Here is a 54722-nt window from a genome sequence, read left to right as displayed (position 1 = left end):
CGGGTACACCACAGCCGGGTACTCCGGCGCCGCCCGCCCCGACACCGACTACGCCACCGCCACCCACGCGGCCTACGGCACCGCCGGTGACAACGGCACCGCCGCCTGCCACGACGGCGCCACCGCCGCCGACGGTGCGGCCGCCTATCGTGTTCATCCCGGTCCTGCCGATCATCCTGCGCCCGCCACCTCCGCCGCCACCGCCTGTCATCAGGTAGCAGAAAGAGGCCTCAACACTCCACCGACACGTCCGTGCGTCGGTGGGGGGGTTAACTTTCAGAGCTTGTAAAACGCCCGGATCAGGTCCCAGGCCTCCTGAGGGTCATCGGTGTAGTGAAACAGGTTGAGGTCCTGCGCAGAGATGGTGCCTTCTTCCACCAGCACGTCGAAGTTGATGAGGCGCTTCCAGTAGTCGGTGCCGAACAACACGATGGGTACAGGCTTGGCCTTTTTGGTCTGAACCAGGGTCAGCACTTCAAACAGCTCGTCCAGCGTGCCAAAGCCGCCAGGAAAGGCCACCAGCGCCTTGGCACGCATCATGAAATGCATCTTGCGCAGCGCGAAGTAGTGGAACTTGAAGGACAGCGAGGGCGAGATAAAGCGGTTGCCGCTTTGCTCGTGGGGCAGGGCGATGTTCAGGCCCACGTTCAGTGCACCCGCATCATGGGCGCCCCGGTTGGCGGCCTCCATGATGCCCGGGCCGCCGCCGGTGCAGATGTAGATGCGGTCGGCAGGGCGCTGGCGTTCGCTGTAGTCGGCCACCAGCTTGGCGAACTGGCGGGCCAGGTCGTAATAGCCTGCGTTGCGCACGGCCAGGCGTGCGCGGCGCACGCGTTCGGCGTCGCCACTGGCTTCGGCCTCGCCTAGCTGTGCTGCGGCTTCGTAGGGTGCGACGAAGCGCGCGCTGCCATACACCACCACGGTGCTTTCAATGCCTTGTTCGGCCTGGCCCAGGTCGGGCTTGAGCATTTCGAGCTGAAAGCGGATGCCCCGGGTTTCGCGGCGAAACATGAATTCGGGGTCCGCAAAGGCCATGCGGTTGGCATCGGCCTGCAGGGGGTTGCCGTTGTGGGCGTGGTTGTGCAGCTCGGCCCAGGCATCGGCCAGGCGGCGTTCGTTGAGTTGGGTGTTGGATTCCATGGCGGAAGGGCAGGGCATGATGCCCTCTGTTGCAGTGACAAGGTGGGGTTGGCGACGCGGCTGAGAGCGCCTTTTGCCAGATTATCAGCTACGGCCTGCCAGTAAAAAGGCAGCGGTCTGAATGCCGCACACCGTCAGCGCAAGTGAGCCGAACAGATGGATGCCCGTGGTACCCGCCGCCAGCAGATAGCGCTGCTGCAGGAGCATGCCCACGACTTCTGCAGAGAAGCTGGAGAAGGTGGTGAGCCCTCCTAGAAACCCGGTCACCAGCGCCAGACGCCACGCCGGGTCCAGGTCGGGAAGTGCCTGGAAAATGGCAACACAGATACCCACCAGGTATCCACCGATCAGATTGGCAGCCAGTGTGCCCCAGGGCAGCACAGCCCCTTCGGTGTTCAGCCAGATGCCCAGGCGCCATCGCGCCAGCGCACCAATGCTGGCTCCGATGGCGATGGCGATGGCGGCAAACATGATGGACCGATCGTACCTCGGGCTGTGGGGCTACTTCTCCGCGCCCATGACCAGATCCGGCAGGATGGTCACGATCTGCGGGAACAGCGTGATCAGCGCGATGCAGACCACCAGGCACAAAAAGAACGGGATGGCTGCGCGCGCAATGGTGTTGCTGTCCTTGCCCGTCATGTTCTGCAGCACGAAGAGGTTGAAGCCCACGGGCGGCGTGACTTCGGCAATCTCCACCAGCAGCACGATGAATATGCCAAACCAGATCAGATCGAACCCGGCCTGCTGGATCATGGGCAGCACCACAGCGCTGGTCAGCACGATCATGCTGATGCCGTCCAGGGCCGTGCCCAGCACCAGGTAGACCACCACCAGCACGCTGATGAGTGCGAACGGTGACAGGTGCATGGAGTTCACCCACTCGGCCAGCTCGCGCGGGATGCCGGTGAACGCCATGGTCTTGGTGAGGAACGCAGCGCCGGCCAGGATGAACATGATCATGCAGCTGGTGCGGGTGGTGCCCATCAGCCCTTCCTTGAAGTTCTGCCAGGTGAGCGAGCGGCTCCACAGCGCCAGACCCAGCGAGCCCACCACACCATAGGCCGCGCATTCGGTGGCTGTGGCGTAGCCCGTGACGAGCACTGCCACGATGAAGACGATGAGCACCCCCACGGGAATCAGGTTGCCGGACTTGCGGATCTTCTCGCGCAGCGTGCTGGGCGGGTCGGCCGCAGGCACCTTGTCGGGGTTGCGCAGGCTCCACCAGCCGATGTAGCCCGAGAACAGCAGCATCAACAGGATGCCCGGCAGGAAGCCCGCGAGGAAGATGCGGATGATGGACGCATCGGCGGCCACGGCGTACACCACCATGGTGATGGACGGAGGGATCAGGATGCCCAGCGTGCCGGCCGTGGCCAGCGAGCCGAGCGCCAGCTTCTCGTCGTAGCCGCGCTTCATCAACTCGGGCAGGGCCACCTTGCTGATGGTGGCGCACGTTGCCGCTGACGAGCCCGACACCGATCCGAAGATGCCGCAGCCCAGGATGGTGGTGTGCATCAGCCTCCCCGGCACCCGGTTGAGCCAGGGGCGCAGCCCCTCGAACATCTCCTCGCTGAGCTTGGTGCGAAACAGGATCTCGCCCATCCAGATGAACAGCGGCAGCGCCGCCAGCTCCCAGCTGGCATTGCTCTCCCAGAAGGCCGAAAAGAGGTTCTTGGCGGGCTGCGTGGAGGTGAAGAAGGCCTGCCCCACCCACCCGCAGATGGCCAGGGTCATGGCGATCCACACACCGCCGGACAGCAGTACCAGCATCAGCAGCAGCAGGACGCCGCCAACCATCAAAATGTCCATGTCATGCTTTCTTGTGGCTGCGGGCGCTCACGTGCGACAGGCAGCCTGTTGTTATGGGTGTGACGGATCGTTTAGATGTCAGAGGAGAAGTCGCCCTTCGCGTGGCGCTCCTCCACAGCGCGCACGAAGGTGGGTACGCCGCCGCGCAGCACGATGATGAATTCATCGACCACGGCGACCCAGAGCAGCACAGAGCCCAGCGCAAAGCTCAGTTGCGGAATCCACAAGGGCATGGGCAGCAGCCCCTGCGAGATATCGTTGAACTCCCAGCTTTCGTAGGTGTAGCTGCAGGCCGCCCACATGAGGTATCCCACCGCGACAGACCCTATCGCCAGCGATGCGACTTCCAGCTGACGGCAGCGGCGCGGCGACAGCTTTTCCAGCAACAGCGTGACACGCACGAAATCGCCGTGCTTGAAGGCGTGCGCCATGGCGAGGAAGGCAGCCGCAGCGCAGAACCAGGCCACGATGTCGTTGATGGCGCCTGTGCGCAGGCCTATCTCGCGCATGATGCTTTGCGCGATCATGAGCACGCAGATCAACGCAATGAACGCGGCGCCAATGGCGCCAGCGGCCAGGTAGATCCAGTCGAGACAGCGGCGCAGCATCACTTCTTGGCCGGTGCGGCGGCCGGTGCGCTCTTGCGGTAGGCCGCGATGATGGCTTCGCCATCGGGGCCGGCCTTCTTGATCCAGTCATTGAGCATGATTTCACCCACCTGGCGCATGTCGGCCATGAGCTTGGGGGCAGGGGTAACGATCTTCATGCCCTTTTCCACCAGCGCCTTCTTGTACCACTCGGTCTTCTCTTCACTGAGCTTCCAGCCGCGCGATTCAGCGTCGGCCGAGACCTTGAGCAGTGCGTCCTGGCTGGGCTTGTCCAGCGCGTCGAAGGCTTTCTTGTTCACGATGACGGCGTTCTTGGGCAGCCAGGCCTGGGTGTCGTGAAAGAGCTTGATGCTTTCGTAGATCTTGCTGTCATAGCCGGTGGAGCCCGAGGTCATGGTGGCCTCAACCACGCCGGTGGCCAGCGCTTGTGACAGCTCGGCCGCCTGGATCGTCACCGGCTGCGCACCGATCAGCTCCGCGATCTTGGCGGTGGCGGGGCTGTAGGCGCGCCACTTGATGCCGCGAAGGTCGGCGACTGAGCCCAGCTCTTTCTTGGAATAGATGCCCTGCGGGGGCCAAGCCACGGCGTACAGCAGCTTCATGCCCTGGCTGCCCAGCAGCTTGTCGAGGTAGGGCTTTTGGGCCTCGTACAGGCGCTTGGAGTCGGCATACGAGGTGGCGACGAAGGGGATGCCGTCCACACCGTAGAGCGGGTTTTCGTTTTCAAAATTGCCCAGCAGAACTTCGCCGGCGGGAGCTTGACCGCCTTGCACAGCGCGCTTGATTTCGTTGGCCTTGAACAGCGATGCGTTGGCATGGACCGTGATCTTGAGCTTGCCCGCAGTGGCCGCATCCACATCCTTGGCGAACTGCATCAGGTTTTCCGTGTGGAAGTTGGTGGCCGGGTAGGCAGCGGCCAGGTCCCACTTGGTCTGTGCAAAAGCCGAGGCGGCAGTCAGGCCTGCAGCCAGCGCCAGACTGAGTGCGGTCACGGGAAAGATTCGACGCTTCATGAAGTTGCTCCGCAGGGTTGTATGTAACAAATCACTGTATCGGAAGCCGATCCGATTGCGATAGGTGTTTTGCCTAAACGCTGACAAATTGCCAACAAATTACCATCGACTTGCCTACAATGCCCCATGCATATCCCGTGCCAATGACAGAACCCGCAGGCCTGAACCCGCCATGAAATCTGACGCCAAGCCCAAGGCCAAAGCCGACTCCGGTCCCATCGTGTCTTCGGCGCATCTGGTGTCGGCGCAGAGTGCAGAGATGAGCGAGTTCGAGTTCGGCCTCATCGTGGCGGGCAACGCATTCCATCGCTGGGTGGTGCACTGCATGGCGGCGGCCGGTCTCAAAGACCTGACGCCGCTCGACGTGGTGGTGCTGCACCACGTCACGCACCGTGCGCGCGACAAGCGACTGGCCGACATCTGCTTCATCATGAACGTGGAAGACACGCACCTGGTGAATTACTCGCTCAAAAAGCTGCAGACCCTGGGCGTAGTCGCCTCGCAAAAGAACGGCAAGGAAGTCACCTACGCCGCCACCGACACCGGCCGCGCCTATGTGCAGCGCTACCGCGAGATCCGCGAGAGCTGCCTCATCGATGCCTTGAATGCCGATGACGCGCTCAACCGCGACATCGGCGAATTGGCCCGTTTGCTGCGTGTGCTCTCGGGCATGTATGACCAGGCAGCGCGCTCCGCAGCGTCGCTGTGACAACCTGCCCCTGGTTTCTGGTTTTTTTGAATGAAATGCAGCTGTAGCGCAGGTATTCAATGCGCTGGCAGCTATTGATTAGATAGCATCATCATGTCCCAACAAGTTTCTCCTTTGTCCCGCTGGCAGTTCTGGATCGACCGGGGCGGCACCTTCACCGACGTGGTGGGAAAGCGCCCGGACGGCACCTTGGTCACGCACAAGCTGCTGTCCGAGAACCCCGAGCAGTACAAGGACGCGGCGGTGGCCGGCATTCGCCACCTGCTGGGCTTGCAGCCGGGCGAGCCGGTGACGCCCGCGCTGGTGGAGTGCGTGAAGATGGGCACTACCGTGGCCACCAACGCGCTCCTGGAGCGCAAGGGCGAGCCCACGCTGCTCATCACCACCAAGGGCTTCAAGGACGCGCTGCGCATTGCGTACCAGAACCGCCCCCGTTTGTTTGACCGCCACATCGTGCTGCCCGAGCTGCTGTACGAGCGCGTGATCGAGGCGCAGGAGCGCATGGGGGCACAGGGCGAAGTGATCGAGCCGCTGGACGAAACCCACCTGAAGGAACGCCTGTGGGCGGCCTACGACGCGGGCCTGCGCAGCGCGGCCATCGTGTTCATGCACGGCTACCGCTACACCACGCACGAAGAAGCCGCCGCCCGCATCGCGCGCGAAATCGGCTTTACGCAGGTGAGCGCATCGCATGCCACCAGCCCCATGATGAAGCTGGTGAGCCGGGGCGACACCACGGTGGTGGATGCGTACCTGTCGCCCATCCTGCGCCGCTATGTGGACCAGGTGGCGAGCGAAATGCCAGGCGTGAAGCTGTTCTTCATGCAGTCGTCGGGCGGCCTCACGGACGCGCAGGTATTCCAGGGCAAGGATGCGATCCTCTCTGGCCCCGCCGGTGGCATCGTCGGCATGGCGCGCACCGCGGGCCTTGCGGGCCACGACAAGGTCATCGGTTTTGACATGGGTGGTACCAGCACCGACGTGAGCCACTACGCAGGCGAGTTCGAGCGCGAGTTCGAAACCCAGGTGGCCGGTGTGCGCATGCGCGCGCCCATGATGAGCATCCACACCGTGGCGGCCGGTGGTGGCTCCATCCTGGGTTTTGACGGCGCCCGTTTCCGCGTGGGCCCCGAAAGCGCGGGCGCCAACCCTGGCCCCGCCAGCTACCGCCGGGGCGGCCCGCTGGCCGTGACTGATGCGAACGTGATGGTGGGCAAGATCCAGCCAGCGCACTTCCCCAAGGTGTTTGGCCACGCAGCCAACGAGGCACTGGATGGCGATGCGGTGGCACAGAAGTTTGGTGATCTCGCCGCCCAAACCGGTCGCAAGGCCGAAGACGTAGCCCATGGCTTCATTCAGATCGCTGTGCAGCAGATGGCCAATGCGATCAAGAAGATCAGCGTGGCGCGCGGCTACGACGTGACGCGTTACACGCTGCAGTGTTTTGGCGGCGCGGGCGGCCAGCATGCGTGTTTGGTGGCCGACGCTTTAGGCATGACGCGCGTGTTTGTGCATCCGCTGGCGGGCGTGCTCAGTGCTTACGGCATGGGCCTGGCGGACCAGAACGTGATCCGTGAACAGGCGGTGGAAACCAAGCTCGTGCCGGACGCGTTGCCCGGCATCGAGGCCACGCTGGAGCAACTGGCCACCACCGCGCGCACCGAGCTGGAGCGCCAGCAGGTGGGCGCGGGCACTGCCGTGGTGCACCGCCGCGTGCATGTGCGCTATGAGGGCAGCGACTCGGCACTCATCGTGCCGTTTGGCTCGCTAGCCGAAATAACCGCCGCGTTCGATAACGCTTACCGCCAGCGTTTTGCGTTCCTCATGCAGGGCAAGGGCCTGGTGGTGGAGGCCGTGTCCGTCGAGGCCGTGGTGCCCGGCGACGCGCCCGTGGAGCCACGCCACACGCTACAGCCCGCGCGCGAGGTGCCGCGCCGCAGCACCGTGCGCATGTACACCGGGGGGGTGGATGGGGTTCCTGCCTGGCACGACGCGGCATTGGTGGTGCGCGAGGATCTGCGTCCCGGCGACGTGATTCCCGGCCCGGCCATCATTGCCGAGAAGAACGCCACCACCATCGTGGAGCCCGGGTGGGAAGCCGCGCTGACGGACCTGGACCACCTGCTACTCAACCGCCGCGTGGCCCGCGCCGTGCAACATGCCGTGGGCACCACGGTGGACCCGGTGCTGCTGGAGGTGTTCAACAACCTGTTCATGAACATTGCCGAGCAGATGGGGCTGCAGCTGCAGAATACGGCGTACTCGGTGAACATCAAGGAGCGCCTGGACTTCAGCTGCGCGCTATTTGACACCGCAGGCAACCTGATTGCCAATGCGCCCCACATGCCCGTTCACCTGGGCAGCATGGGCGAGAGCATCAAGACCGTGATCCGCGAGAACGCGGGCCGCATGCAGCCCGGCGATGTGTTCGTGCTCAACGACCCGTACCACGGTGGCACGCACCTGCCGGACATCACGGTCATCACGCCGGTCTACATCGCCAACGAGGCCGAGCCCACGTTCTATGTGGGCAGCCGGGGCCACCATGCCGATGTGGGCGGCACCACGCCCGGCTCCATGCCGCCGTTCTCCACACGCATCGAGGAAGAGGGCGTGCAGATCAACAACGTGAAGCTGGTCGAGCGCGGCGTGCTGCGTGAGGCGGAGATGATCGCGCTGCTGGAAAGCGGCGAGTACCCTTCGCGCAACCCGCAACAGAACATGGCCGACCTGCGCGCGCAGATCGCCGCCAACGAGAAAGGCCAGCAGGAGCTGCGCCGCATGGTGGCCGAGTTTGGCCTGGACGTGGTGCAGGCCTATATGCGCCATGTGCAGGACAACGCCGAAGAGTCCGTGCGCCGTGTCATCACACGGCTCAAGGATGGTGCGTTCACGCTGCCTCTGGACAACGGCGCGCAGATTAGCGTGGCCGTGAAGGTGGATGCAGCGAGCCGCAGCGCCACCATCGACTTCACCGGCACAAGCCCGCAGCAGACGAACAACTTCAACGCGCCTACGGCGGTGTGCATGGCGGCGGTGCTGTATGTGTTCCGCACGCTGGTGGATGACGACATTCCGCTGAACGCGGGGTGCCTCAAGCCGCTCAACGTCATCATCCCGCCGGGCAGCATGCTCAACCCCAACCCCCCAGCCTCGGTGGTGGCGGGCAATGTGGAAACGTCCACCTGCATCACCAATGCGCTGTACGGCGCACTGGGCCTGATGGCGGCGGGGCAGTGCACCATGAACAACTTTACCTTTGGCAGCACGCGCTACCAGTACTACGAGACCATCTCGGGTGGAAGCGGCGCGGGCGGTGTGTGGGATGCCAACGGGCAGCTCACCGGCGGCTTTGCCGGCACCAGCGTCGTGCAGTGCCACATGACCAACTCGCGCCTGACGGACCCCGAGGTGCTGGAGTTCCGCTTTCCGGTGCGGCTGGAGGGTTACGAGATTCGCAAGGGCTCGGGCGGCGCCGGGCGGTGGAAAGGCGGCGACGGCGGCGTGCGCCGTGTGCGCTTCCTGGAGCCGATGACGGCCAGCATCCTGTCGAACGGCCGCCACCATGGCGCGTTTGGCATGGCGGGCGGCCAGCCGGGGGCCGTGGGTATCAACAAGGTGGTGCGCAGCGATGGCCGGGTGGAGCTGCTGGACCACATCGGCCAGGCAGAGATGCTGCCGGGCGATGTGTTCGAGATTCACACCCCCGGCGGCGGCGGGTTTGGTGTGTCGGGGGCGAAGTAAGAGCCAGAAATGCCACAAGCGCATGTTTTATATGCGCCTACAGCTATCAAATCAGGAGTGGTTGATCAGGCGTCTTTGACTTCCGTGTTCACACCCACCTTGGGCTGGCTCAGGCTGGGTGGCACATCACGCCCGGCCTGCCGGGCGCGGAACAGCGCCGCGCGCATGAGAAAGATCGACATCACCGGCACCGTGATCGCCACGAACACGGCGATCAGCAGCGCATGCAGCGCCAGGCTGCGGTCGGCCACCGAGAAGTACAGCACGGTGCCGTGCATGATCAGCCAACAGCCCAGCGTGGCAATGATGGAGGGCGCGTGCACCCGTTCAAAAAAAGTGGGCAGCCGCAGCAGCCCGATGGAGCCCAGCAGGGCCAGCGCGGCACCGGCCAGCACCAGCACGGCAACGATGATTTCCAGCCACAGCGGAAGAACAGCGGTGGCGGTGGTGGCGGCTTCGGTCATTCGATCACCTCGCCGCGCAGCAAAAACTTGGCCATGGCCATGGAGCCGACAAAGCTGAACAGCGCCAGCAGCAGTGCGGCCTCAAAGTAGTTCTTGCTGCCGTAGAGCAGGCCCAGCACCAGCATCACCAGCATGCCGCTCAAGTACATGCAGTCCAGCGCCAACACGCGGTCTTGCGCGGAAGGGCCCTTGAGCAGTCGGATCAACGCGCAGCCCATGGCGAGCGCAAGCATGAGCAGGGCGGCCGGCAGGGCCCAGTCCAGCACGGGGGTCATTCAAAAATCTCCATCAGGGGCGTCTCGTAGCGCTGCTTCACGTCCGCGATCACCGTGGCGGGGTCGTCCAACTCCAGCACGTGCAGCAGCAGCATGCTGCGGTCCAGAGAAATCTCGGCCCACGCGGTACCGGGTGTGATGCATACGATCATCGCCAGCACGGCCAATGCGTTGGGGTCCCGCATGTCCAGCGGGATGTGCACAAAGCCCGCAGGGTGGCGCCTGCGGCCGGGCGCCAGCAGCAGGCGGGCCACGGCCAGGTTGGACCGGGTGGTGTCTGCCACCACCGCGAGTGCCAGGCGCAGGACGGTGCCCGGCTTGCGGATGCGCACCGGCAGCGGGCGCAGCCCGGCGGTGAGCAGCGGGATGGCCAGTGCCAGCACCGTGCCCAGCACGAAGTGGCCCGCGCTCAGGCTGCGGTTGAGCAGCAGCCACAGGCCCAGGAGCGCCAGCGAGAGCAGCGGGGCTGGCACCAGGCGCCGCAATGGACCGGGGCGTGGCGGCATGGCGGGGGCGTTGGACGCCGCAGGTTGAGCAGGTTGGGTCATGGCTTGTCCCCCGGTGGCGTGGTTTCAGGCATCGCCGCAGGCGAAGCCGCGACGGGCGCAGCGGTCATCACCGCACGCACGTAAGTACCGGGCGCATGCAGGGCATCGGCCGTGGCCTGGGTGTAGCGCATCACCGCCCCAGCCTGCCACACCAACGCCACACAGGCCAGCAGCAGCAGCGCAATGGGCAGCCCCTCCAGCACCAAAAGCTGCGGTGACGCGCGGCCCTGGGCCGACCAGAAATGGCGAATGCCCGCGCGTGTGAGTGCCAGCAGCGCCAGCAGCCCCGAGCCCACCAGCAACGCCACCAGCATCCAGCCCGCAGCGCCCAGGCGGATGCCCTGGGCCGCGCCCAGCCCCAGAGGGTTGAGCAGTGCGTGGATCATGGCGAACTTGCCCACAAAACCGGGCAAGGGCGGCAGGCCCGCAATGACCAGCGTGCAGGCCATGAACGCCAGGCCCAGAAAGGCCGCTGCGGCGGGGATGACCTGGCCGATCAGCGCCTGTTCCTTGTCGTCCAGGTTCATGCCCTCGGTGGGCACCAGGTCGGCCGACAGAAAGGGTGCGTCGTCGGTCTGCTCATACGGAGCCAGGTTGGCACCGTTGTTGCGCCAGCGGTCGATCAGGTCGGTGAGCAGGAACAGCGCACTCACGGCCAGGGTAGAGCTGAGCAGGTAGTACAGCAGCCCGCCCGTGAGCAGGTTTTGCCCGAAGCCCACGGCGGCCAGCAGCGTGCCCGACGACAGCACGGCGCTGAACCCGGCCAGGTGCCCCAGCCGCTGCGAGCCCAGCATGCCAATGGCACCAAAGGCCATGGTCAGCATGCCACCGCCAATGAGCCATTGGCTGCCAAACAGCGCGGATTCACCGGCCTCGGCGCCAAACATCAGCGTCCATAGCCGCAGCACGCTGTACACGCCCACCTTGGTCATGAGCGCGAAAAGCGCACCCACGGGCGCCGTGGCCGCACTGTAGGCAGGCACCAGCCAGAAGTTGAGCGGCCACACGGCGGCCTTGATGAGGAACGCGACCGCCAGAATCGCAGCGGCCGCATGCAGCAGCCCCCGGTCTGCCACGGCCACACCCGCAATGCTCTGGGCCAGGTCGGCCATGTTGAGCGTGCCGGTGATGCCGTACAGCATCGACACCCCGATGAGGAACAGCGAAGAGGCGGCGAGGTTGATGGCGATGTAGTGCAGCCCCGCCGACACGCGCGGGCGGCCCGAGCCGTGCAGCAGCAGCCCGTAGGACGCCGCCAGCATGATCTCGAAGAACACAAACAGGTTGAACAGGTCGGCCGTGAGGAACGCGCCTGCCAGCCCCATGAGCTGGAACTGGAACAGCGGGTGAAAGTGCACACCCGCTCGGTGCCAGCGCGCGGCCGAGAACAGCACCGTGGCGAGAGCCACTGTGCTGGTCAGCACCAGCATCATGGCCGAGAGGCGGTCGATGACCAGCACGATGCCGAACGGCGCCGGCCAGTTGCCCGGCAGGTACACGCCCAGGCTGGTCTGCACGCTGGGCTCCTTGGCCTGCACCAGCAGCAACACAGCCACCAACAGGCCGACCAGGGTCGATGTGATGTTGAGCGTGACCTTGGTGCGCTGGCGTTCCTCGCGCAGCAGCAGCATGAGCCCGGCCGTGAGCAGGGGCAGCGCAATGGGCGCGAGGATCAGGTGTGGCATCAGCCGCTCAAGCAGCATGTGCATGAGTGTCATGTGATTGGTCCAAGACGCTGCGCATGAAACTGGCACGCCCCAGGCCAGGGCAGCCGAGAAAGGGCCGTCCCGCATCGAGGGCTGCGTCCCCCTGCCCGCAGTGCGCAGCGCTGCGAGAGCGGGGGGAAGCGGCGAAGCCGCTCAGGGGGGTGTTCTCTAGTCATGGCATTTCCTGCACGTCTTTACCCTTGGTGCCGTCCACATGGTCGGTGCCTGCCATGCCGCGCGATGCCAGCAACACCACGAGGAAGAGGGCGGTCATGGCAAAGCCGATCACGATGGCCGTGAGCGTGAGTGCCTGAGGCATGGGGTCGGCATAGTGGGCCAGGTCTTGCGGCACCCCGGGCTGCAGCACGGGCTCCTTGTCAATCGCGAGGCCCAGGCGGCCCATGCTGAAAATGAAGAGGTTGACCGCGTACGACAGCAGCGACAGTCCCATGATGACCTGGAAGGTACGGGGCCGCAGAAGCAGCCACACGCCGGAGCCGGTGAGCACGCCGATGGCCAGGGCCAGTATCAGTTCCATGGACCTTCTCCCGGTGTGGCGGCGGCCTGGGCTTCTTCGGCCGCGCGTGCGTTGTTGTAGCGGTGGCTGCGCACCGACTGGTGCGCAATGCCGGTGAGGATGAGCATGGTGGAGCCCACCACCAGGGTGAACACGCCGATGTCGAAGAACAGCGCGCTGGCCACGTGGATCTCACCCACCACGGGCAGCGAAAAATGCGCCGTGTGGCTGGTCAAAAACGGATAGCCCCAGGCCAGTGCGCCCAGGCCCGTGGCCAGCGCGGCGAGCAGGCCCACGCCGATCCAGCGGCGCGGGTACAGCGGCAGATGCGCCTCGACCCACGAGGTGCCCGAGACGATGTACTGCAGCAGCAGCGCCACCGAGAACACCAGCCCCGCCACAAAGCCGCCGCCGGGCTCGTTGTGGCCGCGCATGAACAGGTAGACCGCGACCAGCGTGGCAAACGGCAGCATCAGCCGCACCAGCACGGCGGGCACCATCAGGTAGCCCACGGCGGTGTCGGCAGTCTGGCGTGGGTTGGCGAGGTCGGTGTCCACATCGGCGGGCAGTGCGCGCTGCTGGGGCGGCAGGTCCATCACCTCGCGCGCAGGGCGGAAGCGCCGCAGCAGCGCATACACCGTGAGCGCCACAATGCCGAGCACCACGATCTCGCCAAAGGTGTCAAAGCCCCGGAAGTCCACCAGCATGACGTTGACCACGTTGGTGCCGCCCCCTTCGGTAAGCGCACGCTCCAGGAAGAAGGTGGAGGTGCTGTCGGGGAAGGGGCGGCTCATCATCGCGAACGACAGCAGCGCCATGCCACCCCCTGCGGCCAACGTCAGCGCCATGTCGCGGTAGCGGCGCAGCTGGGTGCGGCGCTCTTCGGCCAGCGTGGGCACGCGCAGGCTCTCGTCGCGCCGCGGCAGCCAGCGCAGGCCCAGCAGGATGAGGATGGTGGTGACCACCTCCACCACGATCTGCGTGAGCGCCAGGTCGGGCGCCGAGAACCACAGGAAGGTCAGGCACACGCACAGCCCGGAGCCACCCAGCAGCGTCAGTGCCGCCAGGCGGTGGTACTTGGCCTGCCAGGCTGCCGCCACGGCGCACACGGCACCCAGCAACCACAGCAGCGCAAAGGCGGGGGACAGCGGCAGCTGCATCCGGTCGCCAATGGGCAGGCCCCGCGCCCACAGGGGCAGGGTACCCGCCACCAGCGCAGCGCACACCAGCCACAGCATTTGCCACTGCAGGCGACCGGTGCCCAGCAGGCGGCGGCCATTGCGGCCCATCAGGCTGAGCAAGGCCAGCGTGGCCTCAAAGGCCCGCTGGCCGCTGATGCGGCGCATGACGGGGGGCGCATCGATGGCACCCTTTTCGCGCTGCCAGCGCAGCAGTGCGTAGAGCGCGATGCCCCCGCCCAAAGCCACCAGGCTCATCACAAAGGGGGTGTTGAACCCATGCCAGACCGCCAGGCTGTAGGTGGGCAGCTCGCCTCCCACCACGGGCCGTGCGGCAGCGGCCAGGTAGGCCCCCACCGACCATGCGGGCAACGTGCCCACCACGAGGCAGGCCAGCACCAGCAGTTCGACCGGAACGCGCATCCAGTGCGGCGGCTCATGGGGCGGGCGCGGCAGGTCGGTGGCGGGCGGGCCAAAGAACACATCCACCGTGAAGCGCAGCGAGTACGCCACGCTGAACATGCCGGCCACCGTGGCGGCCACCGGCAGCAGCCATTCGAGCAATGGCGTGGTGTTCACGTACACCGTCTCGGCAAAGAACATTTCCTTGGACAGGAAGCCATTGAGCAGCGGCACGCCCGCCATGGCTGCACTGGCCACCATGGCCAGGGTGGCGGTGATCGGCATCATGGTGCGCAGGCCCGACAGGCGCCGGATGTCCCGCGTGCCGCTTTCATGGTCCACGATGCCCACGGCCATGAACAGCGAGGCCTTGAAGGTGGCGTGGTTCATGATGTGGAACACGGCTGCCACGGCGGCCAGCGGGCTGTTCAGGCCCAGCAGCAGGGTGATGAGGCCCAGGTGCGAGATGGTCGAGTACGCCAGCAGCCCCTTGAGGTCGTTCTGGAACATGGCCGCGTAGCCGCCCACCAGCAGGGTGGCCAGGCCCGCGCCGCCCACCAGCCAGAACCACTGCTCGGTGCCCGCCAGCGCGGGCCACAGGCGCGCCAGCAGAAACACGCCCGCCTTGACCATGGTGGCCGAGTGCAGGTACGCCGACACAGGCGTGGGCGCGGCCATGGCGTGGGGCAGCCAGAAGTGGAACGGGAACTGCGCGCTTTTGGTGAGCGCGCCCAGCAGAATCAAGACGAGCGCGGTGGTGTACAGCGCGTGGTTCTGGATGAGCTGGCCGGCGGCGAGCACATGATCGAGGTCGTAGCTGCCAACGATGTGCCCCAGCACCAGCATGCCCGCCAGCATGGCCAGGCCGCCCGTGCCGGTGACGGTGAGCGCCATGCGCGCGCCGCGCCGCGCATCCTTGCGGTGGTGCCAGTAGCCGATCAGCAGGAAGGAAAACAGGCTGGTCAGCTCCCAGAAGAACGCGATCTGGATGATGTTGCCCGACAGAACCACGCCTGCCATCGCACCCATGAAGGCCAGAAAAAACGAGAAGAAGCGCGGCACCGGGTCCGCCGCAGACATGTAGTAGCGCGCATACAGCACCACCAGGCTGCCCACGCCCAGCACAAGCATGCAGAACATCCAGGCAAAGCCGTCCATGCGGATGACGAGGTTCAGGCCCAGCGCGGGCAGCCAGGCCAGCTCTTGCCGGATCACGCCGCCGTCTGCAATCTGCGGGAAGTAGAGCGCCGCCTGCACGGTGCAGAACAGTGCGATGAGTCCCGCCAGGGTGGACTCGGTATTGCGGGCGTTGGAGGGCAGAACCGCTGCCAGCAGGCTGCCGATGAAGGGGAGAAGGATGAGCGTGATCAGGGGCATGCGCGATTGATTCTAGGGCGTGTCCCCCTTCAATTCCCCCACGCGCTGGCGGTGCAATGCGGATGGATACGCGAAGGGGGGCGCAGCCAATTGCGTGGCTATTGGCAAGCCGCCCGACAAAGCAGACGCAGCATTGCGCAGCCAGCCCGAAGGAAAAGCCAGTCAAGCCACACATTGCGTCGTTGCCCTTCGCTTGTGTAGCCACGCTACACGGCGCTCAGGGCGCCTGGCACTGCACGGCCTGGAAGGCTTTCGCGTGGGGGAATTGAAGGGGAACACGCCCTGGGGGCAGCGCCTAAAAACCCTGCCCGCCCCTTGCTGTCGCGCATGCCCTGCCGCAAAAAAACTAGCCCGCTGGAGCGGGCTTGCTGCTTGTGAAGCGTGCTTAGTTTTTGCTAGCGCCGGTTGCCGGTGCTGGCGCGGCCGGTGCCGCAGTCGCCGTGGCGGGTGGCGCGGCGGGCGTGGTTGCCGTTGCGGCCTCCTTGTCAGCGCTGCCACGGGCCTTGCGGTCTGCAGCCTGGGAGCTGCTGTGCTTTTTGCTGGATTTGGCTTCTGCCTTGGCAGCGGCTGCTGCGCTGTACCTCTTGCCGTTGACGGTCAGGCCCTCTTTGGAGAAGTTGACGGCACTTTTGTTGCCCACGCCGCCCACACGGCCGATGAAGTCGGCCCAGTCCTTGAAGGGGGCACTCTGGCGCTCCTGGAGGATGCGACCCGACAGGCCGGGCCCTATGCCCTTGATGCCGTCCAGTTCGGCCTCGGTGGCGGTGTTCACGTCCACGGCGGCCCAGGTGGCGGTGGCGAGCAGCGTGGCAACCAGCAGGGTCAGCAATTTCTTCAGCATGGCAAGGGTCTTACAGCGTTGTGGATGAAGGCTTGGATCAGAGTTCTTCGACCCGGCGTGCGGGGTAGCTGTCCCAGGTCTGGCAGCCGGGGCATTGCCAGAAATGCTGGCGCGCCTCGAAGCCACAGGCCGCGCAGCGGTAGCGGGTCAGGGGCTTGACGGCATGGTCCAGGGCACGTTGAACCTGGGGGTGGAATTCTTCGTGTTCCAGCTTTTCGGTGGCCAGCCATTTGGCAGCAGCGACCAGGGAGCGCTCCTTGTCCAGATGCTCCACATAACGCTGGCGGGCGGATGGGCGGGTGGCCTCGTCGGCGGCTTCCATGGCCACGATGCTTTCCAGCACATCCAGCGAAGGCGCTTGCGCATAGTGCCCCTGCAAAAGGGCATGCACTTCCTGGGTGCGGCCGGTAGCGGTGGCAGCCTCGACCATCAGCGGGGCGGCCAGGGGCAGCGCTGCGGGGTTGCGATCGCCCAGCGCCTTGAGCGTGGACAGCACGGCAGCCGGCTGACCCATCAGGCGTTGCAGGCGCGCCAGTTCAATGCGTGCGCGCGCGGCCTCGGGAGCAGCGGCCACTGCCTGGTCCAGCAGGGCCTGAGCGCCCGGCAGGTCGCCTTGCGCGCTCAGCGCCAGCGCCTGCTCGCACAGGTAGTGGGCTTGCCGGGTGCTGAAGTCGCCCTGATCGGCATCGTGCATCTTGCGGGCAATGGTGGCGGCATGGGGCCAGTCGCGCGAACGTTCGTAGATGGCCAGCAGCGCCAGGCGGGCCTGGGCCTCGAACGGGGTGCCCTCCAGGCGCTGCAGCGCATCTTCGGCGCGGTCGAGCAGCCCGGCCTTGAGGAAGTCGAGCGCCAGCGCATGCTGGGCGCGTTCGCGGTCAGTACGGCTCAGATCGCCGCGCGAGAGCAGGTGCTCGTGCACACGCACGGCACGGTCGTATTCGCCCCGGCGGCGAAACAGGTTGCCCAGGGCGAAGTGCAGCTCGGAGGTGTCGGGGTCGTTCTGCACGGCCTCGATGAAGGCGTCGATGGCTTGGTCCTGCTGCTCGTTGAGCAGGAAGTTCAGGCCCTTGAAGTACGCCTTTGGGGCGCGGCGGTTTTCGGCGCGCAGCTGGCGCAGGTCAAAACGCGACGCCAGCCAGCCCAGCACAAACGCCAGGGGCAGGCCCAGCAGTATCCAGCTCAGGTCAAATTCCATGGATCGAAGGCAGGTCAGGAGGTGGTGGGGGCGCTGCCGGGGTGGCGCTGGCGGCGGGGGCCGTTACGGGCGTTGGTGCCACCACGACTGCTGCCTGGGCGCGGCGTGCAGCGTTGCGGTGGCGCCACCATCGCGGCACCATGCCCAAGGCCCCAACGACCAGACCTGCGGCAAATGCGGTCAGCACCACCAGCACCAGCGGCGCGCGCCATTGCGTGCCAAAGAAGAAATGCACGGTCGCATCCTGCTGGTTGTTCAGCGCGAAGGCGAAGAGCGTAAAAAAAATGGCTGCCTTGAGCAGCCACAGGAGGTATTTCATCGGTCTCCCCAGTGGTGGGGCGATTCTAAGAGCTTGGCGCAGGGGGGCTGTGGATGCCTTCTCTCAGGTCAATACAAGCCAAAACGGCAGCAGGCGCTAGTGAATCATGCGCTTGCTGCTATCAATTTGATATCAGTTGCCCAGGGTGCCCGTTGCGGGCGGTGCCTTTTCTTCCATTTCGGCCGTGCGTTTGTCGACGGCTTCGCGCAGGGCCTTGCCCGGCTTGAAATGGGGCACACGCTTTTCGGGAATGGCCACGGCCTCGCCGCTGCGTGGATTGCGGCCCATGCGGGGAGGGCGGTGGTTGACCGAGAAGCTGCCAAAGCCCCGGATCTCGATGCGGTGCCCGCGCACCAGGGCCTCGCCCACGGCGTCCAGAATGGTCTTGACGGCGTATTCGGCATCGCGGTGGGTGAGCTGGCCGAAACGGGCGGCCAGTTCTTCGACGAGGTCTGAGCGGGTCATGGAATCTTGGGACATAGGCAGTCTTGGCTGAAAAAAGAGCGGGCGCCGAGGCGCCCGCTGTCTGACCGTTTAACGGGTCAGCGCTTTACTTTTCCGAGTTGTCCAGCTTGGCGCGCAGCAGGGCGCCCAGGCTGGTCGTGCCGGCGCTTTCGCGGCTCGATTGCTGGCTCAGGTTGGCCATGGCGCCTTGTTCGTCAGCCATGTCCTTTTGCTTGATCGACAGCTGGATGTTGCGGGTCTTGCGATCCACGTTCACCACCACGGCCGTGACTTCGTCGCCTTCCTTGAGCACGTTGCGGGCATCTTCCACGCGGTCGCGGGAGATTTCCGAAGCGCGCAGGTAGCCCACGATGTCTTCGCCGAGGTCGATTTCAGCGCCACGGGCGTCCACGGTCTTGACCTTGCCGGTCACCGTCTGGCCCTTGTCGTTCACGGTCACGAAGGTCGTGAATGGGTCGCCGTCGAGCTGCTTGATACCCAGCGAGATGCGTTCGCGGTCCACGTCCACGGCCAGCACGATCGCTTCCACTTCCTGGCCCTTCTTGTAGTTGCGAACAGCGGCTTCGCCGGGTTCGTTCCACGACAGGTCAGACAGGTGCACCAGGCCGTCGATGCCGGCAGCCAGGCCCACGAACACGCCGAAGTCGGTGATCGACTTGATCGGACCCTTGACGCGGTCGCCGCGCTTCGTGTCCTGTGCGAATTCTTGCCATGGGTTGGCCTTGCACTGCTTCATGCCCAGGCTGATGCGGCGCTTGTCTTCGTCGATTTCCAGAACCATGACTTCGACTTCGTCGCCCAGCGAAACCAGCTTGGCGGGAGCGATGTTCTTGTTGGTCCAGTCCATTTCAGACACGTGCACCAGGCCTTCGATGCCGGGTTCGAGTTCCACGAATGCGCCGTAGTCGGCAATGTTCGTGATCTTGCCGAACAGGCGGGTGCCTTGGGGGTAGCGGCGGTTCACGCCCATCCATGGGTCGTCGCCCATTTGCTTCAGACCCAGCGAGACACGGTTCTTTTCGGTGTCGAACTTCAGGATCTTGGCAGTGATTTCCTGGCCAGCGGTCACCACTTCGGAGGGGTGACGCACGCGGCGCCATGCCATGTCGGTGATGTGCAGCAGGCCGTCGATGCCGCCCAGGTCCACGAACGCACCGTATTCGGTGATGTTCTTGACCACGCCTTGAACGATGGAACCTTCCTTCAGGGTTTCCATCAGCTTGGCGCGCTCTTCGCCCATGGAGGCTTCCACCACAGCGCGGCGGCTCAGCACCACGTTGTTGCGCTTGCGGTCCAGCTTGATGACCTTGAATTCCATGGTCTTGTTTTCGTACGGCGTCAGATCCTTGATCGGACGGGTATCGATCAGCGAACCGGGCAGGAATGCGCGGATGCCGTTGACCAGAACGGTCAGGCCGCCCTTGACCTTGCCGCTGGTCGTGCCAGTGACGAATTCGCCGGATTCCAGGGCCTTTTCCAGGCTCATCCAGGAAGCCAGACGCTTGGCGGTGTCGCGCGACAGGATGGTGTCGCCGTAGCCGTTTTCGATGGAGCCAATGGCCACCGACACGAAGTCACCCACTTGGACTTCGACTTCGCCCTTGTCGTTCTTGAACTCTTCCAGCGGCACGTAGGCTTCGGACTTGAGGCCAGCGTTCACGACCACGAAGTTGTGCTCGACGCGCACGACTTCAGCGGTGATGACTTCGCCTGGGCGCATTTCCGTGCGCTGCAAGGATTCTTCAAAAAGGGCGGCAAAAGATTCGGACATGTGTTTCCTTGCCACAAACAGGATTCCGGCAGCACCATTGCTACCGTTTTTATAGCTGCTTGCGGTGGTTTTTTGCGGCAGAGCCGCGGGTTAGGTTATCGATCCACACAACCTGTGCGCTGACGCGCGATGGGGGCTGCGTGGGCCTGTGGCAAGGCCTTTCGGCACTGCCTGGAGCCCGAAGGCTCCACGTTGTCAGCGCTGCGCAGAAGCTGCGAAGGGCTGGCGCTCCTGCCACCAAGCCAAGACCTTTTCGACGGCTTGTTCAATCGTCAAATCGGAGTTGTCCAGGACCAGAGCGTCTTGCGCGGGCTTCAAGGGAGCAACGCTGCGGGAACTGTCCCGGGCGTCGCGCGCCTCCAAATCTGCGCGAAGGTCTTCGATATTAGCCGAAAAACCCTTAGAAATCAACTGCTTATAACGGCGTTCTGCGCGGCAGGCGGCGCTGGCCGTGAGATACACCTTCAACGGGGCCTCGGGGAAGATCACGGTGCCCATGTCGCGGCCGTCGGCCACCAGCCCCGGCAGGCGCTGGAAGCTGTGTTGCAGGTCCACCAGCGCCGTGCGCACGGCAGGCAGGGCGGACACGCGGGACGCGTTCATACCGGCTTCTTCGGTGCGGATGGCCTCGGTCACGTCGTCGCTGCCCAGCCACACCTTGCCGCCCTCAAACCGCACAGGCAGCGTCTGGGCCAGGGTGGCGATACGGGCTTCGTGGTCCGCATCGATGGCGAACCCCGCCCGCAGCGCGGCGAGGGCGGTGATGCGGTACATCGCGCCGGAGTCGAGGAAGCGATAGCCCAGCCGCTGCGCCACCGCTGCCGCCACCGTGCCCTTGCCCGAGGCCGTGGGGCCGTCAATGCAGATGACCGGGACGTGGGTGGTGTCGACCTGGGCGACCGAGAACAGCGCCTCGAAGTAGTCCGGGAAGGTCTTGGCTACGCACTTGGGGTCTTCGATGCGCACCGGCAGACGCGCCGGGTTGAAGGCAGCCAGCGAGAAGCACATGGCCACGCGGTGGTCGTCGTAGGTGTGGATGCCGGCGGCTTTCCAGTCGGCGGACTGGGCGGGAGGCGTCACGCGGATGTAGTCCGCACCTTCCTCCACCGTGGCGCCGAGCTTGCGCAGCTCGGTGGCCATGGCGGCGATGCGGTCGGTTTCCTTCACGCGCCAGCTGGCGATGTTGGTCAGCGTGGTCGTGCCCTGGGCATACAGGGCCATCACGGCCAGCGTCATGGCCGCGTCGGGGATGTGGTTGCAGTCCAGCTCAATGGCCTTGAGTGGCCAAGCGCCGCGTTCGATCTGCAGCCAGTTGGGGCCGCCGGTGACCACGGCGCCCATGGCCCGGGCCGCTTCGACAAAGCGGATGTCGCCCTGGATTGAATCCAGGCCCACACCCTGAATCTTGATGCCTTTTTGGTCGCTAGCGCTAGATGTAATTGCGCCAAGCGCTATGAAATAACTAGCAGATGAGGCGTCGGCCTCCACATGGATGCTGCCAGGCGACTGATAGCGGCTACCTGCCGGGATGGTGAAGCGCTGCCAGTTCTGGTGCTCGACCACGATGCCAAACCGCGCCAGCAGCTGCAGCGTGATGGCGATGTAGGGCTTGGAGATCAGCTCGCCCACTACCTCGATCACGATGGCCTGTGCGCCAGCCGCCAGCGGCAGCGCCATGAGCAGGGCGGTGAGGAACTGGCTGGACACGTCGCCACGTACGCGGATGGGCTCTGCCAGCGCCAGCGCAGGCACACCCTGGCCGTGGGCGATCCTGAGTGGTGGGTAGCCGTCGTTGCCCAGGTAGTCGATCTGACAGCCCAGCTGGCGCAGGGCATCAATCAGGTCGCCAATCGGGCGCTCGTGCATGCGTGGCACGCCCGACAGTTCGAACTCGCCACCCAGCAGCGCCAGCGCCGCCGTGAGTGGGCGCATGGCGGTACCCGCATTGCCCAGAAACAGCTTGGCGGGAGACTGGGGCAGGCGGCCACCCAGGCCCGTGATGCGCACGGTGCTGCCCGCTTCATCCACTGTGCACCCGATCTGGCGCAGGGCGTCCAGCATCACACGCGTATCGTCGGACGCCAGCAGGTCGTGCACGGTGGTGGTGCCGTTGCTCAGCGCGGCCAGTAGCAGCACCCGGTTGGAGATGCTCTTGGAGCCCGGCAGGTGGACTTCGCCTGCAGCGGCTTGCAGGGGGGGGAGATCAAGGAATGCGGTGCTGTACATCGATCGATATCTTTCAGCCGGGGCCTCAAAAACTGGCGCGCCCCAGGCGAGTGCACCCGTGGAACTGGCTTGACCAGGCCACCGGGTGCGTCCCCCTTGGGGGAAGGCGCCATAGGCGACTCAGGGGGGATTACTTCCGGGGGTTACTTCCGCTTCGCGCCCATGCGCCAATGCGCACGGGTTTCGCTGGCCAGGGTCAGCATGTCTTCAAGCGCCTGGGCATTGCCTTTTTCCATGGCCTGCTCGATGTTGCGCAGGGCCTGCTGGAACAGCTTGGACTGGGCAATCAGCTCGTCCCGGTTGGACAGCAGGATGTCGCGCCACACCTTGGGGTCGCTGGCGGCAATGCGGGTGAAGTCGCGGAATCCGGGGCCTGCGAGGGACAGAAAGTCGTCACCGTGCGTCTGGCCCGTGATGCTGTTCATCATTGCAAACGCGAGCAAATGGGGCAGGTGGCTGACGGCGGCAAAGGCCGCGTCGTGCGACTCCGGCGACATGCTGGTCACGCGGCAGCCCAGCGCAGTCCAGATCTTTTCGGCGTCCTGCAGCTGGGCCGTCAGGGTGCGCTCGGTGGGAGTCAGGATCACCTGGCGCCCGCTGTACAGGTCGGCTTCGGCGTGTTCCACGCCCGACACTTCGCGCCCGGTGATGGGGTGTGCGGGCACAAAGGAGCCCACCTGGTCCCGCAGCGAACGCTGTGCGGCCTGCACTACATCGGACTTGGTCGACCCCACGTCCATGATGAGCATCTGGGGGGTGACAAGGTGCTTGATGGCCTTGAGGGTGGCCTCGGTGGCTGCCACGGGGACTGCCACCAGCACAATGTCTGCGCCCGCCACGGCCAGTAGCGCGGAAGGCGCCTCGACGTCGATCACGCCCAGCTGGCGGGCGCGGTCGGTGGTGGAGGGCGACTTGCTGTAGCCCACCACGCGTTTGACCAACCCGGCCTTCTTCATGGCCAGGGCGAATGAGCCTCCCATGAGCCCACAGCCGATCAGTCCCAATTGTTCAAACATGGCGGCTGCTCCTCAGGATGACACGGGGTAGGTGCCCAGGACCTTGTAGAACGCACACAGGCTGCGCAGTTCTTCCAGCGCCCGTGCCACATGGGGCTGGGCGGGGTGGCCGTCGAGATCGATGTAGAAGTAGTACTCCCACTGGCCCGTGCGGGCAGGGCGCGACTCAAAGCGCGTCATGGACACGCCGTGCGTCTTGAGCGGCACCAGCAGGTCGTGCACAGCGCCAGGCCGGTTGGGCACCGACACCACGAGGCTGGTGCAATCCTTGCCCGAAGGAGGCGGCGTCTGCAGCGTGTGTGGCAGGCAGATGATGGCGAAGCGGGTACGGTTGTAGGCGTCGTCCTGGATGGCATGGGAGACGATGTGCAAGCCGAACTGAGTGGCCGCACGCTCGCTGGAGAGGGCCGCCCAGGCGGGGTTGGTGGTGGCCAGTCGCGCGCCTTCGGCATTGCTGGACACCGGGCGGCGCTCGGCATGCGGCAGGTGCTTGGACAACCACGCCTGGCACTGCGCCAGTGCCTGCGGATGGGCCAGCACCACTTCGATGCCATCGAGCGAGTTGCTGGTGCGCAGCAGGTTGTGGCGCACCAGCAGGCTGACCTCGCCCACCACATGCGTAGGGGTGTGCAGGAACAGGTCCAGAGAGCGGGTGACCACGCCCTCGGTGGAGTTCTCTACGCCCACCACGCCATATTGGGCACTGCCCGCCGCCGTGGCGTGGAACACCTCGTCGAAGTTGGCGCAGTACATCAGGTCGGCGGCACCGCCGAAGAATTCAATCGCGGCCTGCTCGCAGAACGTGCCCTCGGGGCCCAGCACGGCCACACGCTGGGGTGATTCGAGGGCCAGGCAGGCAGACATGATCTCGCGCCAGATCGCCGCCACGTGCGCACCCTTGAGCGGGCCCGGGTTGGCGTTGGTGATTTTGTCGATGACCTGCGCCACACGGTCGGGGCGGAAGAAGGGCGTGCCCTCACGTTTCTTGACTTCACCCACCTGTTCGGCCACCAGCGCCCTCTGGTTCAGCAGCGTGAGCAGTTGCTGGTCGATGCTGTCGATCTGCACGCGCAGGCTGGCGAGGTCGGGTGAGGCTTGCGGATTGTTCATGGACGGTGGGGTAGCGGTGCGTGCTCTGGGAGCCGTTTTTGTTGCTGTCGTGTCGGGTGCGCGCTCAGGCGTGCTTTTGCTCAAATTCTCGCATGTAGTCCACCAGCGCCTGCACGCCCGCCAATGGCATGGCGTTGTAGATGCTGGCGCGCATGCCTCCCACGGACTTGTGGCCTTTGAGCTGCAGCAGCCCGCGCTCCTTGGCGCCGGCCAGGAAGGCGTCGTTACGGCTTTCGTCACGCAGGAAGAACGGGACGTTCATGCGGGAGCGGCAGTTGGCCGCCACCTTGTTGACGTACAGCTGCGATTGGTCGATGGCGTTGTACAGCAGCGTGGCCTTGGCAATGTTGCGCTGCTCCATGGCGGCCACGCCGGTCAGGCTGCCTTCGGTCTGGCGCTTGAGCCACTGGAAGGTCAGCCCGGCGACGTAGATGCCCCAGGTGGGCGGCGTGTTGTACATCGACTGGTTGTCGGCCACGATTTTGTAGTCGAAAGCGCTGGGGCAGGCGGGCAGGGCATGGCCCAGCAGGTCGTCGCGCACGATCACCAGCGTGAGGCCTGCGGGCCCCAGGTTCTTTTGCGCTCCGCCAAAAGCCAAGCCCACACGGCTCCAGTCCACGGGCCGCGAGGCCACGTGCGAGGAGAAATCGATCACCAGCGGCGCATCGCTGCCCAGCGCCTTGAGGTCGGGCAGCTGGTGGAACTCGGTACCGTGAATGGTTTCGTTGCTGCACAGGTGCAGGTAGCTCGCGCCCCGGCTCAACGTCCATGAAGCTGGGTCCGGCACGGTGGTATAGCCCGTCTCTTCACCCGTGGCAACGATGTTGACTTCGGACGCATATTTGCGTGCTTCCTTTTGCGACTTCTGGCTCCAGCTGCCGGTCACCACAAAATCGACCACGCCGGCACGCGACAGGTTGAGCGGAACGATGGCGTTTTCGGCCAAGCCACCACCTTGCATGAAGAGGATCTTGAAATGCGACGGCACGGCCAGCAGCTCGCGCAGGTCGGCTTCCGCCTTTTCGTAGATGGACAGAAACTCCTTGCCGCGGTGGCTCATTTCCATCACGCCCATGCCGCTGCCGTGCCAGTCCAGCATCTCGGCGGCGGCTTGTTCCAGGACTTCGGGAGGGATGGCGGCAGGGCCTGCGGAGAAGTTGTAAGGGCGTGTCATGTTAGGGGCTAAAAATGCATCAGGCGCTTATTCAATAAGCGCCTGATGCTTCGCTTTTGATAGCGTTGGCGGGGCGTCTTCACGCCCTGCGGTGGTCAGGCGTCGGGGGCTTCAGGTGCGGAGGAAGTGCCACCGTCCGGGCTTGCATCCCCATCAGCTTCTGCATCCGTCACATTGGCGTCGTTCTCAACAATGCGCTGCAAGCCACTGAGCTTGGAGCCTTCGTCCAGTGCGATCAACGTCACGCCCTGCGTGGCACGACCCAGTTCGCGGATCTCGCTCACGCGGGTGCGCACCAGCACGCCCTTGTCGGTGATCAGCATGATCTCGTCGTCCGCGTGCACCAGCGTGGCGGCAACGACCTTACCGTTGCGCTCGCTCTGCTGGATGGCGATCATGCCCTTGGTACCACGGCCATGGCGGGTGTATTCGGTGATGCTGGTGCGCTTGCCGTAGCCGTTTTCTGTAGCAGTCAACACACTCTGCGTTTCGTCTTCGGCGACCAGCATGGCGATCACGCTCTGACCGTCTTCCAGCATCATGCCGCGCACGCCACGTGCCGCACGGCCCAGGGGGCGCACATCGTTTTCGTCGAAGCGCACGGCCTTGCCACCGTCGCTGAACAACATCACGTCGTGCTTGCCATCGGTGAGGGCGGCACCGATCAGGTAGTCGCCGTCATCTAGGTTCACGGCAATGATGCCGCCCTTGCGCGGGTTGCTGAACTCGTCCAATGCCGTCTTCTTCACGGTGCCCATGCTGGTGGCCATGAACACGTAGCGGTCCGCAGGGAAGCTGCGCATGTCGCCGGTGAGCGGCAGTACCACGTTGATCTTTTCGCCGTCCTGCAGCGGGAACATGTTGACGATGGGGCGTCCACGCGAGCCGCGCGAGCCTGCCGGCACTTCCCACACCTTGAGCCAATACAGGCGGCCACGGTTGGAGAAGCACAGGATGTAGTCGTGCGTGTTGGCGATGAAGAGCTGGTCGATCCAGTCGTCTTCCTTTGTCGCGGTCGCCTGCTTGCCGCGTCCGCCGCGCTTTTGGGCACGGTATTCGGACAGGGGCTGGCTCTTGATGTAGCCGGTGTGGGACAGCGTCACCACCATGTCGGTGGGGGTGATCAGGTCCTCAGTGGAGAGATCCTGTGCGCTGTATTCAACGATGGAGCGACGTGCGCCCAGCTTGTGCTGGCCGAACTCCTGCTTGATGGAGGTGAGTTCGTCGCCGATGATGACCGACACGCGCTCGGGCTTTGCCAGGATGTCCAGCAGATCCTCGATGACCGCCATGACTTCCTTGTACTCGGCGACGATCTTGTCCTGCTCCAGGCCCGTGAGGCGTTGCAGTCGCATCTGCAGGATTTCCTGGGCCTGCGTTTCCGACAACCGGTACAGGCCGTCCTGGCCCATGCCGAATTCCTTTTCCAGGCCGTCGGGGCGATAGTCGTCGGCGTTGATCACACCGCCATCGGCACGCGTGCGCGTGAGCATCTCGCGCACCAGCTTGCTGTCCCAGGGGCGGGCCATCAGCTCAGCCTTGGCCACCGGCGGCGTGGGCGCGTTGCGAATGATGGCGATGAAGTCGTCGATGTTGGCCAAGGCCACGGCCAAACCTTCCAGCACATGGCCACGGTCGCGTGCCTTGCGCAGCTCGAACACCGTGCGGCGAGTCACCACTTCGCGGCGGTGCTGCAGGAAGACGCTGATCAGATCCTTCAGGTTGCACAGGCGGGGCTGGCCGTCAATCAGCGCCACCATGTTCATGCCGAACGTGTCCTGCAGCTGCGTCTGCTTGTACAGGTTGTTGAGCACCACCTCGGGCACTTCACCGCGCTTGAGTTCGATCACCAAGCGCATGCCGGATTTGTCCGACTCGTCCTGGATGTGGCTGATGCCTTCGATCTTCTTTTCGTGCACCAGCTCGGCCATACGCTCCTGCAGCGTCTTCTTGTTGACCTGGTAGGGCAGCTCGTCCACGATGATCGCCTGGCGCTGGCCGCGGTCGATGTCCTCAAAGTGGCACTTGGCACGCATCACCACCTTGCCGCGTCCGGTGCGGTAGCCATCCTTCACGCCGTTAATGCCGTAGATGATGCCGGCGGTGGGGAAGTCTGGGGCCGGGATGATTTCCATCAACTCATCGATGGTCGTCTCGGGATTGCGCAGCATGTGCAGGCACGCATCGACCACTTCGTTGAGGTTATGTGGCGGAATGTTGGTGGCCATACCCACCGCAATACCTGCCGATCCATTCACCAGCAAGTTGGGCAGCTTGCTGGGCAATACCAGCGGTTCTTTCTCGCTGCCGTCGTAGTTGGGGCCGAAATCGACAGTTTCCTTGTCAATATCTCCCAGCATTTCATGGGCGATTTTGGCCAGGCGGATTTCGGTGTATCGCATGGCCGCAGCGTTGTCGCCGTCCACGGATCCGAAATTACCTTGTCCATCCACCAGCATGTGGCGCAACGAGAAGTCCTGCGCCATCCGCACAATGGTGTCGTACACCGCAGAGTCCCCGTGCGGGTGGTATTTACCGATCACGTCGCCCACGATACGGGCCGACTTTTTATAAGGCCGGTTCCAGTCGTTATTGAGCTCATGCATGGCGAAAAGAACGCGGCGGTGCACAGGCTTCAAGCCGTCACGCGCGTCGGGCAGTGCACGACCCACAATCACGCTCATCGCGTAATCGAGGTAACTGCGCCGCATCTCTTCTTCGAGGCTGATCGGCAGGGTTTCTTTGGCAAACTGGGTCATTGGGACGGCGGGGGCGGCAAAGGAGAGCCATTTTAGGCGTAAGACCGTGTAGCGACGGCGCAACATATCGAAGCAATTCAGGTTTTGTCCTACGGGGCCCGACCAGCGCGCGCAGCTTTTGCCCTGTTACGTATGGCACAATCGTTTGAACGCTTAGGGTGGTGGTCACCCCAGGCGTCCTGATTCGCAGCGCGGCTGCGGCTTTTTCCCCAAGAGGAGAACCATGAAGAAACTGAACAAAGTGGCGATGTTGTTTGCCTCTGCAGCGCTCGCAACCGCCGCTGGCGCACAAACCGTTGACAACTGGCGCGATGCTTCTGGCCAACTGGTCTGGAAGAACGGTACCAACGAATACTGCTGGCGCGATGCCAACTGGACGCCTGCTACGGCAGCTCCTGGCTGCGACGGAGCAATCGCTGCTCCCGCTCCTGCCGCTGCACCAGCTCCTGCTGCTGCTCCAGCACCCGCTGCCGCCCCTGCACCCGCTCCCGCACCAGCTCCTGCAGTCGCCACCAAGGTGACCTACGCTGCTGACGCCTTCTTCGACTTCGACAAGTCGGTGCTCAAGCCAGAAGGCAAGGCCAAGCTGGACGACCTGGTTTCCAAGGTCAAGGGCATCAATCTGGAAGTGATCATTGCTGTGGGTCACACTGACTCCGTCGGCTCTGATGCTTACAACCAGAAGCTGTCGGTGCGTCGTTCTGAAGCCGTGAAGGCTTACTTGGTGTCCAAGGGCATTGAAAAGAACCGCGTGTACACCGAAGGCAAGGGCGAAAAGCAACCTGTGGCTGACAACAAGACCGCCGAAGGCCGTGCGAAGAACCGTCGCGTGGAAATCGAAGTGGTTGGCACCCGCGCCGCTCAGTAATCTTCGGATTGCTCCACAAAAAAGCCCCGCTCGCGGGGCTTTTTTGCGTCCAGGGCTTTTCGTGCTCTCCCTTCATGGACAATCAGCGACATGATCGAAACCGTCAATGCAGATCCGGCCGAATTGGCCAAGTTTTCCGAACTTGCCCACCGGTGGTGGGACCCTGACAGTGAATTTCGTCCCTTGCACCAGATCAACCCGCTGCGGCTTGACTGGATTCACGGCCTGAGCGCCTTGACCGGCAAACGCGTGCTGGATGTGGGTTGTGGCGGTGGCATTTTGGCCGACTCCATGGCGCGCAAGGGTGCAGATGTGCTGGGTATTGACCTGGCAACCAAGGCGTTGCGCGTGGCGCAGTTGCATGCTCTGGAGGCTGGAACCCAAAACGTGCAGTACCGTGAAATCAGCGCTGAAGCGATGGCCTTGGAGCAACCTGCTGGTTTTGATGTGGTGACCTGCATGGAAATGCTGGAGCATGTTCCGGATCCCGCCTCGGTGGTCCGCGCGTGCGCCACGTTGGTAAAACCCGGGGGCTGGGTCTTTTTCTCCACCATCAATCGCAACGCCAAGGCGTTTATGCTGGCCATTGTGGGCGCGGAATACGTGCTTAACATGCTGCCGCGCGGCACCCACGAATACGCCAAGATGATCCGCCCCAGCGAGCTTGCAGGGCATTGCCGCAGTGCGGGCTTGGATGTTCTGCACACCAAGGGCCTGGAATACAACCCCCTCACGCGTCGCTATTGGCTCAGCGCCAACACCAGCGTCAATTACCTGTTTGCCGCGCGTCGCCTCGGCTGATATGGCTACCGTTTTTCATGGCATTCGCGCAGTCCTTTTTGATTTGGATGGGACTCTGATCGACAGCGCACCAGACTTGGGGGCGGCCGCAGACAAAATGCGCACCGACCGAGGTCTGCCTTCGCTGCCCCCGGCCCGATACCGCCCGATGGCGGGAGCAGGCGCCCGCGGCATGCTGGCAGAAGCCTTTGGCATGGGGCCAGATCACCCAGACTTTGCCGTCATGCGCGAAGAGTTTTTCGTGAACTACGAAACTCGCATGACCGAGCAGACCACCATTTTTGAAGGTGTGCCTGAATTGGTTCGCCAGATTCTCGAACGTAACATGACGTGGGGTGTGGTCACCAACAAGGCTGCCCGCTTTACCGAACCCCTGACCCAGGCCATTCCGCTGTTTGCCACCGCTTCGGCAGTGGTCAGTGGCGACACCACGCCACACGCCAAGCCCCATCCTGCGCCCCTGCTGGAAGCGGCTGCGCGGTTGCGTGTGCCGCCGGAGCAGTGCATTTATGTGGGTGATGACGAGCGTGACATCGTGGCAGGTCTGGCGGCAGGCATGGGTACAGTGGCCGCCATCTACGGCTATTTGGGCGCCAAGACCGACCCTGCAGAGTGGGGCGCGCACGCTGCAATTAAATCTCCCAGCGAGCTCTTGCAATTGCTCGCGAACGCCTAAAATAAGAAGCCTAGGGGCTGTCCTGGTTTCGACGTGGGTTCGGGATCAGTGTGGTGCATGTCGAGCTTGAGTCACGCTCGTAAATCTCGATTTAACAAACTAACTGCAAACGACGAACGTTTCGCACTCGCTGCTTAATTGCCAGTGAGCCTTGTAACAGTTGGCCGATGGGCTGGGCAAGGGGGTTCTGAGCAATCAGTGCCTCCCGGCTGCAAGGATAATTACATGGGCTGGCTTCCATCCGGGTACCTTGGGTGGAGGCGAGAAAATAGGGTGCTGGCGGCCCATGTAGCGTGCGACTGCGCGACATGGGTAGCGAGATCCAAATCAGACCGCTAAACATGTAGATCTGCCTGACGAAGGCTTGCGGACGCGGGTTCAATTCCCGCCAGCTCCACCAAACATAAACCCCCAGCCGGTAACGGTTGGGGGTTTTTCTTTTCCCACTGATTTTGTACTGCTGCGCAAGGATAGTTGCTTCCGTTCGCCCTTACCGAACGATTCGATGCACCTCCTGGCTCTGAGGCGTGACGTCTTTGAACCATGTCCCTCAACGGCAATCCGCAGTGGCTGTATATCCCCGGCTTCGCGTTGTAAACCCCTGAAAAAATCGGCTAACACGCTGTCGCTCGCGCAGTCAAACACCTGTCAACGTGCTTCGCCAACACCGCCCAAGAAACAAAATGAAATAAACCGAAACTGGCTCGAGACCACGTTCCAAGCCGCTGCGCGCACCATCAGGGCCATGTTCCATACCGTCTTTGAAAGGACAGCATCATGAAACCCTGGATCAAGAAAACGCTGATGGGCATTTTTGGTGCGTCCATCGCGGTGGGTGGGCTGACGGCCTGCTCCAGCGGGCACCACCAGCGCGGCCCGATGACTGCGGAAAAGATGGCGGAAGTGCGCGGCAAGATGGTGGACCGGGTGAGCAGCAAGCTGGATCTGAACGAGGCACAAAAGACCAAGCTCAATGCCTTGGCCGATCAACTGGAAGCCCAGCGCGCAGCGTTCGTCGGCAAGACGGCAGACCCCCGAGCCGAGGTGCAGGCCATTGTGGCGGGCGACAAGTTTGATCGGGTGCGGGCGCAGTCCCTGCTCGAAGACAAGACGCGTGCGGTGCAGGCCCACAGTCCAGCGGTGGTCAATGCGATGGCCGACTTCTATGACAGCCTGAACCCTGACCAGCAGCAAAAAGTGCGCGAGCTGATGCAGCGTCGCAAGGGCTGGATGGCCCGCGGGTGATGGGCGGGGAGCATTGCATGTCACCCACGCTGGAACCTATCCACCGCCTCGCCCAGGGCGTTCGTGTGCACGGGCCCGCGCTGCTGTCGGGCATGCCAGAGCCTCACGATGAGCTGATGTCGCTGGTCTGGGGGCCGCGCTTTGACCGCGAGCATGCGATGGGCCTGGTCGCCCGCCAGCCCTCGGTGGCGGCCCACACGCTGCCTGCCCTGCTGGCGGCTGCCGACCATTTTGATGCGCTCCATGCCGGTGCGCAGGGCCGTTTGCGGCGACTCATCGTGCGACACCGCGCATTGTGTGCGGCTGGCGCTTCTGTCGATACCGCCCTTGGGGAGCGCGCCTGACGGTGTGAGAATTGCTCATGCACCGCATATTGTTGATTGACGACGACGCGCAATTAGGCGCTCCCCTGGCCACTTACTTCCAGCGTTTTGAACTGGAACTCGTTCATGCACTTCGGCCTAGCGATGGCTTGGCACAGCTGACGGTCGGCGGGTTTGACGCTGCCATCCTCGACGTGATGCTGCCCGAAATGGACGGGTTTGAGCTGTGCCGCACCATCCGCAAGCAGGGCGACCTGCCCATCGTGATGCTGACCGCGCGCGGCGAGGTGATGGACCGGGTGGTGGGGCTGGAGCTGGGGGCTGACGACTATCTGCCCAAGCCCTTTGAGCCACGTGAACTGGTGGCGCGCCTGCAGACGGTGTTGCGCCGGCGCAGGGCGCCGGGGCAGGGCGTTGCCGTGGGCGCGCTGGAGTTCGAGGGCCTGTCCATCGACGCAGCGCGCCGCAGTGTGCAGCGCCATGGTGTGGTGGTGGAGCTGACCGGCACGGAGTTCGACCTGTTGCACCTGCTGGCGCGCGAGCCCGGCAAGGTCTTCAGTCGCGACGACATCCTGAACCAGCTGCGTGGTCATGAGGCCGAGCTGTACACCCGCGCGGTGGACATCGTAGTGAGCCGGTTGCGCAAAAAGCTGGAGCCGCTGGACTGCATCAAGACATTGCGCAACGTGGGCTACTCCCTGGCTTTGCGCCGCGCTGCCCCATGAAGCAGATTTGTTCTCCCATTCACGACCCGAACTGCCCCTGGCACCGCCGGGCGCGCCACGCGGTAGGGCATTCGCTGCGCATTCGGCTGGTGCTGGTGTTCATGGCACTGGCCGTGACTGTGGCAGTCACGTTCATGGGCGGGGTGCAAAAGGCCGTGTCCGTAGGCTGGCGCGAGGCTGCGCGGCCGCTGCTGATGGACTATGTGGACCGCCTTGCCGCCGAGATTGGCAGCCCGCCGAGCATTGAGCGCGCGCAGGCGATTGCCAATCGCCTGCCACTGACCTTGCGCATCGACGGGCCGCAGATCCACTGGGCATCGCACCCCGACCAGCAGAACCCCGACTGGGTGAGCGACAAGGTCCGCCAGGAAGACCGCTGGACCGGGGACGAGAACGGGCACAGCCTGCTGCGCCGCACGACGGCAGATGGGCACCATATCGAGTTCGGCCTGAATGCGCTGTCCTGGGACAAGCGCCCGCGCATTGCGTGGGGCACGCTGACCGTGCTGCTGCTGCTCACGGCGCTGGCCTATGTATATGTGCGGCATCTGTTGCGTCCGCTGGACGACATCCGCCAGGGCGCGCAGCGCTTTGGCAACGGCAACTTTGCCCAGCCCATACCGGTGCGGCATGCCCACCGGCCGGACGAGCTGGGCCAGCTGGCCGAGACCATCAACACCATGGGGGATGACATCCACCAGATGCTGGAGGCCAAGCGTGCCCTGTTGTTGGCGATGAGCCATGAGCTGCGCAGCCCGCTCACGCGTGCCCGCCTGAACACGGAGCTGCTGCCCGAAACGACCGATGTGCAACCGCAGCGCCTGGCGCTCATGCGCGACCTGGGTGAAATGGCGGGCCTCATCACCGACCTGCTGGAAAGCGAGCGCCTGGCGGGCCGCCATGCGGCGCTGCATCGCGAGCCCACCGATGTCACCGAACTGGCGCGCGAAGTGGTGGCCGACCTGTGCTCCCGCCATGCCGGGGCCGCTGATATTGCCTTGCACGTGGCGCCGGACTTGCCCTCGGTGCGGCTGGACCGGTCCCGCCTGCGGCTTTTGCTGCGCAACCTGCTGGACAACAGCCTGCGGCACAGTGAGTCGGGTGCCTTTCCCCCTGAGTTGCATTTGCGGCTGGCGGATGAGGGCAGGGTGCTGGAACTGGAGGTGCGTGACCATGGGCGCGGTGTGCCCCCCGAGCACCTGCCACACCTGGCCCAGGCGTTCTACCGCCCGGACACCGCACGCCAGCGTGCCACCGGTGGCGTCGGACTGGGTTTGTACCTGTGCCGGCTGGTGGCGCAGGCGCACGACGGGCAATTGCACATGCGCAATGCAGAGCCCGGCCTGTCGGTCACCGTGCGTTTGCCGGTGGTGGAATAGGTCGCGAGCCGGCGGCATAGACAGGTTGGCCTTTGCGCTGGCAGGTGGCGTCGCACCGATGCGGCCAGGCCAGCGCACAGGCCTGGTGCAATGGGGAAGTGGACCTGCCAGCGGCCATGTCCGGCTTCTCAACGCAAATTGATGGCTTTTTTGTGCTGTGGCGCAGGTTTTTATTGCCCTGGTAGCTATCAAATCAGGAGTTGTTTCTGGTGCCCTGGACCACCAGAGAAGACGCCATCCTCCCTGGCCCCGTTCTTGCTAAAGATCGACACCCCCTCGCATGAATCGGATTTTTCGGTGTTTACCCTGTATATACAGGTATGCTGAAACTGTCATCATGGCTTCCGGTACGCAGGTGCGTTCCGGTGGGCAGGGCCAAGGTACTTTCTTCAAACAGGAGCAGATGATGACTCGATCGGTTGTGAAATGGACGTCGCTGGCAGCGGCAGCAGCATGCATGATGGCCCTGGCCGCACCGGCCCAGGCGCAGGACACCAAGATTGTGCTGGGCATGTCCGGCTGGACAGGTTTTGCACCGCTCACGCTGGCCGACAAGGCCGGCATCTTCAAGAAGAACGGCCTGGATGTGGAGATCAAGATGATTCCGCAGAAGGACCGCCACCTGGCCCTGGCCTCCAAGTCCATCCAGTGCGCCGCCACCACGGTCGAAACACATGTCGCCTGGAACGCCAACGGCGTGCCCATCGTGCAGATCTTCCAGATGGACAAGTCCTACGGCGCCGACGGCATTGCGGTGCGCGGCGACATCAAGGGCTTTGCCGACCTCAAGGGCAAGACCATCGGCGTGGATGCGCCCGGCACAGCCCCGTACTTCGGCCTGGCCTGGATGCTGAGCAAGAACGGCATGAGCCTCAAGGACGTGAAGACCACCACGCTGTCGCCCCAAGCGGCCGCGCAGGCCTTCGTGGCCGGGCAAAACGATGCCGCCATGACGTACGAGCCCTATCTGTCCACCGTGCGCGACAACCCTGCGGCCGGCAAGATTTTGGCCACCACGCTCGACTACCCGATGGTGATGGACACCGTGGGCTGCGACCCCACCTGGCTCAAGGCCAACGGCAAGGCCGCACAGGCACTGGCCAACTCGTACTTCCAGGCGCTGGACATGATCAAGGCCGACCCGACCAAGTCCAACGAGATCATGGGCGCTGCGGTCAAGCAGACGGGCGAGCAGTTCGCCAAGTCGTCGTCCTTCCTGCGCTGGCAGGACAAGGCCGCCAACCAGAAGTTCTTCGCGGGCGAGCTGACCACGTTCATGAAGGACGCCACGGCCATCCTGCTGGAGGCCGGCATCATCCGCAAGGCGCCTGAAGATCTGGCCGTCACCTTCGACGCGAGCTTCATCAAGTAAATAGACGGAAGAAGAGCGCTCCATGTCCGCCGTGCAACCCCTGTCCGTTACCGAGCCAAAGCCCGAGCAAAAAGCCGGACCACATGCCCCCGCGCGCCGGCGCTCGCTGGCCCCGCTGGAGCCTGTGAGCAGCCGATCCCGCTGGATGCTGGGGCTGGCTTTTTTCGCCCTGTTCGTGGCGGTGTGGGCGTTCTTCACGTTGGGCGGCTTCGTGTCGCCCACCTTCCTGGCCAGCCCCGTCACCATGGTGAAGGAAGGCTGGCTGCTATTCACCGAGTACGGCTTCATCAAAGACATCGGCATGACCATCTGGCGTGTGGTCGGTGGCTTCATCCTGGCCGCCATCATTGCCGTGCCGCTGGGCATTGTGATGGGCGCGTACAAGGGCATCGAGGCGTTCTTTGAGCCCTTCGTCTCGTTTTGCCGCTACCTGCCTGCGTCGGCCTTCATCCCGCTGTTGATCCTGTGGGCCGGTATCGGCGAGGCGCAGAAGATCCTGGTCATCTTCATCGGTTCGGTCTTCCAGATCACGCTGATGGTCGCCGTCACCGTGGGCGGCGCGCGGCGTGACCTGGTGGAAGCTGCCTACACCCTGGGCGCGGGCCACAAGGGCATCGTCACGCGCGTGCTCATCCCTGGCGCTGCGCCCGAGATCGCCGAGACCCTGCGCCTGGTGCTGGGCTGGGCCTGGACCTATGTGATCGTGGCCGAGCTGATCGGCTCGTCCAGCGGTATCGGCCACATGATTACCGACAGCCAGTCGCTGCTCAACACCGGGCAGATCATCTTCGGCATCATCATCATCGGCCTCATCGGGCTGGTGTCCGACTTCGCCTTCAAGGCGCTCAACCACCGTCTGTTTGCCTGGAGTTTTGTGCGATGAGCAGCGTATCCATCCAAGCCGTCTCGCGTGTCTTCGAGACTGCCAAAGGCCAGCGCACGCAGGCGCTGCAGCCGGTCGATTTCGAGGTGAAGGACAACGACTTCGTGACCATCCTGGGCCCCTCGGGCTGTGGCAAGTCCACGTTGCTGCGCATCGTGGCGGGGCTGGACCATGCCACCAGCGGCCGCGTGCTGCTGGATGGGGTGCCCGTCGAAGGCCCCGGCGCGGACCGCGGCATGGTATTCCAGAGCTACACGTTGTTCCCCTGGCTCACCATCGAGCAGAACATCCGCTTTGGCCTGCGCGAACGCGGTATGCCCGAGGCACAGCAAAAGGAACGCGCCGCGTACTTCATCGCCAAGGTCGGCCTGCGCGGCTTTGAGCAGCACTTTCCCAAGCAGCTGTCGGGCGGCATGCAGCAGCGCACCGCCATTGCGCGCGCGCTGGCCAACGACCCCAAGATTTTGCTGATGGACGAGCCCTTCGGCGCGCTCGACAACCAGACCCGCGTGCTCATGCAAGAGCTGCTGCTGGGCATCTGGGAGGCCGAGCGCAAGACCGTGCTCTTCGTCACCCACGACATCGACGAAGCCATCTTCATGGCCAACCGCGTCGCCGTGTTCAGCGCCCGGCCCGGCCGCATCAAGACCGAGCTGGCGGTGGACCTGCCGCACCCGCGCCACTACACGATCAAAACGAGCCCCGAGTTCATGGACCTCAAGGCGCGCCTCACCGAAGAGATCCGTGCTGAATCCATGGCGGCGGACCTGCACTGATCTGAACCTGCACCAGCCCCGCATCCACCCATGAGCGCCCGTCCTTCCCGCCGCACTGCAGCCAGTGCCCCGCGCAGCGCCACGCCCGCCAAGGCGGTGGTCGCCGTGGCTGCACCCGCGCAAGCCATGGCGCTGTACGAGCAGGTCAAGGACCACATCTCGCGCAAGATCCAGGAAGGCATCTGGCGTGCGGGCGACCGCCTGCCATCCGAGAACGAGCTGGTCACCCAGTTCGGCATCTCGCGCATGACGGTGAACCGCGCGCTGCGCGAACTGGTGGAGCAGGGCCGCATCGTGCGCGTGGCCGGTGTGGGCAGCTTCGTGGCCGAAGACAAGCCGCAGTCCACGCTGTTGCAGATTGCCAATTTGGCCAGCGAAATCCGCCAGCGCGGGCACGACTACCGCTGTGACGTGCTCACGGTGGAACGCACCTCCGCCACGCTGGAGGTGGCCGCCGCGCTGGACCTGCGCACGGGCGAGTCGGTGTTCCACTCGCTGTGCATCCACCGCGAGGACGGCCTGCCCGTACAACTGGAAGACCGCCACGTGAACCCGCGCCAGGTGCCCCAGTTCGTCGCGCAGGACTTCACACTGCTGCAACCCTCCGAATACCTGGTGCGCAACGTGCCCTTCGACCAGATCGAGCATGTGGTCGATGCCGTCATGCCCACCGCCGAGCAGGCCGCGCTGCTGGAGATGTCTCCGCAGGAGCCCTGCCTGCTGCTCACCCGCCGCACCTGGTCGCGCGGCGTGCCCATTACCGTGGTGCGCTGCCTGCACCCCGCCACCCGTTACCGCCTGGGCAGCCGCTTCCGCGCCGACGGCAATCCCGTCGCCGGTTGAATATGAAGCACCCCCTGAGTCGCTTCGCGCCTTCCCCCTCAAGGGGGACGACACCCTCGCTGCGGGGCGGCCCTTGCTCGGCGTCTCTCGCGGGTGCCCTGGCAGTTTCACCCGTAGCGGGATTGGCCAACAGGATTTGAAGAACGAATTAACGCTGTTATTTTTTGCTTGTACCTACTTGTATATACAGGATCAACGCCATGACACACAACGCTTCATCCCTCACCCTGCACCCCGGCCGCGTCACGCTGGCCGAGCTGCGCCGCATCCACGCGGGCCCTGTGCAACTGGTGCTCGATGCGTCGGCCCGCGCGGGTTTGCAGAAGTCCCTGGCCACGGTGCAGCGCATCGTCGATGAAGACCAGGTCGTCTATGGCATCAACACCGGCTTTGGCAAGCTCGCCAGCACCAAGATTGCGCACGAGCGCCTGGCCGAGCTGCAGCGCAATCTGGTGCTGTCGCACAGCGTGGGCACGGGCGATGCGCTGCCCGACGATGTGGTGCGCCTCATCCTGGCCACCAAGGCCGTGAGTCTGGCGCGTGGCCACTCGGGCGTGCGCCCCGAGCTGGTGGATGCGTTGCTGGCCATGGCCAACGCCAACGTGCTGCCGGTGATTCCGGCCAAGGGCTCGGTGGGCGCGTCGGGCGACCTGGCGCCGCTGGCGCACATGGCTTGTGTGCTGATTGGTGAAGGCCAGGCCAAGGTGGACGGCAAGGTGGTGCCGGGGGCAGAGGCCATGCGCTCCATCGGTTTGCAGCCGTTTGTGCTGGGCCCCAAGGAAGGGCTGGCGCTGCTCAACGGCACGCAGGTGTCAACCTCGCTCGCTCTGGCCGGGTTGTTCGGCGCCGAGAGCGTCTTTGCCGCCGCGCTGGTTGCTGGCTGCCTGTCGCTCGAAGCCATCAAGGGCTCTGTCAAACCCTTTGATGCACGCATTCACGAGGCACGTGGCCAGGCCGGGCAGATCGCCGTGGCCGCTGCCGTGCGTGCGCTGCTCGACGGCAGCGCCATCGACCCTTCGCACCCGAACTGCGGCCGCGTGCAAGACCCGTACTCCATCCGCTGCGTGCCGCAGGTGATGGGCGCGTGCCTGGACAACCTGCACCACGCCGCGCGCGTGCTGACCATTGAGGCCAATGCGGCTTCCGACAACCCCCTGGTGTTCGACAACGGGGACGTGATTTCCGGCGGCAACTTCCACGCCGAGCCCGTGGCTTTTGTGGCCGACATCATTGCGCTGGCCGTGGCCGAGATCGGTGCGATTTCTGAACGCCGCCTGTCTCTGTTGCTGGACCCAGGCCTGTCAGGCCTGCCCGCCTTCCTGATCCTCGACAGCGGCGTGAACTCGGGCTTCATGATCGCCCAGGTCACCGCCGCCGCATTGGCGGCCGAGAACCAGTGCCTGGCCAACCCCAGCAGCGTGACCAGCCTGCCCACATCGGCTAACCAGGAGGACCATGTCTCCATGGCCACCTACGGCGCGCGCCGCCTGGGCGACATGGTGCGCAATGCGGCGGTGATGGTCGGCATCGAGGCCATGGCCGCTGCGCAAGGCATGGAATTCGACCGCACCCTGAAATCCTCTCCGCTGATCGAAGCGCAATTCGCCGCCATCCGCGAGCGCGTGGCCTACCTGGAGCAGGACCGCTACCTCGCCCCCGACATCGAAGCCATGCGCGCATGGGCCCAGCAGTCCGCCTGGCCTGCAGCACTCACGCAATGCCTGCCCAGCTTCGCCTGATTTTCTCTACGCATACCCCATTGATTCACAGGAGCCCACCATGAACGCCAACGACGCCATCATCGCCGCCGCCTCCAACACCGACCCCCGCCACGACGCCAGCCGCGTGATCCGCGCGCCGCGCGGCAGCCAGCTTACTTGCAAGAGCTGGCTCACCGAAGCGGCCTATCGCATGATCCAAAACAACCTCGACCCCGAGGTGGCCGAGCGCCCCCAGGACCTAGTGGTGTACGGCGGCATTGGCCGTGCCGCGCGCAACTGGGAATGTTTTGACCAGATCCTCGCCTCGCTCAAGGACCTGAATGACGACGAGACCCTGCTCATTCAGTCAGGCAAGCCCGTGGGCGTGTTCAAGACCCATGCCAACGCACCCCGCGTGCTGCTGGCCAACTCCAACCTGGTGCCCAAGTGGGCCAACTGGGAACACTTCAGCGAGCTGGACCAGAAGGGCCTGTTCATGTACGGCCAGATGACCGCCGGCAGCTGGATCTACATCGGCACGCAAGGCATCGTGCAGGGCACGTACGAGACCTTTGCCGAGGCGGGTCGCAAGCACTTTGGCGGCTCGCTCGAAGGGCGCTGGATCTTGACTGCTGGCCTGGGCGGCATGGGCGGCGCGCAGCCGCTGGCCGCTACCTTTGCGGGCGCGGTGTCGCTCAACATCGAATGCCAGCAAAGCAGCATCGACTTCCGCCTGCGCACACGCTATGTGGACAAGCAGGCGCGTGACATCGACCATGCGTTCGAGCTGATCCAGCAGCACACGGCGGCCAAAGAGGCCGTGTCGATTGCCCTGCTGGGCAACGCCGCAGAGATCCTGCCCGAGCTGGTGCGCCGTGCCAAGGCCGGTGGCCTCAAGCCCGACCTGGTGACCGACCAAACCTCGGCCCACGACCTCGTCAACGGCTACTTGCCCGCAGGTTGGACGGTGGCCCAGTGGCGTGCTGCGCAGCAGGACGTGACACAGCACGAGGTGCTGAAGAAGGCCGCTGCCAAGTCCTGCGCCGTGCATGTGCAGGCCATGCTTGACTTCCAGCACATGGGCATCCCGGTGGTGGACTACGGCAACAACATTCGCCAGGTGGCGTTTGACGAAGGCGTGAAGGACGCCTTCGACTTCCCCGGCTTTGTGCCCGCCTATATCCGCCCGCTGTTCTGCGAAGGCAAGGGCCCGTTCCGTTGGGTGGCCCTGTCGGGTGACCCGGAAGACATCCGCAAGACCGACGCCAAGATCAAGGAACTGTTCCCCGAGAACAAACACGTGCACCGCTGGCTCGACATGGCGGGCGAGCGCATTGCCTTCCAGGGCCTGCCGGCGCGCATCTGCTGGCTGGGCCTGGGCGAGCGCCACATTGCGGGCCTGGCCTTCAATGAGATGGTGAAGAACGGTGAGCTCAAGGCCCCCATCGTCATCGGCCGCGACCACCTGGACACCGGCAGCGTGGCCAGCCCCAACCGCGAGACCGAAGGCATGAAGGACGGCACCGACGCCGTGAGCGACTGGCCGCTGCTCAACGCCTTGCTCAACACCTCGGGCGGCGCCACCTGGGTCAGCCTGCACCACGGCGGGGGCGTGGGCATGGGTTACTCGCAGCACTCGGGCATGGTCATCGTGGCCGACGGCACTGAAGCAGCGGCCCAGCGCCTTGCCAATGTGCTGGTCAACGACTGCGGCAGCGGCGTGATGCGCCATGCCGATGCTGGCTACGAACTGGCGGTGGAGACGGCCAAGAAGCAGGGCCTGAAGCTGCCCATGGTGAAGTGAAGGGGCGAGGGAGGGAATGACAGGAATGTGAAAAAAGGGAACTGCATTCCCATTCGTTGGGAATGTTGGGTTTGAATGCCGCTGCAATCCTTTGATACTGAGTCCATGCCCACCCGTGGACCCACCTCCGTTGCCGCCGCCGACCGTGTTCTGCACGTGCTGGCGGTGCTGGCACAGCACGGGCAGCCCATGTCGGCTGCCGAGCTGATGGAGGCCACGGGCCTGGCACGCAGCACGCTGTACCGGCAGCTCGCGCGGCTCAAGCTATGGGGCTTTGTGCTGGAGAGCAGCGGGCACTACGCGCCCGGGCCGCTCAGCCTGCAACTGGCGCTGGGCTTTGACATGGCGTCGCACCTGGTGCACCACGCGCGGCCGGACATGCAGGCCCTGGCCCGGCAGTCCCACGAGAGCGTGGGGCTGGTGGTGGCCGTGAATGACAGCGTGGTGTGCCTGGACATGGTGGACAGCACGCAGGCCCTGCGCTGCTCGTTTGAAAAAGGGCGCAGCGTGCCGCTTCGCGCGGGGGCCTCCGCCAAGTGCCTGCTTGCCCATGTGGCCCCGGCCACGCGCAATGCCATTCTGGACCTGCACTACGGCGCAGACACTGCTGAGCGCCAGGCGGCGCTGACCGAGCTGGAGGGCATTGCCAAGGCGGGTTACGCCGTCAGCTCCGGCGAAGTGGATGCCGGTGTCTGGGGCGTCAGCGTGCCCGTGTTCGGTTCTCCCCGGCAGGCCGCCGGAGCCATCACCCTGATGGCCCCGATCTTGCGGGCCCAGGGGCAGGAGACCGCACTCACCGGCATGGCCGTCGTCGCCGCAGCGCGCATTTCCCGCCAACTCACTTCTCCCTGATTTCCCTCACCCCTCCTCAGGAGCTTTCCCCATGAACCTTCGCCGCAACCTTCTTCTGGCCAGCCTGGCCGCCGCAGCCTTCTGCACCACGGGTGCACAGGCCCAGGACAACGTCCTGCGTGTGGGCACCGATGCCACGTTCCCGCCCATGGAGTTTGTCGAGAACGGCAAACGCACGGGCTTCGACATCGAGCTGGTGGAGGCCATTGCCAAGACCATGGGCAAGCAGGTCGAGTGGGTGGACATCGACTTCAAGGGCCTGATTCCCGGCCTGATTTCTAAGCGTTTTGACATGGCGGTCTCGGCCATCTACATCACCGACGAGCGCAAGAAGGTGGTGGACTTCACCGACTCCTACTATGCCGGTGGCCTGGTGGTGATGGTGAAGGCCGACAACAAGGCCATCAACAAGCTGGCCGACCTGGACGGCAAGAAGGTCAGCGTGCAGGTGGGCACCAAGTCGGTGGCGTACCTGACCGAGAAATTCCCCAAGGTGCAGCGTGTCGAGGTCGAAAAGAACCAGGAGATGTTCAACCTGGTGGATATCGGCCGCGCTGATGCTGCCGTGACCGGCAAGCCCGCCGCGTTCCAGTATGTGCGCACCCGTCCTGGCCTGCGCGTGCTCGACGAGCAGCTCACCACCGAAGAGTACGGCATGGCCCTGCGCAAGGACACGCCCGAGCTGACGAAGGCCGTCAACGGTGCCATCACCAAGCTCAAGGCGGACGGCTCCTATGCGGCCATCGTCAAGAAGTGGTTCAGCAACAGCGCTGCCAAGTAAGCCACACGTTGCCGAACTGAGCCATGGAACTCGATTTTTCTCCTGTCTGGGCCGGGTTGCCCCAGTTGCTGGCGGGTGCGCTGGTCACTGTGGAAATCACGGCTGCCTCGCTGCTGCTGGGCTGTGTCATGGGCCTGCTGGTGGGCATTGGCCGCCTGAACCCCAAGCGCCGCGTGGTCTACGCCCTGTGCACCGCCTACGTGGCCGCGATACGTGGCACGCCGCTGCTGGTGCAACTGTTCATCCTGTTCTTTGGCCTGCCGCAGTTCGGCATCCTGCTGCCCGCTTTTGTGTGCGGCGTGATCGGCCTGGGCATCTATTCGGGCGCCTATGTGTCCGAGGTGGTGCGCGGCGCCATCCAGTCCATTGACAAGGGACAGATGGAGGCGGCGCGTTCCATCGGCATGTCGTCGGGCCTGGCCATGCGCACCGTGGTGCTGCCACAGGCCGTGGTGCGCATGATTCCGCCACTGGGCAATGAGTTCATCGCGCTGATCAAGAACTCGGCGCTGGTGTCGCTGCTCACCATCCACGACCTGATGCACGAAGGGCAGAAGATCATCAGCGTGTCGTACCGCTCGCTGGAGGTGTACCTGGCGATTGCGGTGGTGTATTTCATCCTCACGGGTGTCACTTCGTTGGTGCTGCGCCGCATGGAGCTGCGCCTGCGTGCCGGGGGGATGGTGCAATGAAGAAAAATTCTGTGATGACCGGAGCAAGCCCATCCGCCGAGCCGATCGTGCGAATTCGCGGACTGCGCAAGTCGTTTGGCAACCATGTGGTGCTGAACGGCATCGACTTTGACGTGCTGCCGTCGCAGGTGGTGGTGGTCATCGGGCCCAGCGGCTCGGGCAAGAGCACCTTTTTGCGCTGCTGCAACGGGCTGGAGCAGCCCGAAGGCGGCACGGTCGAGATCTGTGGCCGCACACTGGTGCAGGACGGCCGCATGCTGCCCGACCATGACCTGAACGCCCTGCGCGAAGAGGTGGGCATGGTGTTCCAGTCGTTCAACCTGTTTCCGCACCTGTCGGTGCTCGACAACGTCACGCTGGGTCCGCGCAAGCTGCGCGGCCTCTCGCGCAAGGAGGCCGAGGAGCGCGCACAGGCCCTGCTGACCAAGGTGGGCCTGGCGCACAAGGCTTTGGCCATGCCTGCCAGCCTGTCGGGCGGGCAAAAGCAGCGTGTGGCCATTGCCCGCGCACTGGCCATGGAGCCGCGCGTGATGCTGTTCGACGAGCCCACGTCGGCGCTGGACCCGGAGCTGGTGGGCGAGGTGCTGCAAGTCATGAAGCTGCTGGCCAGCGAAGGCATGACCATGATGGTCGTGACGCACGAAATGGACTTTGCACGCGAGGTGGGCGACGTGGTGGTGGTGATGGACGGCGGCGGGATCATTGAGTCCGGCCAGCCTGCGACCATCTTCACCAACCCCACGCAGGAGCGCACGCGCTCCTTTCTGCAGGCGGTGCTCACGCGCGCCTGAGGCTGGGTGTGCGCGATGGACGACAACGGTCAATAGCCTACAAGGAGACAGCTCGTATGCACCCGGTTTCACCTGCCAGTGACCTGAGCCAACAACAGCACTTTCAACAGCGCTTGCAGGAGCGCCTGACCGCCGACGACATCGCGCGGTTTGACCGCGACGGCGCCATCTGCATCAAGCAGCTGCTCACGCCCGAAGAGGTAGCGCTGCTGCGCGACGGCATCGATGCCAACCTGGCCGCGCCCAGCCCGCGCGCCAAGGTGGCCAGCAGGCCGGATGACCCGGGCCGCTTCTTCGAGGACTTCTGCAACTGGCAGGACATCCCGCAGTTTGGCCGCTTTGTGCGCGACACGCCGCTGGCCCTGGCCGCGCAGCGCCTGATGCAGTCACGCACCGTGCGGCTGTACCACGACCATGTGCTGGTGAAGGAGCCTGGCACGCGCCAGAAGACGCCCTGGCACCAGGACCAGCCTTACTACAACATCGAAGGCAGGCAGAACGTGAGCATGTGGATACCAGTGGACCCGGTCTCGCGTGCGGCCACGCTGGAGTTTGTGGCGGGATCGCACAAGGGCCCCTGGCTCATGCCGCGCACCTTCATGGACAACCAGGCCAAGTGGTTCCCTGAAGGCAGCCTGCGGGACCTGCCCAACGTCGAGGCCAATCGCGATGCCTTTCCCATCGTGGGCTGGGAGATCGAGCCGGGCGACGTGGTGTGTTTTCACATGCTCACGCTGCATGCGTCCGGCGGGGTGGAGGGGCCCAATCGGCGCCGCGTGTTCTCGGTGCGCTTCTTGGGCGACGACACGCGCCACGCGCCCAGGCCGTGGAAGACCTCGCCCGAGTTCCCGGGGCTGGCGGACCAGCTGCCCGCTGGGGCAGCCATGGACCACCCGCTGTTCCCGCTGCTGGTGGACGGGAACGGTGTGCCGCAGGGTGAACGGGCGTGAAGCAGTTTCTGGACTTGGCCTCCACGCCCCCAGTGCCGTGGAAGAACGGCGGCGGCAGCACACGCGAGCTGGCGTGCTGGCCGCCCGGCGCGGGCATGGACAGCTTTGCATGGCGCGTGAGCGTTGCCACCATTGCACGCCCCGGGCCTTTCTCGGCCTTTGTGGGGGTGGATCGGCAAATCATGTTGCTGGATGGCGATGGCGTACATCTGCAAGGCACAGAAGGGCATTGGCAGCATGCGCTGACGAACCGCTGGGAGCCGTTTGCGTTCTCCGGCGAAGAGCCGGTGGACTGCCGCATGCTGGGCGGAGTTTCCACCGACTTCAACCTGATGCTGCGCCGGGGTGAGTGGACCGGGAACCTGAAGGTGCTGCGCGATGTGCAGCCGCCCGCTGAGGGGGCTGCAGCGGGTCTGTGCATGGTGCTGCAGGGCACCTGGCGATGCGAGGACTGCGATACCCACCAAGTGCGGATGCTGGCAGCGGGGCAGGGCCTGTGGTGGGTGAACGAAGGGGGCGAAGCAGCGCCGTCGATCACCCCTGTGTGCCGCGCCGAAAGCGGTGGGTCTGCCGACGATGCACCCGTGCTGGCCTGGGTGGCCTTGCGCAGGGGCCCTGCACCATAATTTGAATCAAATGGGCTGAAAGCGCTGGTGGAATATGCTCCATTAGCTATATAAACAATAGCAAATCAATCCATGAACACAGCAGCAGGTAGCAACAAGCAGGGCGTTGTCCCGCCAGCATCTTCCGCACCCAGTGCCGATGGCGTGTGGACCAACCTGCGGCCCGTGGCCGCGTTGTGGGCGACGGATGTGCCGGTGCCTGAGGGCGCGCTGGCGTGTGTGGTGGTGCAGGGCGGCACCGTGCAGTGGGTGGGCCCGCAGGCCCAGGCGCCAGCAGCCTTTGTGGCCTTGCCTCGCATTGACGGCAGGGGCGCCGTCACCACCCCCGGTCTGGTCGATTGCCACACCCACCTGGTGTACGGTGGGCAGCGCGCCAACGAGTTCGCGATGCGGCTGGCGGGTGCCACGTATGAAGAGGTGGCCAAGGCGGGCGGGGGCATCGTGTCGTCGGTGAGCGCCACGCGCGAGGCCAGCGAAGACGAGCTTTTTGCCCTGGCCGCGTCGCGCCTGCAGGCGCTGCTGGACGAGGGCGTGTGTGCCATCGAGATCAAGTCCGGCTACGGACTGGCGCTGGAGCACGAACGCAAGCAGCTGCGCGTGGCCCGCCGCCTGGGCGATGCCTTTGGCGTCACGGTGCGCACCACCTTCCTCGGCGCGCATGCACTGCCGCCCGAATACGCTGGGCGCAGCCAAGACTACACCGACCTTGTCTGCAACGAGATGCTGCCCGCACTGGCCGCTGAAGGCCTGGTGGATGCCGTGGATGTGTTCTGCGAACGCATCGCCTTTACGCTGGCCGAGACCGAGCAGGTCTTCCAGGCCGCGCGCAAGCTCGGCATCCCCGTCAAGCTGCATGCGGAGCAACTGTCCGACATGGGCGGCTCGGCACTCGCTGCGCGCTATGGTGCATTGTCGTGTGACCACATCGAGCACCTGTCGGCCGACGGCATCGCTGCGATGAAAGCCGCAGGCACCGTGGCCGTGCTGCTGCCTGGCGCCTACTACACACTGCGCGACACGCACCTGCCGCCCATCGCGGCATTGCGCGCAGCGGGTGTGCCCATGGCCGTCTCCACCGACCACAACCCGGGTACCTCGCCCGCGCTGAGCCTGCTGCTGATGGCCAACATGGCCTGCACGCTGTTCCGTCTGACAGTGCCCGAGGCGCTGGCGGGCATCACCACCCACGCCGCGCGCGCGCTCGACCTGCAAGACACCCACGGCCTCATCGCATCCGGCAGGCCCGCTCACTTTGTGCTGTGGCCGGTGGGCGAGGCGGCCGAACTGGCCTACTGGCTGGGCCAAAAGCCTGTCTGCACCATCGTGCGGCAAGGGCGCATTCACGGAGTCATGCCATGACGCAACAACTGTTCGCCGCCGATGCACTGCTGCCCACGGGCTGGGCGCGCAACGTGCTGATCACATGGGATGGGGCAGGGCGCATCACTGCCGTCACGCCCAACGCGCGGTCAAACGGTGCCGCCATGGCCCCGGGCCCCGTGCTGCCCGGCATGCCCAACCTGCACTCGCATGCCTTCCAGCGCGCGTTTGTGGGCCTGACCGAATACCGGGGCGAAAGCCAGGACAGCTTCTGGAGCTGGCGCAACCTGATGTACCGCTTTGCGGCACGCATCACGCCCGAGTCGCTGGAGGCTATTGCGACCTGGCTGTACGTGGAGATGCTGGAGGCGGGCTACACCAGCGTGTGCGAGTTCCACTACGTGCACCACGACCAGGACGGCACACCGTATGCCGACGATGCCACGCTGTCGCTGGCCCTGCTGCGTGCGGCGCAGAATGCGGGCATCGGCATCACGCTGCTGCCGGTGCTGTACCAGACGAGTGGTTTTGGTGCCAAGCCACCGCGTGCGGACCAGGCCCGCTTCATTCGCAGCACGGACAACATGCTCTCATTGCTGGAGCGCCTTGCACCCGCTGCAAGAGCGCAAGCGGCCGTTTTGGGGCTGGCGCCGCACTCGCTGCGCGCGGTGCCGCCCGGCAGTCTGGAGGTTGCGGTGCAGGGCCTCACGGCGCTCAACGCGCAGGCGCCCATTCACATCCACATTGCCGAGCAGACGCAAGAGGTTCAGGATTGTGTGGCCTGGAGCGGCCAGCGCCCGGTGCAGTGGCTGCTGGAGAACGCACCCGTGGACGAGCGCTGGTGTCTGGTGCACGCCACGCACATGACACCGCAGGAGTACCAGGACGCAGCGCGCACGGGCGCCGTGGCGGGCATCTGTCCCACCACCGAGGCCAACCTGGGCGATGGCATCTTCGACATGCCGCTTTGGCTTCAGCACGGCGGGCGCTGGGGCGTGGGCTCGGACAGCCATGCCTGCGTGAATGCGGCAGAGGAATTGCTGATGCTCGAATACGGCCAGCGCCTGTCGCTGCGCCAGCGCAATGTGCTGGCCACCGCTGCGCAACCCGAGGTGGCCACGGCCATGACCTTGCAGGCCGTGCAGGGCGGGGCGCAGGCCGCGGGCCGCGCCATTGGTGGCCTCGCCGTGGGCCAGCAGGCCGACCTCGTGGCGCTGGATTCGCAGCACCTGGCGCTGCGCGATTTGCCTGCGCACAGCATGCTGTCGGCCCACGTGTTTGGCAGCCACCGCACCTCGGCCATCGACAGCGTGTGGGTGGCGGGGCAGCGGCGCATCGCCAGCGGCCGGCACACGCTGCATGACGCCGCGGCCCATGCGTTCGTGGCCGCGCGCTCGGCCACCATTGCACCCGATTGACGCGTCCGATTGAATTCCTACCCCTGAGCTTGTGATGACAGATACCTCTCCACCTCCTTTTGTCCTTTACCCCGGCACCGCGCCGCTGCTGGTGTCGATGCCCCATGCGGGCACCTACGTGCCGCCAGCGCTGGCTGCGCGCTTCACCGATGAGGCCCGCCAGGTGCCCGACACCGACTGGCACATGGAGCGCCTCTATGCGTTCGCCAAGGACCTGGGCGCGTCCATCCTCGTGGCCACGCACTCGCGCTATGTGGTCGATCTGAACCGCCCGCCCGATGGGACCAGCCTCTACCCTGGCCAAAGCGTCACCGGCCTGTGCCCGGTCGATACGTTTGACGACACGCCCATCTATGCCCGGGGCGATGTGCCCGATGATGCCGAGGTGGCCGCGCGCCGCGATGCCGTCTGGGCGCCGTACCACGCGCAACTACGTGCCGAGCTGGACCGCATCCGCGCGCAGCATGGTGTGGCGGTGCTGTGGGACGCACACTCCATCCGCTCGGTGCTGCCGCGCTTCTTTGAAGGCAAGCTGCCCGACCTGAACCTGGGGACGGCCAACGGCGAAAGCTGCGATCCGGCGCTGGCGCAGGAGCTGCTGTCCATCGCCAAAGAGGCCCAGGGCTACACCGCAGTGCTCAACGGTCGCTTCAAGGGCGGCCACATCACGCGCCACTATGGGCAGCCCGCGCAGAACATCCACGCGGTGCAGCTGGAGATGACGCAGTGCAGCTACATGCAAGAAGCCTTGCCGTTTGACTATCTGCCCGATGTGGCGGCAGGCGTGCAGCCGCACCTGCGCCGCATGCTGCAGGCCACGCTGGCCTTTGCGGCAACGCAATCAGTTTGAAATGGGCACCCCGCGGCGGGAGGGATCGGTGCTAGTATGAACTGGTCGGTCCACCATGGACCGCCGTCAGGGCCCGCATTCACGCAAGGGCCCGTTGTAGCGGGAGGAGCCGCGCCCCATGGACCCCACCGCTTACTACTACATGCCCCTGTTCAAGCCCGGCGCGTTTGTGCAATGGAACCACCAGCGCGAAACCGTGAGCCATGTGGTGGTGCGCCGCAACTCTCTCATGGTGTATCTGGTGGGGCACGAATCCCCCGTTCACCCTGAAGCGCTGCACCTGGCACCCACCGCCTTCCGGCTCACGCGCGCGCCAGACCGTTTGTGAGCGCGGCGCTCCGGCCGAAGGGCTACTGGGCTGATGGGCTGATGGGCTGAAGGTCAGCCGCCAGTGCACTGCGCCATCGCCTCGCCCAGCTGGATGGGGCGCGTGGGCGACCACTGCGGGTTGAACTGCAGCGGCCCCTGTGGGAACAGCATCACCACGGTGGAGCCGAGCAAGAAGCGGCCCATTTCCTCACCTTGCTGCAGGCTCACCTGGCCCTTGGCGTAGTCCCACTGCCGCAGCGTGCCGGTGCGCGGCGGGTTCACCTGCCCATGCCACACGGTGGCCATGCTGCCCACGATGGTGGCGCCCACGAGTACCAGCACGAACGGACCCTGGGCCGATTCAAAAAAGCACACCACGCGCTCATTGCGCGCGAACAGGCCGGGCACGCCGCGTGCCGTGGTGGGATTCACCGAGAACAGGTCGCCCGGCACATGCACCATGCGCGTGAGCTCGCCCGCGCAAGGCATGTGGATGCGGTGGTAGTCGCGCGGGCTCAGGTACAGCGTGGCGAAGTGGCCGTTGTCAAAACGGGCTGCGGCGGCCGCATCGCCACCCACCAGGGCGGTGGTGGAGTAGGTGTGCCCCTTGGCCTGGAAAACCTGGTCCTTGGAGATGGGGCCAAACTGGCTGATCGCACCGTCCACAGGGCAGATCAGGTCGGCTGAGGCCAGCGGGCGGGCGCCGGACTTGAGCGCCCGCGTGAAGAAGTCATTGAACGACGTGTAGCTGGCAATGTCGGGGTTGGCCGCCTCGGCCATGTTGACGTTGTAGCGACCCACGAACCAGCGGATCACCGAGGTGGTTAGGCCGCCCAGCCGGGCCGAGGCGAACTTGCCCGCCAGGGTGGTCAGTGCGCGTTTGGGAAGAGCGTATTGGGGCAGTACGGCGAGGCGATCGGACAAAACGTTCTTCCTGAGTCGATAGAGCGAATGATTCTAACGACGGGGGTGCTGCTGGCGACCCGGGTTATCAAGGGTGCGTGTGCATGCGGTGGATGGAGTCTGGCACTTCTGGTAGTCAGGTGATAAATTTGAAATTATTATCAAATTTATTGATTTTTCCGTTTCAAACAATTACATTTGCTCCATCAAGGCACACCCGCACGAAAGTCGGGGTCGCAAAGCCACCGGTCTAACCCCTTTTGAATGGGCATGGCAGCGGGGTTGCCACGGTTCTCCAGGGTGTTTGCTTGGGGGGTGCTTCAGGGCGCGTCGGCAATCCTCACAGGTGTTTGCATCCCAGCTTTCTTCGGTGTGTGCGGTGTGATTCCCGCATGTCATGGAGAACAGAATGCCAACGCAGACCCGCCGTCACCTTTTCACTCGCAAGCCCCAGCATGCTCGCTGGGCGTTGCTCTCTGTCGTTCCGTTGGTTGTCTTGGGGTGCGGCGGATCTGCCGACACGGAAGGACTTAGCGACGTGGCCTCCACCACCACCACGCTGCAAGTGTCTGCCGAGATGTTGCCGCCAGAGGTGGAGAGCTTGGGGGCGCAGCCCACGTTCCACATCGCGCCTGTGGTGCTGGAGGCTCCTGACGACATGGACGTGGAGGATGCCAACCAGTCCGCGCGGAGTACGCCCAAGTCGCAGCCGGTGCCGGAGATGTTCAAGGCATTGTCCACCCGCCGTCTCACACCCTCCAACCTGGAGGAGGTGAAGCAGAAGTCGGCGAATATGACCTGGACGGCGCCCAAGGATGCGCTGGCAGCGCCTCTCGCAGGTACCGGTGTGGTCACCACCTATTCGGTCGCTCAGGTACGCGCGGCCTACGGCTTCGGCGCGTTGCCCGCTGTAGGCTCCAAGCCGTCCGGAGCCCAAGCCGCTCAACTGGGGGCAGGGCAGACGGTGTATGTCATTGGAGCGAAGCACAACCTCAACGTGGCAGCCGAACTGGCAGCTTTTAATCAGAAGTTCGGGTTGCCCACCTGTGCTGCCAAGGTGTTGCCTGTAACCACTGGGCTGCCCCTGGCCGCCGCCTCCCCTGCAGCGGGTTGCGAATTGTGGGTGGCTTACAGCACAGCATCCGGCGGCATTTCTGGCGTGGCGCCCGCATACGACGCCGGGTGGGCGACGGAAATCGCGTTGGACGTTCAGTGGGTGCATGCGATTGCGCCGCTGGCACGTATCGTTCTTGTGGAGGCGCCCGACGCATCGGTGAACAGCTTGCTGGGCGCCGTACGGCTGGCCAACACCATGGGGCCGGGAGTGGTGTCCATGAGCTTCGGGGCGCAGGAAGGTGCATGGACAGCCTCTGTGGACTCTGCTTTTACTGCCGCGGGCATGACCTATCTGGCGGCGACCGGCGATTCTGGCGCAGGGGTGAACTGGCCTTCAGTTTCTTCCAATGTCATCGCGGTGGGCGGCACAACCCTGACCTATTCCGGCAGCGGGGCGCGCAGTGAGGTGAGCTGGTCGGGCACGGGTGGTGGTACCAGCGGCTTCATCGCCGTGCCGGCGTACCAGAAGTCGTCTGTGCCGGGTACTGGCTCGCTGGTGCGTCGCACGGTGGCTGATGTGGCCATGAATGCCGACCCTGCCACCGGGCAGTACGTGGCGGTGATGCAGCCAGGAAGCAGTGCTGTGCAATGGATCAGTGCAGGCGGTACCAGCCTGGCAGCACCCATGTGGGCCGGACTTGTAGCAGTCGCCAACGCAGGCAGGCAGCAAGCTGCGCGACCAGTGATGGGCGGTGGGCACGCGTTGCTCTATGGGCAGATTGGCGCAGTGGCATCGAACTATGCGAGCAGTTTTTCCGACATTCGCCTGGGCAGCCACGGCGTCTGCGGTACTTGCTCGGCCGGGCCTGGGTATGACCAGTTGACAGGCCTGGGTACTCCCAATGCCGGCGCGCTGGTGGGCTTGCTGGCTGGCGCTGCAGCACCTGCGCCAGCGCCGGTGGTCACATCGGCCAGTATCAGCGGCATCGTAGGTGCGGCACTGACCTTCACTGTGTCCGTCAACGCTCCCAACCCCGTGACTCTGAGCCTTGCCGGTGCGCCCACTGGCATGTCGATCAGTGCTGCCGGTGTGGTGTCGTGGCCGGCTCCTGTGGCAGGGGCCTACGCCGTCACCGTTGTGGCAAAGGACACCAAGACGGGGCTCACTGGGCAGGGGGTTTACAACATCAACGTGATCGCTCCGGTGGCCCCGACGATCGAAAGCGCGAGCATTGCAGGCCGCCCTGGTGTCGCCCTGTCTTTCAAGGCGAATGTCAGCGCTCTCAATCCGGTGGCGTATTCCCTTGCAGGGGCCCCATCGGCAATGGTTGTGGCTGCAGATGGCGTGGTGAGCTGGCCCAAACCGGTGGCTGGTACGTACAGCGTGACCTTGACGGCGAAGGACACCAAGACGGGCTTGTCGGGCAAGGGCGTCTTCACGGTCAAGATCGCCACGGCAGGGCCGGTGATCACGGCCTCAGCCATGGTGGGCTTAGCCGGTCAACCGCTGTCCGGCAGCATCAACATCACCTCGCCGGGCGCCACCTCGCTCTCCGTCTCCATCACCGGTGTGCCATTGGGCATGGGCTTTGTAGTGTCTGGAAGCACCATCACGGCCAACTGGCCCAAGCCGGTGGCTGGCAGCTATCAACTGGTGGTCACAGCCAAAGACTCGGCAGGTTTGTCCGCACAGCTGAATGTGCCGGTGACGATCAACCCGCGCTAGGAGGTCGAGCCGCTACGCGGCCACCGAGCTCCCGCTTTATCCCGGGCTGGCTGTAGCCGGTGCGTTCAAACCCCGAGGTACTGCTCCAGCAGCAGGGGCTGCGCATGCAGTGAGTCCGAGCTGCCGTCAAACACCACCTGGCCCTTGACCAGGATGATGTTGCGGTCGGTGATCTGCGTGACGTGCTTCCAGTTCTTGTCCACGATCACGCTGCTGATGCCGCTGTCCTTGATCAGGCTGCAGATGCGCCAGATCTCGCGTGCGATCAGCGGCGCCAGGCCCTCGGTGGCTTCATCGAGGATGAGCACGTCGGGGTTGGTCATCAGCGCGCGGCCGATGGTGAGCATCTGCTGTTCGCCACCGCTGAGCTGCTGGCCGCCGTGGCCCAGGCGCTCCTTCAGGCGCGGAAAGGTCTCCAGCACGCGCTCGTAGGTCCAGTCGCGCTGCCCACGTGTGCCGGCGCGGGCGGCCATCTGCAGGTTCTCGACCACGCTCAGGTTGCCGAAGATGCCCCGGCCCTCGGGCACGTAGGCAATGCCCAGCCGGGCCACTTCGTAGGGCGGCTTGCCGGTCATGTCGCGGCCGGCCACGGCCACGCTGCCCGAGCGAGGCTTGACCAGGCCCATCAGCGACTTGAGCAGGGTGCTCTTGCCCATGCCGTTGCGGCCCATGAGGCCGATGGTC

Annotated in this window: 49 protein-coding genes, 1 other RNA gene and 1 riboswitch (1 of these 51 only partly in view); of the genes, 27 read left to right on the top strand and 23 right to left on the bottom strand. The window is 64.7% G+C overall.

Translation table 11 applies throughout. The features are described 5' to 3' along the window. Window positions 1-276 precede the first annotated feature (276 nt). The 5 genes from AC07X4_RS01515 to AC07X4_RS01495 form a co-directional block, all read right to left on the bottom strand. Complete coding sequence (locus tag AC07X4_RS01515; RefSeq protein ID WP_494739016.1) at window positions 277-1140, bottom strand: LOG family protein; 864 nt, start codon at window positions 1138-1140, stop codon at window positions 277-279. A gap of 84 nt (window positions 1141-1224) precedes the next feature. Further along, window positions 1225-1611, bottom strand: a complete 387-nt coding sequence (crcB, locus tag AC07X4_RS01510) for a fluoride efflux transporter CrcB (RefSeq protein ID WP_494739015.1) — start codon at window positions 1609-1611, stop codon at window positions 1225-1227. Window positions 1612-1641: 30 nt separating this feature from the next. Further along, window positions 1642-2952 (bottom strand): TRAP transporter large permease, encoded by a 1311-nt coding sequence (locus AC07X4_RS01505; protein WP_494739014.1) that lies wholly within the window; start codon window positions 2950-2952, stop codon window positions 1642-1644. A 71-nt stretch (window positions 2953-3023) separates the two neighbouring features. Next, window positions 3024-3560 carry a TRAP transporter small permease gene (locus tag AC07X4_RS01500; protein WP_494739013.1) on the bottom strand — a complete coding sequence of 179 codons (537 nt, stop codon included), beginning with the start codon at window positions 3558-3560 and terminating at the stop codon, window positions 3024-3026. Continuing rightward, entirely contained in the window at window positions 3560-4573 is a 1014-nt protein-coding gene (locus AC07X4_RS01495; RefSeq protein WP_494739012.1) for a TRAP transporter substrate-binding protein, read from the bottom strand. The genes AC07X4_RS01500 and AC07X4_RS01495 overlap by 1 nt, the downstream gene beginning before the upstream one ends. A 172-nt stretch (window positions 4574-4745) precedes the next feature. On the opposite strand from AC07X4_RS01495, the gene AC07X4_RS01490 reads away from it, so the two are divergent. Next, a complete protein-coding gene (locus tag AC07X4_RS01490) occupies window positions 4746-5282 on the top strand; it encodes a winged helix DNA-binding protein (protein WP_494739011.1) in 537 nt (178 codons plus the stop codon). 93 nt (window positions 5283-5375) lie between these two features. Beyond that, window positions 5376-9026: a hydantoinase B/oxoprolinase family protein gene (locus AC07X4_RS01485; protein WP_494739010.1), complete on the top strand. Its 3651-nt coding sequence runs from the start codon at window positions 5376-5378 to the stop codon at window positions 9024-9026. Window positions 9027-9091: 65 nt separating this feature from the next. On the opposite strand, the gene mnhG is transcribed toward AC07X4_RS01485, so the two are convergent. The 16 genes from mnhG to gyrA all read right to left on the bottom strand — a co-directional run bounded on the left by mnhG (window position 9092) and on the right by gyrA (window position 28369). Beyond that, window positions 9092-9490: a monovalent cation/H(+) antiporter subunit G gene (mnhG, locus tag AC07X4_RS01480; RefSeq protein ID WP_099730475.1), complete on the bottom strand. Its 399-nt coding sequence runs from the start codon at window positions 9488-9490 to the stop codon at window positions 9092-9094. After that, the gene (locus AC07X4_RS01475; RefSeq protein WP_056063664.1) at window positions 9487-9765 is read right to left on the bottom strand and encodes a K+/H+ antiporter subunit F; all 279 of its coding nucleotides are present in this window, start codon (window positions 9763-9765) and stop codon (window positions 9487-9489) included. Before AC07X4_RS01475 ends, mnhG begins: the two co-directional genes overlap by 4 nt. Next, window positions 9762-10271 carry a Na+/H+ antiporter subunit E gene (locus AC07X4_RS01470; RefSeq protein ID WP_288850639.1) on the bottom strand — a complete coding sequence of 170 codons (510 nt, stop codon included), beginning with the start codon at window positions 10269-10271 and terminating at the stop codon, window positions 9762-9764. The genes AC07X4_RS01475 and AC07X4_RS01470 overlap by 4 nt, the downstream gene beginning before the upstream one ends. A 38-nt stretch (window positions 10272-10309) precedes the next feature. Continuing rightward, window positions 10310-12031 carry a monovalent cation/H+ antiporter subunit D gene (locus AC07X4_RS01465; RefSeq protein ID WP_494739009.1) on the bottom strand — a complete coding sequence of 574 codons (1722 nt, stop codon included), beginning with the start codon at window positions 12029-12031 and terminating at the stop codon, window positions 10310-10312. Window positions 12032-12191: 160 nt separating this feature from the next. Next, entirely contained in the window at window positions 12192-12557 is a 366-nt protein-coding gene (locus tag AC07X4_RS01460) for a Na+/H+ antiporter subunit C (protein ID WP_015014440.1), read from the bottom strand. Beyond that, window positions 12548-15493 (bottom strand): monovalent cation/H+ antiporter subunit A, encoded by a 2946-nt coding sequence (locus AC07X4_RS01455; protein WP_494739008.1) that lies wholly within the window; start codon window positions 15491-15493, stop codon window positions 12548-12550. Before AC07X4_RS01455 ends, AC07X4_RS01460 begins: the two co-directional genes overlap by 10 nt. A gap of 385 nt (window positions 15494-15878) precedes the next feature. Then, window positions 15879-16334, bottom strand: coding sequence for a ComEA family DNA-binding protein (locus AC07X4_RS01450; RefSeq protein ID WP_494739007.1), 456 nt, complete (start codon window positions 16332-16334; stop codon window positions 15879-15881). Between the two features lie 37 nt (window positions 16335-16371). Next, window positions 16372-17529: a lipopolysaccharide assembly protein LapB gene (gene lapB / locus AC07X4_RS01445; RefSeq protein WP_494739006.1), complete on the bottom strand. Its 1158-nt coding sequence runs from the start codon at window positions 17527-17529 to the stop codon at window positions 16372-16374. Continuing rightward, window positions 17519-17848, bottom strand: a complete 330-nt coding sequence (locus AC07X4_RS01440) for a LapA family protein (RefSeq protein ID WP_056063651.1) — start codon at window positions 17846-17848, stop codon at window positions 17519-17521. The genes lapB and AC07X4_RS01440 overlap by 11 nt, the downstream gene beginning before the upstream one ends. 132 nt (window positions 17849-17980) lie before the next feature. Then, the gene (locus tag AC07X4_RS01435; protein ID WP_056065071.1) at window positions 17981-18313 is read right to left on the bottom strand and encodes an integration host factor subunit beta; all 333 of its coding nucleotides are present in this window, start codon (window positions 18311-18313) and stop codon (window positions 17981-17983) included. Window positions 18314-18398: 85 nt separating this feature from the next. Next, window positions 18399-20084 (bottom strand): 30S ribosomal protein S1, encoded by a 1686-nt coding sequence (gene rpsA, locus AC07X4_RS01430; RefSeq protein ID WP_056063647.1) that lies wholly within the window; start codon window positions 20082-20084, stop codon window positions 18399-18401. Window positions 20085-20279: 195 nt separating this feature from the next. Beyond that, entirely contained in the window at window positions 20280-22310 is a 2031-nt protein-coding gene (locus AC07X4_RS01425; protein WP_494739005.1) for a bifunctional 3-phosphoshikimate 1-carboxyvinyltransferase/cytidylate kinase, read from the bottom strand. Between the two features lie 143 nt (window positions 22311-22453). Continuing rightward, window positions 22454-23326, bottom strand: coding sequence for a prephenate dehydrogenase (locus AC07X4_RS01420; protein WP_015014432.1), 873 nt, complete (start codon window positions 23324-23326; stop codon window positions 22454-22456). 12 nt (window positions 23327-23338) lie between these two features. Beyond that, complete coding sequence (gene pheA, locus AC07X4_RS01415; RefSeq protein WP_056063641.1) at window positions 23339-24436, bottom strand: prephenate dehydratase; 1098 nt, start codon at window positions 24434-24436, stop codon at window positions 23339-23341. Between the two features lie 64 nt (window positions 24437-24500). After that, a complete protein-coding gene (gene serC, locus AC07X4_RS01410) occupies window positions 24501-25610 on the bottom strand; it encodes a 3-phosphoserine/phosphohydroxythreonine transaminase (protein ID WP_494739004.1) in 1110 nt (369 codons plus the stop codon). A 95-nt stretch (window positions 25611-25705) separates the two neighbouring features. Next, window positions 25706-28369, bottom strand: coding sequence for a DNA gyrase subunit A (gene gyrA, locus AC07X4_RS01405; RefSeq protein ID WP_056063635.1), 2664 nt, complete (start codon window positions 28367-28369; stop codon window positions 25706-25708). A gap of 223 nt (window positions 28370-28592) precedes the next feature. Between gyrA and ompA the strand changes: the two genes are divergently transcribed. The 24 genes from ompA to AC07X4_RS01285 all read left to right on the top strand — a co-directional run bounded on the left by ompA (window position 28593) and on the right by AC07X4_RS01285 (window position 50372). Continuing rightward, window positions 28593-29237, top strand: coding sequence for an outer membrane protein OmpA (gene ompA, locus AC07X4_RS01400; protein ID WP_015014428.1), 645 nt, complete (start codon window positions 28593-28595; stop codon window positions 29235-29237). Window positions 29238-29327: 90 nt separating this feature from the next. Next, complete coding sequence (gene ubiG / locus AC07X4_RS01395; protein ID WP_108497403.1) at window positions 29328-30038, top strand: bifunctional 2-polyprenyl-6-hydroxyphenol methylase/3-demethylubiquinol 3-O-methyltransferase UbiG; 711 nt, start codon at window positions 29328-29330, stop codon at window positions 30036-30038. A 1-nt stretch (window position 30039) separates the two neighbouring features. Then, on the top strand, window positions 30040-30714 hold the full coding sequence (locus AC07X4_RS01390) for an HAD family hydrolase (protein ID WP_494739003.1): 675 nt from the start codon (window positions 30040-30042) through the stop codon (window positions 30712-30714). Between the two features lie 13 nt (window positions 30715-30727). Then, window positions 30728-31114: a transfer-messenger RNA gene (ssrA, locus tag AC07X4_RS01385) on the top strand. A 377-nt stretch (window positions 31115-31491) separates the two neighbouring features. After that, a complete protein-coding gene (locus AC07X4_RS01380; protein ID WP_056063625.1) occupies window positions 31492-31959 on the top strand; it encodes a Spy/CpxP family protein refolding chaperone in 468 nt (155 codons plus the stop codon). A gap of 17 nt (window positions 31960-31976) precedes the next feature. Next, on the top strand, window positions 31977-32303 hold the full coding sequence (locus tag AC07X4_RS01375; protein ID WP_056065068.1) for a hypothetical protein: 327 nt from the start codon (window positions 31977-31979) through the stop codon (window positions 32301-32303). 17 nt (window positions 32304-32320) lie between these two features. Then, window positions 32321-33007: a response regulator transcription factor gene (locus AC07X4_RS01370; protein WP_099730461.1), complete on the top strand. Its 687-nt coding sequence runs from the start codon at window positions 32321-32323 to the stop codon at window positions 33005-33007. Then, window positions 33004-34386 carry a sensor histidine kinase gene (locus tag AC07X4_RS01365; protein ID WP_116750050.1) on the top strand — a complete coding sequence of 461 codons (1383 nt, stop codon included), beginning with the start codon at window positions 33004-33006 and terminating at the stop codon, window positions 34384-34386. The genes AC07X4_RS01370 and AC07X4_RS01365 overlap by 4 nt, the downstream gene beginning before the upstream one ends. Window positions 34387-34792: 406 nt before the next feature. Continuing rightward, complete coding sequence (locus tag AC07X4_RS01360) at window positions 34793-35758, top strand: ABC transporter substrate-binding protein (RefSeq protein ID WP_440597982.1); 966 nt, start codon at window positions 34793-34795, stop codon at window positions 35756-35758. A gap of 22 nt (window positions 35759-35780) precedes the next feature. After that, window positions 35781-36641: an ABC transporter permease gene (locus AC07X4_RS01355; protein ID WP_494739002.1), complete on the top strand. Its 861-nt coding sequence runs from the start codon at window positions 35781-35783 to the stop codon at window positions 36639-36641. Further along, complete coding sequence (locus AC07X4_RS01350; protein WP_056063613.1) at window positions 36638-37417, top strand: ABC transporter ATP-binding protein; 780 nt, start codon at window positions 36638-36640, stop codon at window positions 37415-37417. Before AC07X4_RS01355 ends, AC07X4_RS01350 begins: the two co-directional genes overlap by 4 nt. A gap of 30 nt (window positions 37418-37447) precedes the next feature. Continuing rightward, a complete protein-coding gene (hutC, locus tag AC07X4_RS01345; RefSeq protein ID WP_494739001.1) occupies window positions 37448-38260 on the top strand; it encodes a histidine utilization transcriptional repressor HutC in 813 nt (270 codons plus the stop codon). A 200-nt stretch (window positions 38261-38460) separates the two neighbouring features. Continuing rightward, window positions 38461-39999: a histidine ammonia-lyase gene (gene hutH / locus AC07X4_RS01340; RefSeq protein ID WP_494739000.1), complete on the top strand. Its 1539-nt coding sequence runs from the start codon at window positions 38461-38463 to the stop codon at window positions 39997-39999. Between the two features lie 40 nt (window positions 40000-40039). After that, window positions 40040-41764 (top strand): urocanate hydratase, encoded by a 1725-nt coding sequence (gene hutU / locus AC07X4_RS01335; protein WP_121942737.1) that lies wholly within the window; start codon window positions 40040-40042, stop codon window positions 41762-41764. A gap of 105 nt (window positions 41765-41869) precedes the next feature. After that, on the top strand, window positions 41870-42616 hold the full coding sequence (locus AC07X4_RS01330) for an IclR family transcriptional regulator (RefSeq protein WP_233193768.1): 747 nt from the start codon (window positions 41870-41872) through the stop codon (window positions 42614-42616). Window positions 42617-42647: 31 nt separating this feature from the next. Then, window positions 42648-43397, top strand: coding sequence for a transporter substrate-binding domain-containing protein (locus tag AC07X4_RS01325; RefSeq protein ID WP_494738999.1), 750 nt, complete (start codon window positions 42648-42650; stop codon window positions 43395-43397). A 23-nt stretch (window positions 43398-43420) separates the two neighbouring features. Beyond that, window positions 43421-44089 carry an amino acid ABC transporter permease gene (locus tag AC07X4_RS01320; protein WP_010465675.1) on the top strand — a complete coding sequence of 223 codons (669 nt, stop codon included), beginning with the start codon at window positions 43421-43423 and terminating at the stop codon, window positions 44087-44089. A 14-nt stretch (window positions 44090-44103) separates the two neighbouring features. After that, on the top strand, window positions 44104-44880 hold the full coding sequence (locus AC07X4_RS01315; RefSeq protein WP_494738998.1) for an amino acid ABC transporter ATP-binding protein: 777 nt from the start codon (window positions 44104-44106) through the stop codon (window positions 44878-44880). A gap of 56 nt (window positions 44881-44936) precedes the next feature. Next, on the top strand, window positions 44937-45830 hold the full coding sequence (locus AC07X4_RS01310) for a phytanoyl-CoA dioxygenase family protein (protein ID WP_494738997.1): 894 nt from the start codon (window positions 44937-44939) through the stop codon (window positions 45828-45830). Then, complete coding sequence (locus AC07X4_RS01305) at window positions 45827-46456, top strand: HutD/Ves family protein (RefSeq protein ID WP_494738996.1); 630 nt, start codon at window positions 45827-45829, stop codon at window positions 46454-46456. The genes AC07X4_RS01310 and AC07X4_RS01305 overlap by 4 nt, the downstream gene beginning before the upstream one ends. Window positions 46457-46528: 72 nt before the next feature. Further along, a complete protein-coding gene (hutI, locus tag AC07X4_RS01300; RefSeq protein WP_494738995.1) occupies window positions 46529-47815 on the top strand; it encodes an imidazolonepropionase in 1287 nt (428 codons plus the stop codon). Beyond that, the gene (locus AC07X4_RS01295; RefSeq protein ID WP_494738994.1) at window positions 47812-49194 is read left to right on the top strand and encodes a formimidoylglutamate deiminase; all 1383 of its coding nucleotides are present in this window, start codon (window positions 47812-47814) and stop codon (window positions 49192-49194) included. Before hutI ends, AC07X4_RS01295 begins: the two co-directional genes overlap by 4 nt. 34 nt (window positions 49195-49228) lie before the next feature. Beyond that, complete coding sequence (hutG, locus tag AC07X4_RS01290) at window positions 49229-50044, top strand: N-formylglutamate deformylase (RefSeq protein WP_056063581.1); 816 nt, start codon at window positions 49229-49231, stop codon at window positions 50042-50044. Between the two features lie 118 nt (window positions 50045-50162). Next, window positions 50163-50372: a hypothetical protein gene (locus tag AC07X4_RS01285; protein ID WP_056063577.1), complete on the top strand. Its 210-nt coding sequence runs from the start codon at window positions 50163-50165 to the stop codon at window positions 50370-50372. Window positions 50373-50425: 53 nt separating this feature from the next. Here AC07X4_RS01285 and asd read toward each other — a convergent pair whose 3' ends face one another. After that, window positions 50426-51277: an archaetidylserine decarboxylase gene (asd, locus tag AC07X4_RS01280; protein ID WP_494738993.1), complete on the bottom strand. Its 852-nt coding sequence runs from the start codon at window positions 51275-51277 to the stop codon at window positions 50426-50428. Window positions 51278-51456: 179 nt separating this feature from the next. Then, a riboswitch (cyclic di-GMP riboswitch) is annotated at window positions 51457-51546 on the top strand. Between the two features lie 248 nt (window positions 51547-51794). On the opposite strand from asd, the gene AC07X4_RS01275 reads away from it, so the two are divergent. Then, window positions 51795-54038, top strand: a complete 2244-nt coding sequence (locus AC07X4_RS01275) for a S53 family peptidase (protein ID WP_494738992.1) — start codon at window positions 51795-51797, stop codon at window positions 54036-54038. A 65-nt stretch (window positions 54039-54103) separates the two neighbouring features. On the opposite strand, the gene AC07X4_RS01270 is transcribed toward AC07X4_RS01275, so the two are convergent. Continuing rightward, window positions 54104-54722, bottom strand: the 3' portion of a protein-coding gene (locus AC07X4_RS01270) for an ABC transporter ATP-binding protein (protein WP_494738991.1). It continues 95 nt past the right edge of the window; only the last 619 of its 714 coding nucleotides appear in the window; its start codon lies off the right edge, out of view — the gene reads right to left on this strand; the stop codon is at window positions 54104-54106.

Source organism: Acidovorax sp. GW460-11-11-14-LB4 (assembly GCF_059423685.1).
Note: the sequence above shows the minus strand (reverse complement) of the source record. Positions and strands in the feature narration are given on the sequence as shown.

Excerpts from the sequence above, each read along its gene's own strand:
- AC07X4_RS01315 (WP_494738998.1), top strand. The coding sequence starts at position 44,104 with ATGACCGGAGCAAGCCCATCCGCCGAGCCGATCGTGCGAATTCGCGGA.
- AC07X4_RS01420 (WP_015014432.1), bottom strand. The coding sequence starts at position 23,326 with ATGTTTGAACAATTGGGACTGATCGGCTGTGGGCTCATGGGAGGCTCA.
- AC07X4_RS01435 (WP_056065071.1), bottom strand. The coding sequence starts at position 18,313 with ATGACCCGCTCAGACCTCGTCGAAGAACTGGCCGCCCGTTTCGGCCAG.
- AC07X4_RS01450 (WP_494739007.1), bottom strand. The coding sequence starts at position 16,334 with ATGCTGAAGAAATTGCTGACCCTGCTGGTTGCCACGCTGCTCGCCACC.
- AC07X4_RS01475 (WP_056063664.1), bottom strand. The coding sequence starts at position 9,765 with ATGACCCCCGTGCTGGACTGGGCCCTGCCGGCCGCCCTGCTCATGCTT.
- lapB (WP_494739006.1), bottom strand. The coding sequence starts at position 17,529 with ATGGAATTTGACCTGAGCTGGATACTGCTGGGCCTGCCCCTGGCGTTT.
- AC07X4_RS01380 (WP_056063625.1), top strand. The coding sequence starts at position 31,492 with ATGAAACCCTGGATCAAGAAAACGCTGATGGGCATTTTTGGTGCGTCC.
- AC07X4_RS01330 (WP_233193768.1), top strand. The coding sequence starts at position 41,870 with ATGCCCACCCGTGGACCCACCTCCGTTGCCGCCGCCGACCGTGTTCTG.
- hutG (WP_056063581.1), top strand. The coding sequence starts at position 49,229 with ATGACAGATACCTCTCCACCTCCTTTTGTCCTTTACCCCGGCACCGCG.
- AC07X4_RS01440 (WP_056063651.1), bottom strand. The coding sequence starts at position 17,848 with ATGAAATACCTCCTGTGGCTGCTCAAGGCAGCCATTTTTTTTACGCTC.
- AC07X4_RS01325 (WP_494738999.1), top strand. The coding sequence starts at position 42,648 with ATGAACCTTCGCCGCAACCTTCTTCTGGCCAGCCTGGCCGCCGCAGCC.
- AC07X4_RS01490 (WP_494739011.1), top strand. The coding sequence starts at position 4,746 with ATGAAATCTGACGCCAAGCCCAAGGCCAAAGCCGACTCCGGTCCCATC.
- AC07X4_RS01355 (WP_494739002.1), top strand. The coding sequence starts at position 35,781 with ATGTCCGCCGTGCAACCCCTGTCCGTTACCGAGCCAAAGCCCGAGCAA.
- AC07X4_RS01310 (WP_494738997.1), top strand. The coding sequence starts at position 44,937 with ATGCACCCGGTTTCACCTGCCAGTGACCTGAGCCAACAACAGCACTTT.
- hutU (WP_121942737.1), top strand. The coding sequence starts at position 40,040 with ATGAACGCCAACGACGCCATCATCGCCGCCGCCTCCAACACCGACCCC.
- hutI (WP_494738995.1), top strand. The coding sequence starts at position 46,529 with ATGAACACAGCAGCAGGTAGCAACAAGCAGGGCGTTGTCCCGCCAGCA.
- ompA (WP_015014428.1), top strand. The coding sequence starts at position 28,593 with ATGAAGAAACTGAACAAAGTGGCGATGTTGTTTGCCTCTGCAGCGCTC.
- AC07X4_RS01455 (WP_494739008.1), bottom strand. The coding sequence starts at position 15,493 with ATGCCCCTGATCACGCTCATCCTTCTCCCCTTCATCGGCAGCCTGCTG.
- crcB (WP_494739015.1), bottom strand. The coding sequence starts at position 1,611 with ATGTTTGCCGCCATCGCCATCGCCATCGGAGCCAGCATTGGTGCGCTG.
- AC07X4_RS01320 (WP_010465675.1), top strand. The coding sequence starts at position 43,421 with ATGGAACTCGATTTTTCTCCTGTCTGGGCCGGGTTGCCCCAGTTGCTG.
- AC07X4_RS01390 (WP_494739003.1), top strand. The coding sequence starts at position 30,040 with ATGGCTACCGTTTTTCATGGCATTCGCGCAGTCCTTTTTGATTTGGAT.
- hutC (WP_494739001.1), top strand. The coding sequence starts at position 37,448 with ATGAGCGCCCGTCCTTCCCGCCGCACTGCAGCCAGTGCCCCGCGCAGC.
- AC07X4_RS01495 (WP_494739012.1), bottom strand. The coding sequence starts at position 4,573 with ATGAAGCGTCGAATCTTTCCCGTGACCGCACTCAGTCTGGCGCTGGCT.
- serC (WP_494739004.1), bottom strand. The coding sequence starts at position 25,610 with ATGACACGCCCTTACAACTTCTCCGCAGGCCCTGCCGCCATCCCTCCC.
- mnhG (WP_099730475.1), bottom strand. The coding sequence starts at position 9,490 with ATGACCGAAGCCGCCACCACCGCCACCGCTGTTCTTCCGCTGTGGCTG.
- AC07X4_RS01425 (WP_494739005.1), bottom strand. The coding sequence starts at position 22,310 with ATGTACAGCACCGCATTCCTTGATCTCCCCCCCCTGCAAGCCGCTGCA.
- rpsA (WP_056063647.1), bottom strand. The coding sequence starts at position 20,084 with ATGTCCGAATCTTTTGCCGCCCTTTTTGAAGAATCCTTGCAGCGCACG.
- AC07X4_RS01465 (WP_494739009.1), bottom strand. The coding sequence starts at position 12,031 with ATGACACTCATGCACATGCTGCTTGAGCGGCTGATGCCACACCTGATC.
- AC07X4_RS01285 (WP_056063577.1), top strand. The coding sequence starts at position 50,163 with ATGGACCCCACCGCTTACTACTACATGCCCCTGTTCAAGCCCGGCGCG.
- AC07X4_RS01295 (WP_494738994.1), top strand. The coding sequence starts at position 47,812 with ATGACGCAACAACTGTTCGCCGCCGATGCACTGCTGCCCACGGGCTGG.
- AC07X4_RS01505 (WP_494739014.1), bottom strand. The coding sequence starts at position 2,952 with ATGGACATTTTGATGGTTGGCGGCGTCCTGCTGCTGCTGATGCTGGTA.
- AC07X4_RS01365 (WP_116750050.1), top strand. The coding sequence starts at position 33,004 with ATGAAGCAGATTTGTTCTCCCATTCACGACCCGAACTGCCCCTGGCAC.
- AC07X4_RS01360 (WP_440597982.1), top strand. The coding sequence starts at position 34,793 with ATGACTCGATCGGTTGTGAAATGGACGTCGCTGGCAGCGGCAGCAGCA.
- AC07X4_RS01500 (WP_494739013.1), bottom strand. The coding sequence starts at position 3,560 with ATGCTGCGCCGCTGTCTCGACTGGATCTACCTGGCCGCTGGCGCCATT.
- AC07X4_RS01515 (WP_494739016.1), bottom strand. The coding sequence starts at position 1,140 with ATGGAATCCAACACCCAACTCAACGAACGCCGCCTGGCCGATGCCTGG.
- ubiG (WP_108497403.1), top strand. The coding sequence starts at position 29,328 with ATGATCGAAACCGTCAATGCAGATCCGGCCGAATTGGCCAAGTTTTCC.
- hutH (WP_494739000.1), top strand. The coding sequence starts at position 38,461 with ATGACACACAACGCTTCATCCCTCACCCTGCACCCCGGCCGCGTCACG.
- AC07X4_RS01375 (WP_056065068.1), top strand. The coding sequence starts at position 31,977 with ATGTCACCCACGCTGGAACCTATCCACCGCCTCGCCCAGGGCGTTCGT.
- AC07X4_RS01485 (WP_494739010.1), top strand. The coding sequence starts at position 5,376 with ATGTCCCAACAAGTTTCTCCTTTGTCCCGCTGGCAGTTCTGGATCGAC.
- gyrA (WP_056063635.1), bottom strand. The coding sequence starts at position 28,369 with ATGACCCAGTTTGCCAAAGAAACCCTGCCGATCAGCCTCGAAGAAGAG.
- pheA (WP_056063641.1), bottom strand. The coding sequence starts at position 24,436 with ATGAACAATCCGCAAGCCTCACCCGACCTCGCCAGCCTGCGCGTGCAG.
- AC07X4_RS01460 (WP_015014440.1), bottom strand. The coding sequence starts at position 12,557 with ATGGAACTGATACTGGCCCTGGCCATCGGCGTGCTCACCGGCTCCGGC.
- AC07X4_RS01470 (WP_288850639.1), bottom strand. The coding sequence starts at position 10,271 with ATGCCGCCACGCCCCGGTCCATTGCGGCGCCTGGTGCCAGCCCCGCTG.
- AC07X4_RS01370 (WP_099730461.1), top strand. The coding sequence starts at position 32,321 with ATGCACCGCATATTGTTGATTGACGACGACGCGCAATTAGGCGCTCCC.
- AC07X4_RS01350 (WP_056063613.1), top strand. The coding sequence starts at position 36,638 with ATGAGCAGCGTATCCATCCAAGCCGTCTCGCGTGTCTTCGAGACTGCC.